This is a genomic window from Sporosarcina jiandibaonis (genome assembly GCF_013184495.1).
GTDB classification, from domain to species: domain Bacteria; phylum Bacillota; class Bacilli; order Bacillales_A; family Planococcaceae; genus Sporosarcina; species Sporosarcina jiandibaonis.
This window is the reverse complement of record NZ_JAAOIY010000001.1, coordinates 1382370-1425971: the sequence shown is the minus strand read 5'-3', so window position 1 is coordinate 1425971 and position 43602 is coordinate 1382370. Positions and strand designations below refer to the sequence as shown.

The following is a 43602-nucleotide window of genomic DNA, read 5'->3' as shown; positions in this document are numbered from 1 at the left end:
TTTACAATTATGAGAGATACCAAGAAAAATTAAACGGCCTTAGCCCTATAGAATATAGAGCTAAAGCCGCTTAGAACCATTTTATTATTTCCACTGTCTACTTGACAGGGAGCAGTTCAATACACATTGTCGATATCCCTTTGAATTTTCATCCATAATCACAATTGCACCGTACATAGGTACCTTAAAAGCGAAAAATATCTATTTATTACAAAAAGTGCTCGTATTTAAATACGAAAAGAGTTATAATTATAACTAGTAATTGTAATTGTAGGAGGGCATACATATGAAAAGAAAAAATGTACTAATTATAGGCGCTGCAGGAAGGGATTTTCACAATTTTAATGTGCATTATCGAAATAATGAAGCGTATAATGTTGTTGCTTTTACGGCAACGCAAATTCCTGATATCGATGGACGTAAATATCCAAGTGAATTAGCTGGTGAACTATATCCAGAAGGGATTCCGATTTATTCGCAAGATCAATTAGCAGAATTGATAAAAGAGTTGAAAGTGGATGAATGTGTTTTTGCATACAGTGATATCAGTTATGAAGATGTGATGGGCGTGAGTGCGATTGTGAATGCAGCGGGTGCTAACTTTACTGTACTTGGTCCGAAAAGCACGATGTTAAAAAGTAATAAGCCCGTCATATCTGTTTGCGCAGTACGAACCGGAACGGGTAAAAGTCAAACGGCACGAAAAGTTATCGAAACGTTACTTGAGCATGATTTGAAAGTCATCGCGGTTAGACATCCGATGCCATATGGCGATTTAAATGCGCAGCGTGTTCAGCGTTTTGCGACAGTGGAAGACTTGAAGAAACATAATTGTACGATTGAAGAAATGGAAGAGTATGAACCGCATGTTGCACGCGGAAATATCGTGTATGCAGGTGTTGATTATGCAGATATTTTAAAGGCAGCTGAAAATGATCCAGATGGTTGTGATGTTATTTTATGGGACGGGGGGAATAATGATTTTTCTTTCTTCGAACCTGATTTGGCAGTGACTGTGTTGGACCCGCATCGCCCTGGACATGAACTAAAATACTATCCTGGAGAAGTCTGTTTAAGAACAACCGATGTTGCGATCATAAACAAAGTCGATAGTGCAACAGCAGAGGCCGTCCAAATCGTTGAAAATAATATAAAACAAGTAAGTCCGAACAGCACCATTATTAAAGCCGAATCAATGATTACAGTCGATAATCCTGAAAGTATTGTTGGAAAACGTGTATTAGTCGTTGAAGATGGCCCGACGCTGACGCATGGCGAGATGAATATTGGTGCGGGTATTCTTGCGGCTGAGCGTTTAGGTGCGAAAGAAATCATTGACGCACGTCCATTTGCAGTTGGTACGTTAATCGAAACGTTTGAAAAATACCAGCATATTGGAAACGTTCTTCCAGCGATGGGGTACGGAGAACAACAATTGAAGGATCTCGAAGAAACCATCAATCAGGCTGACTGTGATGCAGTAATCATTGGAACACCGATGGATTTATCTCGAATCATTTCGATTAATAAACCTTATACGCGTGTTCACTATGAATTAGACGAAGTGAGTACACCGAATTTAGGTGGTATTTTAAAAGATTTTATTCAAGAAAATAAACTTGAGCGATAACTTTTTGTCACATACCTATTCAGAAAAATACACTATAATTGCATAAAATATAAAAGGGGATATCGACTATATAAAACTTTGTCGATATCCCTTTGACTTTTTATTCATAATTACAACACGCAATGGTACCTTATTTACGCATTTTCTCGATTTCATCCGCGACAAACTGGACGCTTGTGCCGACGATCACTTGAATGCTTTGCGGACCGACAACATTGATGCCTGGGACACCTGTGCTTTTAATCTTCTTTTGGTCTACAGCGTCCATATCTTTTACTTCAACGCGTAACCGTGTTGCACAGAAGTCGATCGATGTGATGTTATCATTACCGCCCAACCCGTCATGAATTTTAGCCGCCATGTTCGTGAATTTATTTTCAGTCTGTACGTCATTTTCGAGCTCCTGCTCATCATAATCCTCATCATCACCACGACCAGGTGTTTTCAAGTCGAATGTAGTGATTAGAAATCTGAATAGGAAATAGTAGATGACTGCAAATACGAGCCCTTGAACAATCAGCATTAAAGGATTATTCGCGAGGGGTAGTCTCGAACTTAAGAAAAAGTCGATAAACCCTGCACTAAATCCAAATCCTGCAGTCCACTTAAATGTTGCAGCGATGAATAAAGACAAACCTGTTAACGCGGCATGCACAAGGTATAGAGCCGGCGCAAGGAACATAAATGCAAATTCAATTGGCTCCGTAACACCTGTGAAAAATGCCGCAAATCCTGCCGCTAACATGAGTGATGCCGTCTGTTTTCTTCTAGTTGTTTTAGCAGTATGATACATAGCAAGTGCTGCGGCCGGCAAACCGAACATCATAATAGGGAAGAAGCCCGCCTGATACATGCCGGTGACGCCTTTGGTTCCCGAACCATCCCAGAACTTTCCGATGTCATTGATCCCTATAGTGTCAAACCAAAATACCGCATTCAAAGCGTGATGCAATCCCGTTGGAATTAACAAACGGTTAAAGAAACCATAAAGGCCTGCACCTACACTACCCAATCCACTGATTCCTGTACCAAAAGAAACTAAGGCACCATAGACAAGAGGCCAAACAAAGAACAATACAGCTGAAACAAATAACATCGCAACCGCAGACATGATTGGAGCAAGCCGTTTTCCACTAAAGAAAGCTAAGAAATCCGGCAATTTAACGTGACTAAAACGATTGTACATGACTGAAGCAATAAGCCCAGAAATAATTCCTATAAAAGCATTATCTATCTTTTTAAAAGCCGGGTTCACGTTTTCCACATCAATGCTTTGAAGCAACGCAACACTATCTGTCTTTAACAAAGTAGTTATAACCAAGAACGCAACCAATCCGCTAAGTGCAGACGCCCCGTCTTTGCCTTTAGACATCCCATAAGCGACCCCGACTGCAAATAATATCGGGATGGAGTCAATAATAGAAGCACCAGCCTTAATTAAAAACGCGGCAACGACGTTTCCTTCACCCCATCCATCATGGTCGATCCAATACCCGATCCCCATCAAAATCGCAGCTGCCGGCAATACAGCCACAGGCAACATCAAAGAACGTCCAAGCTTTTGAACATACTTCATCACAATAAACCAACCTCCATTCATGATTTTTTCTAAATACTTTTGTGGAACGTCCGCGTAAAAGGAATATAAAAGACCTGTCTACTATTAATATTAGTGAACATCCTCGCGCAGAACATAAAAGGCATGGGGGGGGAATATATTAAATACCTTTTATATTGACACTTTTCGACAATAAAAGGAAAACTCCTTCTTTTTCTATTGTAAGGTGCCTAAGCAAGACATTACGGCAGCACACTACAATTGCATAAAATGAAAAAGGGATTTCGACTGTATAACACTTTGTCGATATCCCTTAGGCTTATTATCCATTACGGTGAATTGTAATAAATGCACCACGCACAGGCACTTTTCATTAATAATGTTCTTTTGAATATTACTATTACAACAGGTTTCGTGGTTGTGGCGGCATTATTTCTACCGGGCCACCCGTTCTGGCATTTGCTTCTACAGCATCATGAATTAATTCGTTCCTTTCAGAGCCGACTATTGCATTACTAATTGCAAATGAGGAAAATAAACATAATACCAGAAATAATACTTTAAACTTTTGTTTCATGGTTTTCATCCCTTTCTTCATTAAAATAGTTATTATAAAAGTACGCTTTCTCGTAATTACCTTTTTCTCTATGATATTTTGCAAGGCGAAACGCCATTCTTCGTCCTTCTCTTATATCGTCGAACCTACTAAGGAATGGGAACATGATTTCCTCGCAATAGTCATATGGCTCTTGATGAGTGAGTTTCATATTTTCAAAGTACTTCAATTGGATCTTCAAATACTGTTCATCAGACCTATTTGCTCTTTCCTGTAATTCTTCAAGAGTTTGTGGCGATTCACGATTCGTCCCAATGGATGTGTGCAGCATATTTAATAATACGGAATCATAAAATTCGCATTCCGTTGAAATAATACTTTTTAATTTGACAAGTAAATCATATGCATTTGCATGATTTCCCATGCGTTTCTGTAAGATAGAGAAATTATAGAGTGTCTGATGATACAACTCTTCCTGTCTCATCATCCGTGTGTTGCGCATCAATATAGAAAATAGCTCTTCCGCCCATAAATAGTGATCCAGATTCGTAAAATTGATTGCTTGGAGCATCTGAGCATGCATAAGCCGGATGTAATTACAATCTTTCTGAAAGTGGCTAATGGCAAAACCCGCATAATAGGATGACTTGTCGTATTTAGCCTTTTTTTGTAGCAACCAAGCCCTTTGATAAAAATATTCTCCTCCTAATATATTTGAAATACTCTTTATATCTGCATATTCATCAATCTTGGAAAAGAGCTTCTCCGCTTGATTGTCATCTCCTGTGGATATATAAAACATGATGGAAAACACTACTGAAATAATTTGTTCAGAGGCATTAAATGTCGGAGTCAATTTGTCAATCATCAGCAACTGTCGTTTTGCTTGACTCATTTCTTTCTTAAACAAATAGTAACGTAGTTTATACAACTCATATTTATTCAATAAATCAGTTGACTGCAGATATTCTTCGTCTTTCTGCAACTCCATGTATAACCTTTCCATTGATTCAAAATCGTAATAGATTGCATATTCAATAAATTCCTTCAACTTTCTTTCAAAGTTTTTATAAACATGAATTTCGTTTTCCAAAGCGATATTCATTCGTTTGAATAAGTCTTCAAGCGTTTCTTTGTGCGGACTGTATTTATTTGATTCAATTTTACTTAAATGTGAAACGGAGCAAATACCTTCCGATAGCTCTGCTTGCGTCATACCATTTCGTAAACGATAATATTTTATTATGGAGCCGAAATTCATTAAACCAACCCCCCTCCTCATTATTTTGATTAATCAAATTATAACATAATTGAAAATATATTATATGAGAAAACAGCCCCATAGAAGGGACTGCTTTTTCATAGGTTATTTGGTGTGTGTGAAAGTGAAATTAATCCTCAATATATTAGGGGGCTATATAGTGAGGAATTCAGTTCAGTTTTAATCATTCGACTTTAGTGCAGACTCCCACTTTATTTTGCTGTTCTGTCGGGTAGTTGATTCACCCTTTTTCTGTAAGTTCCAGAATAGAAGTGTGGGTCTAAATGTAAATAAATACATATAAAATATTGCTATACTACCTTACTCGCGCAAAACCAAATCCGGATGCGATATCATCACCCGTACCTGCATAGTGACCGCCCCTGATGTCGTACGCTCTGGCGCGATTTTGAAGGTTTGCACGCAATTGTACATTTGTGTAACTTGGATTTTCCGCCCAGATTTTCGCTGCTAAACCCGCGACATGCGGGGAAGCCATAGATGTCCCGCTTATTGTTGCATAACCTCCATTGCTCCATGTTGAGAAAATTGCTGTTCCAGGCGCTGAGATTTCAACATCACCTTTTTGAATGACATAATCACCTGCAGTAGCGGTGTAACCCCGTGAAGACGTGTTCGCAACGCGATAAGTGCTATTTTGAATTACGTTTTCCAAGTTTGCTACTGCTATTGCTGTTGGTAACGCCGCCGGATAGTTTATTGAACCTGGTGCATAACCGCTATTTCCAGCAGCAGCTACTATCAAAACACCTTTGCTGTATGCGTAGTTCACCGCGTTTGTAATTAGGGAGCTTTCACCGCTAGACCCTAGCGACATATTAATGACTGTTTTTACATTGAGTGCGGACGCTTGATCGGCCACATGACGGATTGCATTGGCGATATCATCAGCATATCCGCTTCCGTTATCCCCCAATACTTTGTAAGCCCAGATTTTCGCATTAGGCGCGACGCCATAAACGCCCTTGCGATCATCTCCACCTTCAGCAAGTGCGGTTCCTGTAACATGTGTCCCATGACCTTGTCTATCAGTACATGTCCCGTCTACTAGTGTTGCTCTAGCTTGCGTGAAGTCTTTACATTGTTCCGCATTATAGTACAAATCAGCATGTTTTATGTTGACGCCTGTGTCGAGTATCGCAATTCGGACATTATTTCCACCTGAAGTTTGTGTTAAGTAGTTATCGTTGTAGATTGCTTTTATTCCCCAAGGGATGGATTGACTTGCAGCAGTTGTCCCTACATCATTGCTCAGTTTCAAAGAATCCTGATCTACTTGTATGGACAGAATCTCTACTTTCTCCACTTTAACGCCTGGAATACTTTTTAATGCCTGGAATTCCTTTTCCGTTACATCAGAAGTGAATGAGTTTCCACCAAATTGATTGCGTACTTCAATTCCCGCCATGGCAATTGCACTCACGTTCGAATCAGTTGTATCGATGAGCACGCGGAATGTCTCACCTCTGAAAGATTTCTGTTTTCCCTTAAGTTCCCCTAAGTCATATGAATTCTGGCTGGCGCTTGCTCCAGTTGTCGGAATAAGCAAGGACATTGCAAGTAAAACACTAGCGATGATTTTCCAAGAGTTTTTCATTAATAAGGTCCCCTTTCTACTGCGAATTTTGGTACTAGCCTAACTCTATCAAGTTGATAGTTATTAGGCAATTGGGAAAATTCTGTACCATCTTTAAAATCTTATATATCAAGTGATTTATTTTTCTCTTTCATTAGTCACCATTTTTATAGTTTATTTCCATTAAAGTTAATAAAACAATGACGTTAGAACTAGTCATTGTTGGGAAAATACCTTATTTTAACAATAGAAACTTCCAAGAGTGTCAGGTCCCTGCGCAAGAAGCTATTCAGTCAATACACTACAATTGTATAAAATAAAAAGTGGGTTCAGACTATATAAATCTTTTTCAAAATCCCTTTAGATTCTTATCCAAAGTCGTGAATGGCCATAAATTCACTATTTCCAGGTACCTCCCAGAAAGTATCTCTCACAATATCGGTTTCTAGAATTGTGGTAAAATAGAGTTAATGAAAATATTAAAACAATTTAACTATAATTAGGGTGAAAGAAATGGAACTGCAAAATGAAATAGTTGATGAGAAGAATGATGAAAAGCTAAGCGCTGGACATTGGATGACGCCGTACCCTCATATAATCGAGGCAGGGAAAACATATAGGGAAGCCGCAATAAAGATTGAAAAGTATCAGCTTAGCTGTTTGCCCGTGGTAGATGAGCTAGGGCATCCGGTAGGTTTAATCACTTTAAAGAAGTTAATGAATTTATTTCTTCACGGGAATCCAGATGAAAAAATTAAAAGTGATATTCGGATTCACGATCTAGTTCTCGTTAAACAGGATGCAAATTTATTGGAACTATTTAAAATTCCTCATAAGCAGTTTTTAGTAGTGGACGATAGTGGGCAGCTTGTCGGGATTTTGACTAATCAAGACATTCTGGATGGATTTTCGAAATATATTTATAAATTAGAGCAAACCGAGAATAAAGCCGATGCACTAAATGTTATTTTGGAAAAAGCATATGAAGGAATTGCCGTTGTAGATGAAAATGGGGTTTTATTGGAGTTTAATGAAGCATACAGCCGCTTTACGGGTGTGAAAAGAGAAGAGGCGATTGGTCGTCATGTAACAGAGGTTATTGAAAATACGAATCTTCATATGACAGTGAAGACAGCTATTCCGGACCGGGGGGTGCTCCAAGTCATTCAAGGTCAGCCTATGGTTGTCCATCGAATACCGCTTTGGAAAAACGGAAAAGTTGTTGGGGCTATTGGAATGCTAATTTTTGAAGGTGTCTCAGAAGTTTACGAAATTCTTGATAGGTTACAAAGAGAAAAAATTAAAAACAAGACTGAAACAAAAATGATGACTACTGAAATAGCAGAAGATAGTCGTATTACGATGGACCAAATCATTGGAACGAGTGAGAGTATTTTACAAGCAAAGCGATTAGCGCGAAAAGCTGCAAGAACGGCGGCTACGATTCTTATTTCCGGGGAAAGTGGTACCGGGAAAGAAGTTTTTGCGAAGAGTATCCATCATTTGAGTCCGTATTATAATGGCCCATTCATAAGTGTGAATTGCGGGGCTATACCTGAAAACTTGTTTGAGTCGGAGCTTTTTGGTTATGAAGAAGGCGCTTTTACCGGCGCTAAAAAAGAAGGGAAACCAGGGAAGTTCGAACTTGCGCAAAATGGAACAATTTTTCTGGATGAAATTGGAGAGTTATCCCTTTTATTGCAAACGAAATTATTGCGTGTCTTGCAAGAAAGGGAGGCGGAGCGAGTTGGGAGTATTAAAAAATATAGCGTGGATGTTCGTGTCATTGCAGCAACGAATCGCAATCTTGAACAGATGGTTGAGGACGGAACATTTAGAGAAGACTTGTATTATCGACTAAATATTATCCGTTTGCATTTACCTCCTTTGCGTGATCGAAAAGAAGATATCCCTACATTGTTAGCGCATTTTTCAAAAGAAATATGTGCCAAATACGATATCATGGAAAAACAGTTTACTTCAGCTGCCGTCGCATCTTTAGTTAATAATCCATGGAAGGGAAATATAAGGGAACTGGTGAACACCATCGAACAGTCTGTCATCATGAGTGATAAGGACATGATCGATGTCAGCGATTTACCGAAAGTGATGAGAAAGCAATCAACCGATGACCCGGAGATGAATCTTTCTTTAATCGAACAGGCAAAGTCTGTAGGGGAAGAAGCTGAAAAACAACTAATTTTACAGACGTTGAAAGAAGTCGGTGGCAATAAATCGCAAGCCGCGATAAAACTTGGTATCCATAGAACGACATTGTACCAACGATTAAGGAAATACAATATCCGTTAATGTGTAGTGTAGTGACTACACAGTGTCGGTTACTGTAGTGATGCCCCTACACATTTGATGGGAAAGTGTAGGGGTTATTTTTTTTTAGTTTTCACAGATGGATTAATTCAAAAATGAAAATTAAGGTTTACTTGCCGTCAGAATGGGAAGTAGGCCAGTTTTTATTGTTTCGACATTAAAAATTCGATGTGAAATTCGGTTTTTTATTCAGATTGGCATGCTTCTTGCATTTAACTAGGGTGAGGAGAATGGAGTGATGAAAATGGAAAACTATAAGCTTTTCAGATCGCCACAATTAACGGTTTACGGGCGAGATGCTTTTAATCGGGTAGGTTCAGAAACGGCCCTCCGAGGAAAAAGAACTTTAATAGTAAGTGATGGGATTATGGAAGGTCTTGGTTACATAGAACGATGTGTAAAATCCTTGAAAGAAAACAATATCGAAAGTGTAACGTATATCGGAGTGAAATCAGAACCATGCGACAAGTATGTCGACGAAGCCCTTTCCCTGTTCGAAGAAAATAACTGCGATGTCATTCTTTCACTTGGCGGTGGAAGTTGTATTGATACGGCAAAAGCAGTTGCGGTTGTTGCAACGAACGGCGGGTACATAGGCGACTACATGGGAGGAAAAAAGATGGCTGCAGTTCCATCGGTTCCCCATATCGCGATTCCAACTACAGCCGGAACTGGATCAGAAGCAACGGACGTAACGGTTATTACGAATTTAAGCAACGACGAAAAAATGATGATCAAGCAACCAGCCTTTATGCCAGCTGTCGCGATTGTAGATCCGCTTTTAACGATGTCCTCCCCGGATAAAGTGACGGCGGCAACAGGAGTGGATGCATTATGTCATGCTGTGGAAGCGTATTTATCCAAAAGAGCACAACCGTTGACTGATACACTTGCACTATCCGCAATTACATTAATCGTGAAGAACTTAAAGCGAGCTTATGAAAATCCGGAAGACGTCGAAGCAAGAGAAGGGATGTCCATCGGATCCATGTATGCAGGAATGGCGTTCTCAAATGCTTCTGTTGGTCTTGTTCATGGAATGTCTCGTCCGATTGGCGCACTTTTCAATGTTCCCCACGGCGAATCAAATGCGATGTTGCTTCCGGCGGTACTTGAGTTCAGCCGTGAAGAATGTACGGATAGGCTCGCAGTAATCGGGCGGATTTTTTCCGAAGAAGCAACGCAAATGACTAACGATGAAGCATCAAAATTCGCAGTCGAGCAAATTAGAAATCTTTGTTTAGACCTCAAGATTCCTAATTTGAAAGGTTGGGGAATTGAACAAAACAAGTTTGAAAGCGTTATCAGTAAAATGGCGGTTGACGCTTTAAATAGTGGTAGCCCTGGCAATAATCCTCGAGTTCCAAGCCAGCAAGAAATCGAAGAATTATACCGAACCTGTTACGACTATCAATTTTCAGGAAGCGAAATCTATCAATAGATAGAGGATTGATGGGGTGAAGTGATATGTTAGGTATGATCGGTTTAATAGGATCTCTTGCGTTATTGATGTTCTTAACGATGAGGGGCGTCAATATTATCATCGGGGCTATCATAAGTGCAATAGTTGTCGCCATTACTGGCGGAATTAACCTCGAAGCTGCATTGACTGAGCACTATATGACAGGTTTTACAGGGTATTTTGCGAATTGGTTTCTAATATTTTTACTAGGAGCCATATTTGGTAAGATAATGGAAGGTACCAAAGCAGCCGATAGTATTGCAAAGTGGGTAACTGATAAACTAGGTCATTCTCGTGCAGTATTCGCTGTTGTTGCAGCAGCTGCAATTATGACGTATGGTGGCGTTAGTTTGTTTGTAGTCGGGTTTTCGGTTTATCCAATCGCAGTTTCATTGTTCAGAAGAGCTAATTTGCCGCATCGTTTCATACCAGCGGCTTTAGTATTCGGTTCGATTTCATTCACAATGACTGCACCGGGATCTCCGGAAATTCAAAACCTGATTCCGACTCAATTTTTCGGAACGAAGCCGACAGCTGGCGGGTTGATCGGCGTACTCATGGCCGTGCTAATTATGACAGTTGGCGGTTTATACCTTGGTCGAATGGTCAGAAAAGCTACAGCAAAAGGCGAGGTCTTCTCGTTGCCGAGCCAATCTCAGAAAAGAGAAGATGAAAAGAAAGAAAAGGAACAAGTAGCTATAGAAAATGGAGGGCTAGTTGATAATGGGGCGCTTCCACCAGTAATACTGGCCTTATTGCCGCTGATTTCTGTAATTGCCGTGTTGAATATAATGGCTAACTTTATGTCTTCAACGGCTGCGGCACTTATTTCATTATCAAGCGGTATTTTCCTAGGCAGTGTGTTGATGGCTAAATACTTGAAACATTTCTGGGATGCATTGGCTCAAGGGGCGCAAGATGCATTAGTCGCGGCGGCCAATACATGTGCAGTCGTCGGGTTTGGTAGCGTTGCTGCCCAAGTGAACGCATTTGATAGTGTAGTAGATGCACTCATGAGTATTCCAGGTCCGCCAATGTTAGGGCTTGCGATTGCAGTTACATTAATTTGCGGCATTACAGGATCTGCTTCCGGCGGTCTCGGTATCGCATTGCCAATCTTGGCGCCAATTTATATGGCCCAAGGAATTGATCCGGGCGCTATGCACCGAGTTTCAGCGCTTGCATCAGGCGGTCTGGATTCGCTGCCGCATAACGGATATGTAGTGACGACAATCCGGGCGATTAGCGGAGAAACGCATAAACGGGCGTACGGACCGATATTTATATTAAGTGTCATCATTCCGACGATTGTAATGTTCTTGGCAGTTATTCTGTATTCAATATTTTAAGGAGGAATAAACAATGACAAAAAATATTTTGAAAAACTTTATTAACGGTGAATGGGTAGAAGCGAAAACAGAGAAGTATGATCAAGTACCGAATCCTGCAACGGGTGAAATTTTAGCGGAAGTTCCAATTTCAACTGCGGACGATGTAAACGATGCAGTTCAGGCGGCGTCAGAAGCGTTCCGCACATGGAGTAAAACAGCTGTACCGAGAAGAGCACGGGTTTTATTCAAATATCAACAGCTTCTTGTAGACAATTGGGATGAACTTGCTGAATTGATCACGATTGAAAATGGAAAAAGTTTTAACGAAGCGCGCGGCGAAGTGCAACGTGGAATCGAGTGTGTTGAATTCGCAGCAGGTGCTCCGTCACTGATGATGGGGAAACAATTACCTGATATCGCAACGAATATCGAGTCGGGCATGTATCGTTATCCAGTAGGGGTTGTTGGTGGAATTACACCATTCAACTTCCCGATGATGGTACCTTGCTGGATGTTCCCGCTGGCGATCGCAATGGGTAACTCCTTTATTTTGAAGCCTTCAGAAAGAACGCCGCTTCTTGCTAATCGCTTGGCTGAATTATTGCAAGAAGCAGGTCTTCCGGACGGCGTATTTAACATTGTTCACGGTGCCCATGACGTTGTAAATCGCATTCTTGAGCATAAAGATATTCCGGCAATTTCATTTGTTGGGTCAGAGCCGGTAGCGGAATACGTGTATAAAACAGGCGCAAGTCACGGGAAACGCGTACAAGCATTGGCAGGCGCGAAAAACCACTCGATCGTCATGCCGGATGCAGATTTAGATGCATCTGTTAAAGAAATAATCGGAGCAGCTTACGGTTCAGCGGGCGAAAGATGCATGGCCTGTGCGGTTGTTGTTGCGGTTGGAGATGTTGCCGAGCCACTTATTGAAAAACTGATGCAAGCTGCGGACGATATTAAAATCGGTAACGGAATGGACGATGGCGTATTCCTTGGACCGGTAATCCGTCCGGAACATAAAGAAAAAACGGCTAATTATATTAAAGTGGGTCAAGAAGAAGGCGCGAAACTATTACGTGATGGACGTGAAGACGAGTGCATGACAAATGATGGTTACTTTATCGGGCCAACAATTTTCGACAATGTGACAACAGAGATGAAAATTTGGAAAGAAGAAATTTTCGCTCCGGTACTATCAATTGTTCGTGTTGAAACACTTGAAGAAGCAATTGAGCTCACGAATAAATCCGACTTCGGAAACGGAGCATGCCTATTTACGCAAAGCGGTCATAGCGTTCGTTACTTCCGTGAAAACATCGAAGTCGGAATGCTCGGCGTAAACTTAGGAGTCCCTGCGCCAATGGCATTCTTCCCATTCTCAGGATGGAAAAACTCCTTCTACGGCGACTTGCACGCAAATGGATCAGACGGCGTAGAATTTTACACAAGAAGAAAAATGTTGACAGCTCGCTGGTAGTAAAATAATTTTTAACTAACAAAGGTTGCGGGGATTCTTTTCCTCGCAACCTTTTTAGGTACCTGCGCAAGACACTATTCAGACAATACGCTACAATTGCATAAAAAAAGGGGATATCGAATGTAACGCTTTGTCGATATCCCCTTGAGTTTTTATCCAAAGTCGTGAATAGTCATAATTGCACCTTGCACAGTGCTCAGCCCCCTTATAATGGACAAAGGATAACAAAGGAAATATTATAATTGGGAGTTACTTCTCTTATTTGAAGACGGAATTTCCGCATCTGTTTCCTGTAGATTCAGCTGGACAAGTAATCGATGATTTGGCGAATTTTATTACTTATTTTAACGAAGAACGCAGTCAAAAGAGACTGGGTTATTTGATGCCGACCCCTTATTTAAAGACAGAAGGTATGGTGCGTTAATAATAATTATTCACTGTCCGAAAAGGGGGGGCTAGACTACAGGTACCTCTTTTACATCTATAGTAAAACTGAAAGGGCTGTCTGGAAAGTTAGTGAAAACAACTTTCTAAACAGCCCTATTGATTTAATTTTTTAAAACAGCAGATGCATCATACGTCATTGTACCAGTGTGATAAGTTAGAGTAACAGTATAAGTAAATCCACCAATATTGAAATCTTTTGATGATGAGTTTTGGCTTTGCGAATTCGGATCGGCAATATTACCATCTAAGACTTCGTTTGTAACATTGTTAGTCGAACCATCAGAATAAAGCACGGTATATGTTGCTAAAACCTTAAACTGATTCTTATTATGTCTTTCAGGAGATAATTGTAAATCATTTAACTGAACAGCAACCACGTCAACAACTGGAACTTGAGGCGCTGTGAATTCTTGGGATTTAGTGATCTCCCCAAAATCGTCAGTAACAGAATGAGAAATAGTATTCACTTGGCCGGGCGTTAATCCGCTTTTTGTAACTGAATTAGTCGAAGTTTGGCCTCTGCTATCGGTAATTAAGATGTTAAATGTAACCGAGTAGGTTTCGCCATCGAATACCCAAGTTGGAGCTTCCGTTGAGAATACAAATTCCTGATTTGCAATTGGCACGTCAAGGTCAGTACCTAGAACTGTTACTGTTGAATCCGAACCTCTAACATCCATTGTCTTTGCTGTAACTACAGGATCACCTACTGACCAATTTTGAACCTCGTCATAAGACAATGTGAATTCATTAGTTGAACGATCATAAGCAGTCCAAACAGTGTTTTCGACAACAGTAGTTGTTACAAACGGTACATGAATCTTTTGACTTGCCGTAGGTGCGCTTGTATGAATGCTTCCGGCATGCTTCCCATTCGCGTAAATTGTATGGGCTGCAATCTCAATATCTGCATCACCTTTAGTGGTAGATACATCAATCATTGCTTCATATCTCCATATTTTATCTCCGACTTTTGTAACCGTTGTGTCTTTTGAACCGGGAATGGTTATGACTAATTGGGGTCCGTCGATAACAACGGTTCCAGTTAATGTTATTTCTGTAGCGTATCTGGCTACTGTTATATCATCAAAGCTAATAACTCCAGTTTGGACATTTTGTTCGGTCCGCCCAGTTTCTTTTGCATCCGTTTTTGGAGCAGCATGAATAACGGCAGTACTTAGTCCAAAAACGAGAGAACTAGCCACAATCGTAGAAATAACTTTTTTCGAACACACTTTTAACATGATTACCATTCTCCTCTTAATTATATTAGTTAAATAAGAGGGTCGGTTACACTATTTGCTCCACGTAGCCCAAGTGTCCAAGTAAAGACTATGCTTCATAGCACCCCTACGTTAAAGTTCAGTTACACTATTTGATCCATATAACCGAAGTGCCGCATACAAGCTGTACTTCATCGCTTACCGGACAACATCTTAATTATGATTAATTAACCACTTTAAGTAGAAGTCGATGTTCTGATACAATTGGTGGCCACATCAACATATCGAACAACTCTACGACTTTAGTATAGAATAGAAGATAGGTAAAAGATACCCTTTTTTATCGACAAATTCAGATTGGTTTCGACGAAATGCCCGCTATTTTGTAGTGTTTAAAATTCGATATCGACTTTAGATTCATGAAAAAGAATCCTGAATTATTTTCTGTTTGCAGGGATTTAATAGATGAGTTAATTTCCACTGCAAATTATAGTATCCGTGGGAAGCGAGCTGGTATCCAAACAATTAGTCAGCTCTCACTTTAAGAATTTGAATCCTGGGATGGAGAAAAGTTTAGAAGGCTTAATGCAGTAAATCGAGATTACATTGGTAGAGCAGAAGAAATAAATGATTTTAATGCGGTACTGGCTATTTTACGCAGAATTGTTGTTGGTGGTCGAATGGGTGACGGTGCCCCTTGCAATTTGGACATTTTTCTGAATAGCATAGTTTCATATAAATATCGGGTGCCTGTGCATGACACTATTAAGAATATTCACAACGACTGTATGAGTTAAAACATGAACTCAGTAATAGCAATATTCTCTATCTTTTCGTGTATTATTATAGTAATTCAATGCATTGTCATAATTGGTTCTCACACAGATACTTTTTTTAATCCTGAATTAATATTAACTAATTCCACTTTAGTTTGAATTTACTAAATTATATCTTCGATTCATGTTATTATTGTATAAGTGATAGAAAGGATTTGATGTATATGAATACTATTTTTATAGCAGGGCACGCGCGTCTTCCATCTGGTATGGCAGCGCAGAATATGTATGAAACACTGACGATTACAGCAGAAATCGATAAGCAATATGGCGTGATTGTCACTGCTAGCTGTACATTGGCAACGATGCATGGACAGGAATTTGTTCAACAAATGCTAAGAGGGTATAGTTTACAAGACGGCATTGATAAGCCAGTTGAGATTGTGAGAAATCATTATTTAGGAAAAGCGGGGAATGCGTTAATTTCAGCGTTGAAAGATTTGTATAAACAATATTGCACTTATATTGAAATGAAGGGTGTGTCGAAGCAATCAGTCTAACGGGAGACTATCTGTTCAATTTATATAGAACATTTAAATTAATTAAATAATTATGTTTACAAATTACTATCCATGTACTAGTATAAGAAATAACGAATCATGTTGAAACGTTCAAACGTTCATTGCACATGATCAGCATTAACCGAAAGCCAAAAACTGCCTAGTCTGCTGATAATCCTTTATCGGAACTATCACCACAGATAAAAGCCAGTTCAAATCGACTTACAGAAAAACTGTAGTCTTTTTGAATTGGCTTTTTGTAATTCAATAAAGAGTGGGAGTGAAAATGTGGCTGGAGCACTAAATACGATTAAAGTACTTGATCTGTCAAGGGTTCTAGCGGGTCCCTATTGCACAATGATTTTGGGCGATCTTGGCGCAGAGGTTATTAAAGTAGAAGCGCCTAACGGGAGCGATGAAACCCGCGGATGGGGCCCTCCATTTAAAAATGATGTTAGCGCTTACTATTTGACTGCGAACCGGAACAAGAAATCAATTACGCTTGATTTAAAGACTGAAGAAGGCGTCGAGGTCGTAAAAAAACTCGTGCGTGAAAGTGATGTTGTTATTCACAATTTTAAAACGGGGACGATGGAAAGATTCGGGCTGGGCTACGATACGCTTTATGAACTAAATCCACGTATCGTATATTGTTCGATTACAGGTTTTGGAGAAACTGGTCCAAGCCGCGACATGCCTGGTTATGATTTTATTATCCAAGCAATGAGCGGCCTCATGAGCATCACGGGAACAAAGGAGTCTGGTCCACAAAAATCGGGCGTTGCAATAACAGACATTTTGACCGGCCTGTATGCATGTATTGGGATTCAGGCCGCTTTGCTAGAACGCGTGCGATCGGGGAAAGGACAGAAATTAGATATCGCTTTGTATGATACCGCGGTCAGTGCATTAGTGAATATCGGAAGCAACTATTTGATGTCTGAAGAAATTCCGACCGCGCTTGGCAATGAGCATGCAAATATTGTTCCGTATCAGACATTCAGAACATTTGATGGTGAAATGGTCATTGCGGTGGGAAATGACAACCAGTTTAAAGCACTCTGTCATGTACTTGGCGAATCAGAGATTGCGAAGGATTCCCGATTTAAGACGAATCCGGAACGTGTGAAGTATCGGGAGGAATTAATACCAAAACTTCAAGAGGTTTTTGTGACGAAATCGACAGCGTATTGGCAAGAGAAATGCCGGGAAAATAACATCCCGAGCGGACCGATTCAAAACTTGGAAGAAGTTGTAAATGATGAACAACTTCAATCGCGAAATATGTTCATCACGCACGACCATCCGACAGCGGGGTCCATAAAGATGATAGGCAGTCCTTTGAAGCTTTCTCGGACGCCTGTCGAGATTAAACACCATCCTCCGAATCCGGGGGAGCATCAAGAAGAAATCATGGATTGTATTGGTATGAATAAAACAACACATTAAAAAGGGGAGAACAACTAATGAATTTTTCATTCACAGAAGAACAAACAATGTTGCGCAGCACGGTAAGAGGATTTGTAGATAAGGAAATCATGCCGCATATCGGGCAATGGGATTGCGAGGGAAAATCGGATCCGGCGATTTATAAAAAGCTTGCAGATCTTGGATTAATGGGCGTTTGTATACCAGAAGAATACGGCGGCAGCGGCATGGACTATAATTCACTAGCGATTGTTTGTGAAGAGTTGGAAAGAGGAGATACGGCGTTCCGTACGGCCGTTTCCGTTCATATCGGCTTAAACAGCCTATCAATTTTGCAGTGGGGAAATGAAGAGCAAAAGCAAAAATACTTGGTGCCTCAAGCAAAAGGTGAACAAATTGGAGCTTTTGGATTAACAGAACCCGCAGCCGGGTCTGATGTGGCGGCGCTTCAAACGACTGCCGTGAAAGACGGGGATCATTATATTTTAAATGGCCAAAAGACATGGATTTCGTTATGTGATGTCGCGGATAACTTCCTCGTATTTGCATACACAGGAGACCGTTCCGAAAAGCATAAAGCAATCTCCGCCTTTATCGTAGAACGAACTTGGGAAGGTTTTTCATCCGTTGCGACAAAAGGGAAACTAGGAATCCGTGCCGGAAATACAGGCGAGTTATTTTTTGAAGATGTTAAAGTGCCAAAAGAGAATTTGCTCGGTGAAGAAGGCGAAGGGTTTAAAATTGCAATGGCCTCATTGGATAACGGACGATTCACAGTTGCCGCAGGTGCGGTCGGCCAGATTATGGCGTGCATGGAAGCTAGTGTTGAATATTGTAATGTTCGCAAAACATTCGGAAAAGAAATCGGCAAGCATCAGCTCGTTCAACAAATGCTTGCAAACATGGAAGCAGGTTTCCAAATGAGCAGATTACTCGTTTACCGCGCTGGAACATTGAAAAACGAAGGAAAACGTAATACGAGAGAAACGTCACTCGCAAAGTGGCAAGCATGTGATTTTGCGAATCAAGCAGCAGACGATGCAGTCCAAATCCATGGGGCAAATGGTTATTCAGATGAGTATCCGGTTGAACGTTATTTACGCAACTCGAAGGCGCCGGTTATTTACGAAGGTACACGTGAAATCCATACAATTATGCAGGCGGAGTATGTCATGGGCTATCGTGAGGATAAACAGTTGAACAAGATGTTACCGAGTTGGGGAGAAAAATTGGTTAAATCATAAATTTTTAAAACAGTGTCGTCTGTCGTATTCGTACAGTCGACACTGTGCTTTATAGAATAAACTAGCAATTAAAATTAGGGGGTAATTCATATGGAAAATCTAATTGAATTGGACAAAAAGCATTTTATTCATCCGACTTCATCTATTAAGGAACAACAGGAAAAAGGGGCTAAGTTAATTATTGAAAAGGGAGAGGGCATCTATTTAACGGATAAAAAAGGGAATGTATTCATTGATGCGATGTCGTCCTTATGGAATGTCAATATTGGTCATGGTCGAAAAGAGTTGGGGGAAGCCGCTAAACAGCAAATGGACAAACTGGCGTTTAGTTCCGCCTTTTCAACATTTAGTCATGAACCAATTATTCAATTGGCGAAAAAACTCGCGGACCTTGCTCCGCCAAGTTTAAATGCAACGTTTTTTACATCAGGAGGATCGGAGTCTAATGACTCTGCATTTAAATTAGTTCGCCATTATTGGAAAATCCAAAATCAGCCTAACCGAAATAAAATCGTATCCCTTAAGCGGGGGTACCACGGAGTTGCCGCGGGTTCAACAAGTGCAACTGGAATTCCAGAGTTTTGGGCTATGGCGGGTGACTTGCAAGTAGGGTTTGTCCATGCAGAAACGCCTTATTGGGAAGGAACGAAAGCCTCTATTGAATCAATTCGGGCAGTCATTGAAGCGGAGGGGGCCGAAACGATTGCGGCATTTATCGCTGAACCTATTCAGGGAGCGGGCGGTGTCCTTATTCCTCCGAATGATTACTTTAAAGAAGTCCGGAAATTATGTGATGAATACGGCATTGTATTTATAGCCGATGAAGTCATTACTGGTTTTGGTCGGACAGGATCGATGTTCGGTCTTGATCATTCAGGGATTGAACCGGATATGATGACATTTGCCAAAGGAGTCACGAGCGGTTATATCCCTTTAGGCGGCGTCATCGTATCAGACAAGATTCATAATGTGCTGAAAGAGAAATCAGAAGGGACGTTGTTCCATGGATTTACGTATAGTGGACATCCGACAGCGGCCGCTGTGGCGTTGAAAAATATTGAAATCATTGAGAAAGAAGGACTCGTTGAGAATTCCCGTAAAATGGGCGAGTTGTTACTCAATAAGTTCAAAGAGATGAAAGCGGATTCAACTATTGTAGGAGATGTTCGCGCGGTCGGTCTTCTTGGAGCAGTGGAGCTAGTCGAGGATCCTGAAACAAATAAAAGATTCTCTCCGGACCTAAAGGTAGCGGCGAAAGTGATTGAGGCATTGCATGAACGAGGTGTTATCTGTCGTGCGGTCACTTATGAAGGAACGGATATTATTTGTTTCTCACCTCCGTTAACAATCAACGAAGAACAAATCAAAACACTCGTAGAGAAATTACATGACGCCATTTCATCGGTTGCAAGTGAATTAAGCCTAGTCTTAGAAAGTTAACCATAAGTTCGATTAAACTGGGGGGAACATAATGGAAGATCAGAAACTTTTAAAAGTTTTGGGGAACAGGGATGTTCTTGCATTGGCATTTGGTGCAATGATAGGTTGGGGCTGGGTTGTCACTGCGGGCCTTTGGATAACCGAGGCAGGATCAGTAGGAGCGATTATTGCATTCCTAATCGGTGGTATGATGGTTGTCTTTGTCGGGCTCACTTATGCGGAACTGGCTTCGGCCATTCCGCTTGCTGGGGGCGAGCTATTTTACTCTTTTAAAGCGATGGGAAGGCTTCCTTCCTTTATCACAACCTGGGCGATTGTACTTGGCTATGTATCTGTAGTAGCTTTTGAGGCTGTTGCACTTCCGACTGTTTTTGAATACTTGGCCCCTAATTACAGTCAAGGTTATATGTACACAATTGCAGGCTGGGATGTCAATTTCACTTGGGTAGCGGTAGGTGTAATCGGTTCGATTCTCATCGCTTGGGTTAACTATAGGGGGATTAAGTTAGCAAGTATCCTAACATTTCTTCTTACGTTATTAATTATAATCTCGGGCGTCTTGTTGATTACAGGTAGTTCAATTGCCGGAAACGTCGCGAATATGCAACCGTTGTTTGAAAAAGGCACAGTGGGAATATTAATTGTATTAATCATGACGCCTTTCATGTTTGTTGGATTTGATATCATTCCGCAAGCTGCCGAAGAGATTAATTTACCGCGGAAAAGAATCGGGAAATTACTCATCTTCTCGGTTTTTCTTGCAATTGCTTGGTATATTTCTATCATATTTGGCGTATCGCGAGTTTTGACGCCAACGGAAATAAATAATTCCAATTTAGTTACAGCGGATGCAATGGCGAAAGCTTTCGGTGGTAGTAAAATGATGGGGAATGTACTTGTACTCGGTGGAGTGGGCGGAATATTAACGAGTTGGATTGGTTTCTATGTTGGAGGAAGCCGCGCGATTTATGCGCTTGCAAAAGCTGGAATGCTTCCTAAATCATTAGGAGATTTACATCCGAAATACAATACACCTCATAAAGCAATCCTGTTAATAGCCGTGCTTACTACGATGGCACCATTATTCGGTAGACCGGCGCTCGTTTGGTTGGTTGACGCGGGCGGGCTCGCATTGGTTATTGCTTGGTTTATGGTGGCGGCATCGTTCTTAATACTCCGAAAGAAAGCTCCAGAGATGAAGAGGCCATTCTTGCTTCGTGGAGGCGGCGTAATTGGTTGGGTTGCATTACTCATGTCGATAGGCATCTGTGTATTGTATATGCCAGGTATGCCATCTGCATTAGTTTGGCCGTATGAATGGGTCATCATTATTGTATGGACCATACTGGGTGTAGTGTTGTACAAAGTATCGATGAACAGCACTGGACCTGAAAACTCGGATACGTATATGAATAAGGAGCTAGACCGCATATTTCAAGAAGATGAGGAATGAGTTTCGTAGTTCATTCAAACAAATGAAGTAGGGGTGAATGTCAGATGAAAGATGACTTAATGTATATCAACGGGGAATGGATTGGAAAAGAGCTTGAGAAATTAGAAGTGGTTAATCCGGCGAATGGTCAAGTTGTAGGGACGGTTCCAATCGGTGGGGAAGATGAAGCAAATCAGGCGATTGCTAGCGCGCACGCGGCGTTTCAAACATGGTCTCAAACGACCGCGTACGAGCGGGCGATGTATTTAAAAAGATTGAATGACCTCATTTTGAAAAACCAAGAGGAATTGGCGCAAGTGATGACGCTTGAGATGGGCAAGCCTATTAGAGAGTCAAGAGGAGAGGCGGCTTCATCCGCTACATATATTGAATGGTATGCAGAAGAGGGCAAGAGGATTTACGGGGAAACGGTTCCCTCTCATATTGCCAATAAACGTATGCAAGTATGGAAAAGACCTGTTGGCGTGGTGGCAGCAATCACGCCGTGGAATTTTCCATTAGCTATGTTGACGCGGAAGATGGGCCCTGCATTGGCGGCAGGTTGTACAATTGTTATCAAACCATCGGGGGAGAGTCCCTTAACGGCTGTTAAATTGGTGGAACTATGTGAAGAAGCTGGATTTCCCAAAGGTGTTATTAACTTAGTGACAGGCTCTTCCTCGAAAATAGGAAATGCGATCATGGAGAATGAAAAAGTTCAAAAAGTTACATTTACAGGATCGACGGAAGTCGGCAAACTCTTAATTAGACAAAGTGCTGATCAAGTCAAACGCTTATCAATGGAACTAGGCGGGCATGCACCAATCATTATATTGGATGATGCGAATGTCGACGCCGCAGTAAAAGGTGTACTGGCATCGAAATTTAGAAATGCGGGTCAGACTTGTGTCTGTGGCAATCGAATTTATGTGCAGGCGGGTATCCATGATGTGTTTTTAGAGAAGTTTACAACCGCCGTGGATCAATTAAAAGTAGGAGATGGCACCAATGAGAATGTTGATATTGGTCCATTGATCAATCAAAGCAGTGTGGATAAGGTAGCTGATCAAGTGGCGGATGCGCTATCAAAAGGGGCTACGCTAGTAACTGGTGGAAGAGAGTTAACAGAAGAAGGCGGAACTTTCTATGCGCCAACTGTAATTAGTGGCGTAGATTCATCCATGGTGATCATGCAGGAAGAAACGTTCGGTCCAGTGGCTCCGGTTCAAAAGTTTGAGACAATAGAAGAGGCTATTCGATTAGCGAATGATACGAAGTATGGCTTAGCGGCTTATGTTTTTACTGAAAGTGTTGCTAAAGGTACGTTATTAATTGAACAGCTGAATTTCGGAATTGTCGGTTGGAATGATGGGATGCCATCTGCGGCTCAGGTGCCATTCGGCGGAATGAAGGAAAGTGGCCTAGGAAGAGAAGGCGGTCATGAAGGTTTAGAAGCTTTCTTGGAATCACAATACGTCTCTATTGGAATGGACTAAGGAATAAAAGGTCCAAATCTACGGAGCATTCAGATGCATATGAAAAGGCTGATGTTTTGAAGGAAATACCAGAATGGTTTTAAATAGGTTCAAAAAATGTCAAAGCTATAATTTATTTGGCTTCGATGTAAGCAGGGAGATAGAAGAAAGTGAGGAGAGCCGAAAATGAATAATTTAATTTCAGCAGATTTGATACTTGTAAACTGTAATGTCATTACAATGGACGATAAACTACCAAGTGCTAACTCGATTGCAATTAAAAATGGTGATATTTTGTTGGTAGGAGAAGAGAAAGATGTTTTAACTTTAATAGGAGAACAAACGGAAATTGTTGACCTGGAAGGTAAAACCGTATTACCGGGTTTTATAGAAAGTCATATCCATCCGACAATGTATGGTTTGAATCTATTGAAAATTGATTGCCGGCAGGAGTGCGTTTCATCAATTGATGAAATGATGGAAAAGATTGCAGAAACAGTGAAAAATACTGAGGATGGCGAATGGATTAGGGGGTGGGGGTGGGATGAGAGTAAATTGCTAGAAAAGCGTCAACCTACGCGTTGGGATTTAGATAAAGTTTCCCCGAATCACCCCGTTTATCTTTCTCGAACTTGTAGTCACATGGCTGTTCTAAATACCAAGGCATTGGAATTGAGCGGTATATCAGGTGAAACAGAAAATCCACAAGGTGGCCATATAGAACGTGATCCTGAGTCGGGAGAATGTACGGGATTACTGCAGGAAAAAGCGCAAGGATTGGTAGACCTGCCCGAAGATGATTTTAACGATGTTGTTAAAGGGATGAAATTAGCACAAAATGACTTTGCAAAATGGGGAATAACTACAATTCATGATATGTCGACACAAAGTACCGACATGAGGGTGTATCAGGAACTATTAAAAAGAAATGAATTAAACGTTAGAGTTAGACCTTGGATATGGGCAATTAGTCAAAACGATTGGATCGGACTACTAGATGAAGTTCTATCCTTGGGGATTAAAAGTGGATTCGGAAGCGATATGATAAAAATTCAGGGTATGAAATTTATGCTTGACGGAAGTATAGGCGGTCGGACTGCAGCGGTATCAGTCGCTTATGAGAATGATGATGCGACGGGAATACTTTATAGCGATGTTGAAAGTATCGCTCCTTTTATGGAAAAGGCATTAATGTCCGATCTTAGAGTTGCTATTCATGGGATAGGCGACAGAGCAATAGAAGTTGCTATTTCAGCATTTGAGAAGATAAATGAAAAAAAAGATATCACATCAATGAGAAATCGAATTGAGCATTGTGCGCTTCCAACTGAAGATCATTTAAAAAGAATGAAAAAATTAGAATTAATAGCTGCGTCTTCAATAGGTTTTCTCTACCACATTGGAGATAGCTATATGAAAAATTTAGGTTCCGAAAGAATGAAGAAAGTTTATCCTCATAAGTCGTTCAAAGAACATGGTATTGTCGCTCCAGGAAATTCTGATTTACCCGTTACCGGAGGTAATCCTTGGACAGGTATTTATGCGGCCGTAACTAGGAAAACAATCACTGGTCAAGTTTTGGATAAAACACAAAATATATCTGTAGAGGATGCTTTAAGAGCATATACAGTTGATGCTGCCTATAGTTCCTGTGAAGAGCAAACAATTGGGGTAATAAAGCCGTCGGCAAAAGCCGATTTAATAGTTGTATCACATGATCCTTATAAGTTGGACAAGGAACTGTTAAAGGATATAGAGGTTGAATGTACTTATATGAACGGGAAATTAATTTATTCAAATGAACATAACCTAAGCGTGGTTTGAGGGGACCGGGAAGCTAAAGGGAGCAAAAATCTAGGTTGGAAAATTATTACTCGCTTTATTGTAAAAGATTAATTCGATCTGTTCATACAGTTAACAACAGATATTGTTAACAATTCCAAGTTTCAGAATGAAGGTTTGATAGAAGGGAGGAATATTAAATGTATAATGATCAAGAACGTTTGGTGCTGGGAGTAATAGTTATAGTCTATTTTCTATTTTTATTCGGTGTTTCATTATTTGTTAATAGAAATATAAAGACGTATGACGATTATAATGTTGCTGGAAGATCTGTATCTATTTTCCCTTTAATTTTAACTTTTGTGGGTACTGCAATTGGTGGCGCGACGTTATTGGGCTACATGGGAAATGGCTTCAGCATGGGGATGGGAGAGCAATGGCTCAATATAGGTTTACTGTTTACAGGGGTTCTTCTGGCTTTTTTCTTGGTTAAACGAATTAGGAAACTGGGTGAAGAACATAATATGGTCACTATTGGTGATTTTACAACTTTGCGTTACGGAGAAGGTGCTCGTATACCTACTGTTATTAGCATACTAGTCGCTTATTGTGCGATATCAGGAATGCAATTTGTTGCAATAGCAACAATACTAAATTTAACGATAGGTTTAAGCATGACGATTGGTATTATTGTAAGTTGGATATTACTAACTTTAAAAACTTACTTTGGTGGAATGAAATCAGTAATTTGGCAAGATGCTTTTCATGGAACATTACAAACTCTAGGTATTTTCGCTTTGTTTACCGTAGTTATAATTGCTTCTGGTGGATGGAGTAATATCACTGAAACTGCATTACTCTCTAAATCCGAAGGCCACTTAAGCATCTTTAACATATCAAAGACTGAAGTATTCATTTATCTGTTAACTATAGGGGCTTATCAATTCGTAAGACAGGATCTTTGGCAACGTTTTTGGGCGGCAAAAGATTCAAAAACAGCAGTTAAAGGATATTGGATTTCCATCGTTATTGCTTTTTTAACAGGGGCAGTGGTTATTATAATTGGTGTAGCAGGTAAATACGGTCTGAATTTGGAAAATGTCAATCCAGCTATGATTTATTATGGGATAATAGGTAACGTTTTTCCATTTTCATTAATTATTCTTATGGTTGTAGTACTTTTGGCAACTGTAATTTCAACAGCAGATTCATTTCTAATGGCAGGGGCATCATCTGTAGTCAACGATGTGATTAAGCCGCGTCTTAAAGGGGCTGACAATCAGAGGCTACTTTCATATAGCAGGACTTCAGTCTTAATTGTCTCTGTATTAGCCTTATTCCTTGCGCTTTATATACCTGAATTAGTGAAACTTTGGGTGACGGGAACAGCTATGTTGGTATCTGGGTTACTAGCTCCTGTCTTATTTGGTCTATTTTGGAAAGGGACGTCCCGCAAAGCGGGGGTAATATCCATGTGGATAGGGCTATTGGCTGCGGTGATTTGGCAGATATCAGGGCATCCTTTTGGCTTGCATCCTGTCTTTATTGGTTTACCATTGTCAATCTTAACATTGTTTGCCGTGTCTCTTCTATCAACCCAATCTGAAAAAGATTTATTAGAGTTGGAATTATCGGATAATTGAATTATTAATGACTGAAATGAGAACAGCCGATATACATGTTAATTTAATAGTCTTCTTGGAGCAGTGGGGCTGGTCGCGGATCGCGGATCCTGAAACAAATAAAAGATTTTCTCCGGACCTAAAGGTGGCGGCAAAAGTTATTGAGGCATTGCATGAACGAGGTGTTATCTGTCGTGCGGTCACTTATGAAGGAACGGATATTAGTTGTTTCTCGCCCCCGTTAACGATAAACGAAGAACAAGTCAAAACACTCGTAGAGAAATTACATGATGCCATCACATCGGTTGCAAACAAATTAGAGGTTAAAATTTAATATAGAAATTTAGGATTATTCTATAGTAGTAATTATAACCAAATCCATATATATGCTTTATAACTACGTATTACAAAAAATGGAATCATGGGGGAGTTATTATGAAAAGGAAAATAGCGCCATTTATATTAATTGCATTGTCACTAATTATTGCGGTCGGACTTTCCGCATGTTCTGAAAGTGGAAGAAACGTTGAAGAAATTCGTATCGGGGTTACAGGACCATTGACAGGTGCAACAGCTAATTCAGGGGTTGCTTCGAAACAAGGAATGGAATTGGCGGTAGATGAGTGGAATGAAAAAGGCGGAATAGAAGTAGAAGGTAATAAGTTGCCCATTAAGATGTATTTTGAAGATAATCAAGGAAAACCAGATCAGGGAGTAAGTACTGCGGAAAAACTATTTAATAATGAAGAAGTGGATTTTCTAATTGGTGATGCTTTCGCCAGTTCTGTAACTATGGCAATTATGGATTTAGCAGGTCAATATGAAAAACCAATATTAAGTGGCGAACCTGTAAGTAGTGCAATATCAGATAAGATTACTGAAAACCCAGATAAGTATAAGTACTTTTGGAAAGGAAACGTCGGTAGCGATGCTTATGGGGATAGTGTTTATCAAACAGTTAAAATGTTGGAAGAAAGCGGAGATTTTCAACCTACGGATAAAACAGTTTCTTTTGTTGTAGAAGACACGGACTATGGACGCTCCAATGCCGATGAAGTTGCAAGGTTATTAGAAAATGATGGTTGGAAAGTTGTTGCCTATGAAACAGTGGAGGTTGGTCATACTGAGTTTTATCCTCAATTAACTAAACTTGGTTCCTTGAAACCTGATTTACTGGTCAGTGTTTTTACAGCAGATTCATCAGGAGTAGCTTTAGTGAAACAGATTAATGAAACCAAATTAAAAACACTTCACACCGCGGTTTATTACCCTACTAGACCTGAATTTATTGAAAATGCAAAGGATTCTTCTGAAGGATTGGTTTGGATACCTTTGATGTTCGAACCTTTACTAAGAGAAAGCCAGGTAGATTTTGCCACAGCCATTAAAGAAAAATGGAATGTTGTAGCCACGCCAAATCATGCATTAGGCTATGACACAATGAATAATGCACTTACTTCCATAGCGGAAGCACAGAGCCTTGATTCTGAAAAAATTGTAGAGCAGTTAGCTAAACTTGATCGAGATGGCATTTTGGGTAGATTTGTATTTGACGATAGTAATCACACAATTAAAGCGGGGCCTGAATATATTCCTGTTCCAGCAGTACAAATTCAAGATGGGAAAAACGCTATAATTTGGCCCGAAAATATATCCACATCGAAATATCAGAAATAACCACTTCGAAATAGAATATGCAAATTTAACGTTTTATAAGGAAGGATTAATGTAGTGGTGTTATAGAAGGAGTGTGCGGTTTTTATGACAAATAAAACGATAATCCAAGTTGAAAATCTGAATAAAAGCTTCGGCGGATTGCAAGCGCTTAAGAACGTGAACCTGGATTTGAAGTCGAATGAGATATTGGGGCTAATCGGACCAAATGGAGCGGGTAAAACAACACTATTTAATATTATTTCGGGAAGTATCAGTCCTAATTCGGGCTTAATAATGTTTAAAGGCTCTGATATTAAAAATAAACGCTCGGATCAACGCTGCAAGTTAGGAATCGCTCGTACATTCCAAATAACGAAGCCATTTCAAAACATGACAATTGTCGAAAACGTTACAGTAGGTGCTTATTTTGGAAAGAATAATATAAGCATCTCACAGGCGAGAAAAAAAGCAGAAGAAACTTTGGAACTCCTTGGAATGAAAGAGCTACAATCATTCGAAGCGAATACATTATCTATTGGAAATAGAAAAAAATTAGAATTAGCCAGAGCCCTTGCTACGGATCCACAAATTTTGTTGTTAGACGAGGTTATCGGTGGTTTAACTCCGACGGAAGTTAATGCAATGATTGAAACTATTAAGGAAATTAAAAAGATGGGGATTTCTGTTATTATGATTGAGCACGTAATGAAGGCTGTTACTAGCGTATCGGATCGAATGATAGTTTTAAACTACGGAGAAATTATCGCAAGAGGCACTCCTCAAGAGGTTACTGAGAACCCAATAGTAATAGAGGCTTATCTAGGAGGGGCAAAAAATGCTTAGTGTATTCGAAATTGATGTGTTTTATGGAGAGGTACAAGTAATTCATGGCTTATCAATTGAAATTAAAAAAGGTACAACTACGGCCCTATTAGGTTCAAACGGAGCAGGTAAGTCCACTGTATTAAGGACTTTATCGGGCATTCTTAGACCCGAAAAAGGACAAGTTCTTTTGGGAAATAACAGATTAGATAAAATTGAGCCATCTACCATAGTAACAAAAGGAATTGCTCATGTACCAGAAGGTAGAAGGCTTTTTTCTCAAATGTCAGTAGAAGAGAATTTAATAATGGGTGCATTCGAAAAGAAACTTTGGGCGAATAGAAAAGACAATTTGCAGTATATATATGATTTATTTCCAAGGTTAAAAGAAAGGAGAATGCAGGAGGCGGGTACATTGTCGGGTGGCGAACAACAAATGGTAGCCATAGGACGTGCATTAATGAGCAAGCCTAAAATGTTAATGTTGGATGAACCATCCTTAGGCTTAGCTCCCAAAATAGTCGAATCTATTTTTGAGTTGATTCAGGATTTGAATAAGGAAGGAATTACTATATTGTTAGTCGAACAAAATGCTCAAATCGCCTTGGAAATATCTGATTATTCGTATGTTTTGGAGAACGGACGAATAGCACTTGAAGGCAAGGCTGAAAATTTAATGGATAATATTTATGTGAAACAAGCCTATTTAGGATTATAAGAAAGAAGGTGATACTAATGGACGTAACGATTGTTTTGCAACAAATAATTAACGGAGTTATTGTCGGTTCAATATATGCATTAATGGCTAGTGGTCTATCATTAATATGGGGTACAATGAAAACTTTAAACTTTGCACACGGTGAGTTTTATATGTTGGGCGGTTTTTTCATGTTTATATTAAATGTGCAAGCTGGTCTAAACCCGATATTAGCAGGAGCAATAAGTATACTTTTCATTTTTGTAGTAGGGGTTATTATGCAAAGGCTTGTTATTCATTATCTTATGGATAAACCTGGTTGGGATGTAAGTCCACTAATTGCAACATTTGGAGTGTCAATATTTCTTCAAAACCTTTCACTTAAATTATGGGGAGAGAGGTTTAAAAATATACCATATTATTTAGGGGGAGAGGCTTCATTCTTTGGAATAAATTTGTCTTATCATAGGATATTAATATTGATCATTGCTGTTGTAGTTATTTTCACTTTATGGGCATTCTTAAAGTACAGTAGATTTGGAATGGCCCTTAGAGCAACTTCTCAAGATAGGGATGCTGCAACTATAAATGGAATTAACACTAAAAAAATGTTTATGATCACTTTTGGAATCAGTGCAATTTTAGCAACGGCAGCTGCTATTATGCTATCCCCGATTTATTCTGTTAACCCCTGGATGGGGGAGTCTTTACTACTGAAGGCACTGGCAGTAATTGTAATCGGCGGCCTAGGTAGTTTAGTTGGTGCAATTATTGCAGGCGTAGGCTTAGGTGTACTAGAAGGAGTCGGCATATTGTTCTTCCCTTCCGAATGGCAAAACGTTATAGCCTTTAGCATATTAATTATTGTGCTATGGATTAGGCCGTCGGGACTATTCGGAACGAAGGAGTGGTAGACAAATGGAAACAGTAGCGAAAACAAATAAAGGGAAACGAAGTTTTGTGGCTAGAAAAGAATATTGGTATCAATCAACAAAAGTATTATATAGCGCATCTGCTATAATACTTATTATTTTACCAATGTTTGTAGGAAACTATACTTTACACATTTTAACTTTAACACTTATATTTGCAGTGTTGGCTTTAAGTTGGAACTTGGTCGCGGGTTACTCAGGAATTTTTTCCTTCGGGCATCATGCATTCTTTGGAATAGGTGCATATGTGTCGGCACTTTTGTCAATCAAATACGGACTCTCACCATGGTTTGGCTTAATTATTGGCGGTGGAATAGCAGCAATTTCGGGGATTGTTATTAGTTTACCGGTATTAGGATTAAGGGCCGCACCATATATAGCTATATTGACCTTAGGATTTGCCGAAATTGTTAAATTAATTGTGAGTAATTTGGTTGGTTTGACTAGAGGTGAACTTGGATTAAGTGGAATAGAACCATTTACCAGTATTGGCTCTATTTCGTTTAATTTAGCTCATCGTCTAAATAGTTATTACTTAATATTGGCAGTTATGTGTCTTGTGGTATTTGTTATTTTAAAAGTTATTAGTGGTCCGAGAGGCCTTGCATTGAAATCAATAAGGGAATCACAAGATGCAGCTGAAAGCTTAGGAGTTAATTTAAGAAAAAGTAAACTCTATGTTTTTATGCTTAGTGCTTTCATCGCAGGTGTTGCTGGATCATTTTATGCTCATTACGTACAGGTATTAACCCCTTCATCAGTGTTAGGCGTTGATATAATGATGCAAATCCTTGTAATTACTGTTATTGGGGGATTAGGAACAATATATGGACCGATTATTGGGTCGTTTATTGTAGTAATGGGTTTAGAATACCTTCGATTTTTGGGCGACGATCGTTTAATGATTTATGGGGTAGTTCTTGTACTTGTAATAATATTTATGCCAGAAGGTATCATTAAGAAGGTTTTTCGAAAGGCTAAATAATAAAGGGGGAATGAGACATCGATATTTTAACAGATGTATTTAAACAAATTGATAATGATTGGGAAGAAGAGGTTAAATTCTTACAAAAGCTTGGTTCTTTTCAAAGTGTACTTGGAAAAGAGGCTCCAATACAGGATTTTTTGGCGACAACTTTTTCTGATATGAAATTAGAAACTGACTCTTTCATTCCAGATATAAAAATACTATCAGTCCATCCAGCTTTTTCTTCTGTTGAATGGTCGTATGACGACAGGCCAATTGTGGTCGGAAAATGGAATAGCAGTGGTCCAAAAATTGGGAAGAGCCTAATTCTGCAGGGGCATATTGATGTCGTTAGTCCCGAGCCTACACGATTATGGGATTATGACCCTTGGGGTTCAACTATTGTAGGTAATAAAATGTATGGTAGAGGTATTTGTGATATGAAATCGGGAGTAGCCGCGATGATTTATGCAGTTAAGGCAATAAAAAAGCTAGGAATCGAACTTGGTGCCGATTTGACTTTACAGTCTGTTCACGAGGAGGAGTGTACCGGAAATGGGGCATTAGCTACTCTTTTAAGAGGGTACAAAGCTGACGGTGGGTTGATTCCAGAACCATTTGGTCCTCGGGCTTTACTGTCACAAGTGGGTGTTATTTGGATGAGGGTTACGGTTTCGGGCTCAGGGGCTCATGTGATGAGTGCAAATAAAGCAGTGAATGCCATCGAAAAAGCTTATACACTTATTGAAGCATTACAAATTTATAGGGATAAAATAAATTATGAACAACCGAAGCATGCAGATTTCGAAGATGTTGATCATCCTCTAAATGTAAATATAGGGAAAATTAAAGCAGGCGATTGGACATCGACTGTACCCTCGGAATGTACATTTGAAGTTAGAATTGGTCTTTATCCCGGTCAAAATCCCCAGGATATTAAAGACGAGGCTGAAAAATACTTATTAAAAGCAGCAAAATCAGATCCCTGGTTATCAGATTTCCCCCCTGAAATAACGTTTTATGGATTTCATGCACATGGGGTTTCGCTCAATAAGGAGCAAGAAATATTTAGTTATCTTGAGGAAGCACATAATAAAATTTATAAAGATAAAATGGAATATCTATCAACTACAGCTACAACTGATATTCGTCACTATAACTTACTATATGATATACCAACAACTTGTTATGGACCAACTGGTGGTAATATGCATGCACCTAATGAGTGGATTGACTTATCTAGTGTTAAAGAATGCACGAAGGTATACGCAGCGTTTATCCTTTCCTGGTGCGGGATTAGAAATAGAGTAGATGCATTTTAAAATAAGTAATATGTTTTATTTAACGTTTTTTTACCGACTAGATTCATTCAGTTGACAGTCTACTAAATAGGTTTATAAATTAACAGAGGTATTTTCTTAATTAATGGTGTCTGATTATTGGGTATATAAAATGAAATAAGGAAGATTATTTACAACAATAATAGATTGTGTGTTACTAAGAGGAAGGGTGATTTTATGCGAATCGCAGCTGTTCAACTTAATTCTATAGATAATAAAAAAGAAAATTTGACCAAAGCAATTAAGTATATTCATGAAGCGGCTAAAAATGGAGCAGAGTTGGTTCTCTTGCCTGAATATATGAATTATATGGGGGAAGATCATAATAAACTTTCTAATGCAGAAACTACTTTTGGGGAAACTAGCTCTATTCTAAGCAAAACGGCAAAAGAACTGGGCATATTTATTAATTTAGGTAGTATTCTGGAAAAAACAGAAGAAAATCGTGCGTACAATACCAGCATTTTATTTAATGCCAGTGGAGAAAGAATCGCAACCTACCGGAAAATTCACTTATACGATGCTGAATTTGAAAATAGGTTCACTGAAAAGGAATCAGAAATTATACAACCCGGTAGCAAAGTGGTTACTGCGGATACACCCTTTGGAAAAGTAGGTTTAACAATTTGTTATGATATACGTTTTCCTGAACTTTATCGCTCTCTTGCTTTACATGGCGCAAAAATTATTTTTGTTCCCGCTGCATTCCCATTATATACTGGTGCTCACCATTGGGAAATACTTTTACGGGCAAGAGCGATTGAAAATCAATGCTATATTGTTGCCGCGGGTCAAATAGGTACATCGAAACCGAATAGAACTAATTATGGTAACAGCATGATAGTTGATCCGTGGGGTACAGTCATTGCGCGGGCAACAGAGGAGGAAGGTTATATTATTTCAGATATAAGTATGACTCATCTTGAAAAAATTCGTAGAAACATACCCTGTTTTACTCACCGAAGACCGGAAACCTATCTTTCGGAACTAGTAGTACAACAATAATATTGATATTTCCAAATGATTATTAAAATTATAAAGACCGGAATCAACTAATAAATAGGACTATAAATTGTAGAATCCATCGAGAGAATTGTTATTAAAAATTCGGCAGATAACTTTATGGAATTAGCAACCATAACACAGTGGTAAGAGGTCTTCCCGATTAAATCAGCTACGTTCGGAATTAACGGGAAAAACATATCTAGGGCTTCTTAATGAGTTGAGGTAAGATGGATGCCTATTTTATGCACTGTATTCAGAAGACGATACTTCATCTTTAGCGGACTTGAGTATGTGACTTTAGCTTAGGGAATCCAAAGATTAGGGGGGCATCGATTCTCTATCGCGTTTTTCATAAAAATAATTATGAATTTAGGGGTGGCTAAAATAAAAAAGCAGAATGTACGAATTAATTTTGAGAGATTAAAAAGGACTATTATTAAGAGTTCTCAAATTGGGACTATTCCAGGTGATGGTTTATGTCGCTTAGCTTTAACAGAAGAAGATAAAATTATGCGGGATATTTTTATGGAATGGATGGATGAAGCTGGTTTAAAAGTTAAAATTGATGATTACGGCAACATGTATGGAAGAAGGGAAGGCTTGAGTGACTTACCGCCAGTACTAGTAGGATCACATTTGGATACTCAACCAAACGGGGGAAGATTCGATGGGATTATTGGAGTGTTGGCGGCACTCGAGATTATACGAACACTTAATGACAATAATATAGAGACCTTACGACCAATTGAAATTGTAAATTTTACAAATGAAGAAGGTGCCCGTTTTGAACCTCCGCTTTTAGGTTCAGGAGGAGCAACGGAAACTTTCGATAAAGATTTTATTTATAATCGAAAAGATAGAGAAGGAAAAACTTTTGAAGAAGAGTTAAGTAAAATAGGATATAAAGGGGAAATGAGTAATAGAGTCAAAGATGTCCATGCATTTTTTGAATTACACATTGAACAGGGCCCAGTTCTGGAAAATGAGCAAATATCTATAGGTGCGGTTGAAGGGATTCAAGGAATGACCTGGTTAGAATTAAAGGTTACGGGAGAGTCGGGTCACGCAGGTCCTACACCAATGTCCTTAAGGTGTGATGCACTGATGGCTGTTTCCAAATTAATTGTTCATATTGAAAAGAAGGCAAAATGTTCTGATGCTGATACCAGTGTAACAGTTGGCAGAATGTCTATTAGTCCAAACGTTGTGAATAGCATACCGAAAGAAGTTATATTTTCTTTGGATATACGGAATAAAGATGACGCCGTTAGAGAATTATTAATTGAAGATTTAAGGAAAGAATTACAAGAAATATCTAAAGTAGAAAAAGTTAAACTTGAGATAAAGGATTTATGGGAGGTAAAAGCTTCCTATTTTCATCCTGGTTTAGTTAAACAAGTTGTGAGTTCTGCTAAGGAATGTGGTTATTCAGTTAAAAGAATGGTTAGTGGAGCAGGGCACGACTCGAAATATATTAATCAAATTGCCCCAACTTGTATGATTTTTGTTCCAAGTGTAGGTGGAAGAAGTCACGTTGAAACCGAATTAACTCTAGATGCAGATATAGAAAAGGGTGCAAATGTCTTGCTGCTTAGCGTCTTAGAAATATCAAATAATAAAAAAATAGACGAGTTAAATAAAGAATCTTTGCCCTCTTATTAAGCCATATAGACGAATAGAATTTAATAGAAGAAAAACAAATATGGCTTTTGACTCCTATGAAATCAAGAAATTCATATTTATTTTCATCGGTGCAACGGTAAAGGCTGCGCAATTTACGCGCTTGCAAAAGCTGGAATGCTTCCTAAATCGTTGGGAGAATTGCATCAAGGAAAGTGGCCTAGGAAGAGAAGGCGGTCATGAAGGTTTAGAAGCTATCTTGGAATCACAATATGTCTCTATTGGAATGGATTAAGGAACTTTGGTTATATAAATAAGGCATCAAGATAGTAATCAGCAAACATTGCCCTCTCGAAAGCGAGAGGGCAATGTTTTAAATTAATAATTGTAAGCTTTCGTTAACTAGTGATTTTAAAGTGAGATTCAATGCCTCATATAGTTACAATTATGCGCCAATAAAAGCATTAATGGCATCTATTAAACTGTAGATTCCCAGACCCGTACAAATTAGCGCTACAATGGTACCGATGATGTTAACTCTGAGAGAGTTCGTGTATTCACCGAGACGTTTTTTATTATTCATGATGAACATTAGTGTAATCGCAATGACCGGCAATAAAATACCATTCAAAGCTTGTGCGAAAAGCAGTACATCTAGAGGATTAAAATTTAGACCAGACGAGATGATCCCGATCACTATGATAATGACGAAAACAGCCTTAAATCGCTTATCTTTCATGCCGTTCCCCCATCTTAAGACGCTGCTCACAGTAATAGCTGCACCAAGCGGCGAAGCAAGAGCAGAAGAAAATCCGGCCGCGAATAGTCCAAGACTCATGAAAACCTTTGCCCATTCTCCCATTATCGGTTCGAGCTGAAGTGAAAGATCTGCGGCGCTCGTTACTTCTAGTCCTTTAATTGTCGCACCTGCTGTAATCAGAATTGCGGCTGTAATAAGGCCGCCAATACAGATTGAGAAGATTGTATCTCGCCGTGAATCCTTTAAATCAGTCGGCTTGGACCAGCGCTCCTGCACCATTGAAGAATGCAGGAACAGATTATAAGGTACGACTGTCGTGCCTATTAACGCAATAATCAAAATTATTGAGCCGGAAGGGATGCTTGGAATAAATGCCCCTTGAAACAATTCTCCAATGTTTGGTTTTGCAATAATCATTGTCGTAATAAATGTAAAACTCATAATCACTATCAGTGTAATCATGACCCGTTCAATTATTTTGTAACTACCGCTAAGACCAAGAATTAAAATCAGGATTCCAACAATCGGACCGAGTACATTTGATGGAATTCCAGTTAACGTTGAAATCCCGAGCGAGGTGCCGAGTAGATCACCGGCGATGTATGCCGCACAACCGACACTTATGGCAATCATGACGAGCCACATCGAACCGTACTTTAATATTGGATTTGAAAATTGTTCCCGAACCGCTTCACCAAGTCCTTTTTGAGTAATAATCCCTAGGCGGGCTGTCATTTCTTGTAAAACAATTGTTGCGATGACCGAGAAAACAATTGCCCATAATATCGCAAAACCGAATGAAGCACCCGCGCGTGTTGCGGTCGTTACTGTACCAGGTCCGATAAATGAGGCGGTAATAATTGCACCGGGACCAATAACCTTAAGCCTGTCTTTCACGGTTCTTTTTTCATATACAGGTTCGTTTACCCTTTCAATTATGGCCATTATTTTCCACCTTCCACTTTAGTATGGTTGCTTATGCTGCTGATGGAATCGAATATTCCGACAGCTACTTTATAAAAGAAACCTGTAAAGAAAATTACAGGAGGTGTCTATTCTAGGTAATTGTAAATTGTCTGCTTTGATACACCGAGCACATTGGCAATCCGTTCCGTTGAACCTTGAATTAGGAAGGTTCCTTTTTCCTCCAATTTATGGACGAAGTAAATTTTATCTTCTCTCGACATATCTAAAATTGGAACCCCGACTTCTACCAACGCGCTGTTAATCAAATGCTCAAATACTTCATCAATATTTTTTGCGTAGAATTCATTTAAAGTATGGCTATTCTGATGGGCGTCGGGCGTAGTAGAAAACTGATTGAGAATTTTGTTGACCATTGAAAAAGCCGTAATATCAAAGTTTATTCCTAAAAATCCTATTACCTTGCCGCTATCATTTCGGATGAACGTAATAGATGTTTTGATGAACTTTCCTTCTTTTGTTCGAGTTGTGTATCCTGGCATATCCTTTACCGAATCACCATGCAAACGTAATTCTTTTAAGATGACTTCGGTTGTCGGTGCCCCGATTTCTCTTCCGGTTACAGTCCCTTTAATATAGACGAGCGACGCTTGTAAATTTTGCAAATCATGGATAACAACCTCACAGTTACTGCCAAATGTTGAGAAAATCATATCGGCAACAGGTCTGTAGCGCTTTAAAATCTTTGTATTTTCCTTTTGAATTGCATCCATTGTTATCACCAGCTATTCAGATATTTTAACGTAATATTTCAGACGATCCTCTTAAGAAAGTGTCCAGCTTTTATCATTTAATGTTCTTGTTGGTTTATGATGAAGCGCGACTATAAATCGCGCTCGTATGAATGCCCAATGAACATTGATTTTCTGTTTTATTTTCTGCTTGCAATAACACCCGCGAGAGCATATAAAACAACTGTTGAAACGAAGTGAGCAGAATTTTGGTTCGGATCTTGTTGTGGATAAATCTCTACGAAGTCCATACCGACTACACCTTGTTTACAAATTTCATGAACGAGTGTAAGAAGTTCGTAAGAAGTAAGGCCATTTCCATCGACAGGACCGCCTGGATTAAAGGCAAAATCCAAAACATCGCTACAAATAGTCAAGTAAACGCAATCCACATCTTTACTCGCCATCTCATGGAGTTCCACCGCCAACTGCTTTAAATCTTTATGGTTACGGATATCGTTGATCGTAACAGTTACTGCACCAGCTTCTTGGGCATTGTGTCCAGCTTCTGGCATATTTCTCGGTCCATGAATACCTGTGTGAATAATGCTTTCATTACGGACGCCTTCCTGTTCATATAAACGCGCGAATGGACTACAACGGGCATATTGATCGCCATTATGGGAAGGAAGATTATCATAATGTGCATCGAGATGGATGATACCTACTTTTTTGCCTTGTTCAGCAAGCGCTTTCACGATTGGGAATGTTATTCCATGGTCGCCTCCAAGGCCTATTAAAAACTTGCCGCTTTTCCATAATTCGCTTGTGAAGTTTGTGATTCGCTTCATCGTTTCATCTACATCGGATGGTACGACATCGACATCACCGATATCACCAAGCTTCATATGTTCGAATACATCGATATGATTAAGTTCCGGCAAATAGCCACTATATCTTCCAGATGTTAATCTCATCACTTTTGGTCCAAGCTCGCAGCCAGTATAATCGCCCCAAGTTACAGCACCTTCCCATGGAACTCCGTATACAACAGCGTCTATATCCTCCAATGATTTGTCAGTAGATATATTTTTTGCTCCAAGGAAACAAGGTGTATTTCCGTAAATATTGTTAGTCATAGTTCTTCAAACCCTTTCTTGAAAAGTATGTTTGTTTGAATATTACACGGTTTTTAAAATAAGTCAAATTAAATTTTAATTTAATTAAAAACGAATTTCCCATAAAACATATTTTCAGGAGGGATCATTTCAAGTATTGATTTTGTTATAACTGCACCTAACACAGATACCTTTCAAGAAATAAAAACTGGATAATCATGCTGTAAAATGATATCATATGGGGCGGACTAATCAGGTCTTCGTTGTTAAAAAATCATACATAAATCCCGGAAAAAAAGATTGGTTAACTCAATCTTCCTTTTATATCGGACCTTTAGATACTCGGCAATTACCGGGTTTTTTTATGTGGAAAATAATTATAGAAGGGACTAATTATTATAAAAAAAACATTTGCTTATGAAAGAGAATTGCCATCATTACCGATTCCCCCGTTAACTAGCACTAATTCGAAACTCCTCGAATGGGTTGAACCTCTCCTAAGTGAAACGCAATTTCAAAACACAACAGTAGTTGTGAACCGATTTTTTCAAAAAGATGGGGAAGCTGAAATGCTTCAGGAAAAACTCCATGAATGGGATGCAAAACTGTCAGGAAGTTGGCTTAAACCACTTTGGGATGACCGATATTTAAAGTATCGCGGTTCCTTGCCAACAGGGATGAATTTCAATATTTTATTGGATAATAAAAAGCATGAAAACCGCTACACGAGAGCTGAATTGGTTGGAAAAGTGGCTCATTTAATCGCGGAATTTTACCATACGATTATTGACGGGGAAGTAGAGCCTGTCACGCTTAGCGGAATTCCGCTTGATATGGGCCAATATAAAAAGTTTTTCCGCTCCGTGCGCATCCCAAGATTCGAACGAGATGAATTTAGACTTGCGGATTTCGATAAGAGAAATAATCATGTCGTTATCTTATATAAGAACAATTTTTATAAAGTAAATGTAACGAATGATGAAGGTGCGATTTATCAAAGTAAAGAAATCGCGGGAGCTATTGAAAAAGTATTTCAAACGGAGAAAAATGAAGGCGCAAACGTCGGCATTTTTACGACAGCCACCAGAGATGAAGCGGCAAAAGCATATGACGAACTTTCCGCATCAAAAATTAATGCGGAAAATCTACGAGCGATTGCTGATTCGCTAATTGTCATCTCAATTGATGAAGACAGCAATAATTCCCAAGAGGCGATAGAAAATCTCATGTTGAATGGGTCAAATAAATACTTCGATAAGACCATTCAAGTCGTTATTACGAAAAAAGGTGAGCTTGGTTATAGCATTGAACATACCGCCGTGGACGGTACAACGATATTTGCGGTCATCAGCCATGTCAACGATGGACTTTCATCTGAGGATCCTGAATTGATTCAGACGACTGAAAAAGCAATAGTAGAAAAAATGGAGTGGGAAATTTCGACAGAAGTGCAGAAATCGCTTATGAAGTTTGAAAAGGATTTTACGAAAACCAAAAGTGATTTTCATGTTAAATCAAGAACTTTCTCTGAATTTGGTTCAGACGAAATAAAAAATATGAATATTAGCCCTGATGCATTTTTCCATATGGCGCTGCAAATTGCTCAATACAGAACGTTCGGTGTACTGAGAAGTGTTTATGAACCTGTGTCGGTCCGGGTCTTCCATGAAGGAAGGACGGAATGCGCAAGAGCAACCAGCATGGAAAAATGGAATTTAGTGAATGCGTTAGAAAACGGTGAAAAAAACAACGAGATTTTGCATTCATTAATGAAGAAAGCAGGAGCTGCGCATTCGGATCGGATAATCGAATGCCGTAAAGGTTTCGGTGTCGAAAGGCATATGTTCGGCCTGGAACAGATGTATTATTTACACGGAGAAGCGTTAGGCTTAAAGGAACTTCCTGAAATCTTCAAAGACGAAGGGTATCTGACCATGCGACATGATTTTATCTCAACAAGCGGAATGGCTTATGACAATGTAAAATACCGGATTTTCGGACCAGTCGTCGAAGGCGGGTTTGGATTAGCTTATATATTATTGGATCTGTCAATTTCGATTAATATCTCTTGTCGTGTTTCGGAAAAAGATTATGCACGTCAATTATCCAATCACCTAATAGACGCGTTAAGGGAATTACGTCAAATTGGAAATAGTTTTTAGAACCTATGCAGAAGCTACAATTGCATAAAATGAGAAGGGGATATCGACTATAAAACACTTGTCGATATCCCTTTGGGTTTTATCCTAAGTCATAATTGCATCGCGGCCCAGACCCTTTTATATTCAATTATTATACTATTCTATGCTGACAGAATATTGCTATTGGTATATACTGTATAAAAGGACGAGGTGATAATAATGAATGTACCATTGATCTTGCCGCAATTTCTCGATCGAGCGGTCGCTTTGTACGGAGAGAAAGAAGCAGTTCATTGTGAAGGGCGCGTTTTTACTTATAAACAATTGAATGAGAGAGTCAATCAGTTATCAAGTGGATTACTAGATTTAGGGATTAACAAAGGGGATCATATCGCTTATCTAGCAGGAAATTCACTTGAAATGCTGGAAGGGTTTTACGGCGTTTTTCAACTGGGGGCCGTCATGGTACCGCTCAATATTCGTTTGAAGCCCGATGATTATGTATTTATATTAAATCACAGCGAATCAAAGGTCCTTTTTGTCGATCAGGATTTATATGAATTAATCGAACCTGTTAAAAATAAGCTTGAAACGATTGAACATATTATTGTTCAATATAAAGATTCGGAAACGAAGGAAATAGATTATGACACATGGCTTGCATCATTTCCTCCTGGTCCCTTCGAGCGCGAGGATTTGGATGAAAATGATGTTTGCAGCTTGCTTTATACAAGCGGTACGACAGGCAATCCGAAAGGCGTCATGTTGACCCACCGAAATAACTATTTGCATGCGCTTACCACGATGCATCATCTGCGTGTATCGGATTCTGATGTTTACTTGCATGTTCTTCCGATGTTCCATGTTAACGGCTGGGGGGCTCCTTTTTATTACACGGCGAATGGAGCGACGCATATTTGCTCGCGGAAATCGGCACCTGAATCTATTTTTAATTTAATTCAAAAGCATGATGTATCCGTTTTACATATGGCACCGACCGTATTAAATGCATTATTGCAGTATTATGACGAACATCATCCGCGCGTCGAGCAAGATGTTCGTGTAGTTATCGCGGGTTCTGCACCGCCGCCTGCTTTCATTACGCGGGTGGAGGAAGAGCTTGGCTGGGAGTTCATCCAAGTCTACGGGATGACAGAAAGTTCCCCGCTTAGTCTCGTTTCAACAATTCGTTCGCATCTAACGGATTTACCGAAAGCAGCGCAAACCGTATTGAAAGCTAAAGCTGGGTTTTCAATGATCGGAAGCGACGTACGACTTCTTAATGAGTCCGGGGACGAAGTTGCTCATGACGGGAAACAAGTCGGAGAAGTAGCCGTACGCAGCCATGGCGTTATGAAAGGATACTGGAAAAACGAGGAAGCAACGAAAGAAGTGCTGCAAAATGGCCGACTACTGACAGGGGACATGGGCACAATCGATGAATATGGCTATATTAATATTGTCGACCGCAAGAAAGATGTCATTATTAGCGGTGGAGAAAATATATCATCGATTGAGGTGGAAGGCGTTCTTTATGAACATCCGGCTATTTTAGAAGCAGCCGTCATCGCCGTTCCGCACGAGAAGTGGGGAGAAACACCACATGCTTATGTCGTGTTGAGGGCAAACATGACAACCACCGAACAAGAAATCATCGACTTTTCCAGAGAAAGAATGGCGCATTTTAAAGCGGTTACAGGAATTACTTTTGTTGAAGAACTTCCTAAAACGGCATCAGGAAAAATCCAAAAAGTTCAACTTCGGGATGCTTTTTGGGAAGCAAAAGGTAAAAAAGGTCGTTTGGTAAATTAATAAAGGTTTAACTGTATGCATGGCGCGTCGAATTGCCTTAGCATGCATTCTAACAATCTTAAAAACCAATCTTGAGTGAATCAAATCACTCAGATTGGTTTTTTATTTAGTAAAAAATAGTATTGCAATAAAGTATGATTCTATCTTTTTCCTGTCGTCCACATATGAAAAATCATTGCAAATAATAAAATTAGCGCATATAATTTAAAAAAACAGTGAAAGGAGTATATTTTTAATAAGAAAACGCTTACTATTCTTTTTGTGAAATTATCATTGAATAGTATAATGCTTCATTTAGTGTTTTTCGCAAACAGAGGAGGGAAATGTGTTTTTCATTTTCATGAAAATACACTTAAAAGAAAGTATTACTGAAGAAATATAGTTGGACTAAATGTCGATAGGAAAACACGGCTTATGCCAAATAATGAAATGGGGGATTGGATGA

The 43602-nt window shown here is 39.4% G+C and carries 35 protein-coding genes and 1 riboswitch (1 of these 36 cut by a window edge); of the genes, 27 read left to right on the top strand and 8 right to left on the bottom strand.

Annotation, left to right across the window (positions count from 1 at the left end; translation table 11 throughout):
- The first annotated feature begins 286 nt into the window (after positions 1-286).
- A complete protein-coding gene (locus G8782_RS07075) occupies positions 287-1630 on the top strand; it encodes a cyclic 2,3-diphosphoglycerate synthase (RefSeq protein WP_172370155.1) in 1344 nt (447 codons plus the stop codon).
- A gap of 130 nt (positions 1631-1760) precedes the next feature.
- Here the strand turns inward: G8782_RS07075 and nagE are convergent, their stop codons facing one another.
- The 4 genes from nagE to G8782_RS07055 form a co-directional block, all read right to left on the bottom strand.
- Positions 1761-3209, bottom strand: a complete 1449-nt coding sequence (gene nagE / locus G8782_RS07070; protein WP_172370154.1) for an N-acetylglucosamine-specific PTS transporter subunit IIBC — start codon at positions 3207-3209, stop codon at positions 1761-1763.
- A 379-nt stretch (positions 3210-3588) separates the two neighbouring features.
- On the bottom strand, positions 3589-3765 hold the full coding sequence (locus G8782_RS07065) for a hypothetical protein (protein WP_172370153.1): 177 nt from the start codon (positions 3763-3765) through the stop codon (positions 3589-3591).
- Positions 3749-5005: a helix-turn-helix domain-containing protein gene (locus tag G8782_RS07060; RefSeq protein ID WP_172370152.1), complete on the bottom strand. Its 1257-nt coding sequence runs from the start codon at positions 5003-5005 to the stop codon at positions 3749-3751. The genes G8782_RS07065 and G8782_RS07060 overlap by 17 nt, the downstream gene beginning before the upstream one ends.
- A gap of 316 nt (positions 5006-5321) precedes the next feature.
- A complete protein-coding gene (locus tag G8782_RS07055) occupies positions 5322-6623 on the bottom strand; it encodes a S8 family peptidase (protein ID WP_172370151.1) in 1302 nt (433 codons plus the stop codon).
- A 492-nt stretch (positions 6624-7115) separates the two neighbouring features.
- Here G8782_RS07055 and G8782_RS07050 point away from each other — a divergent pair, with 492 nt between their 5' ends.
- From G8782_RS07050 to G8782_RS07030, 5 genes are all read left to right on the top strand, one after another.
- Complete coding sequence (locus G8782_RS07050; protein WP_172370150.1) at positions 7116-8912, top strand: sigma-54-dependent Fis family transcriptional regulator; 1797 nt, start codon at positions 7116-7118, stop codon at positions 8910-8912.
- Between the two features lie 262 nt (positions 8913-9174).
- Positions 9175-10371 carry an iron-containing alcohol dehydrogenase gene (locus G8782_RS07045; RefSeq protein WP_172370149.1) on the top strand — a complete coding sequence of 399 codons (1197 nt, stop codon included), beginning with the start codon at positions 9175-9177 and terminating at the stop codon, positions 10369-10371.
- Positions 10372-10397: 26 nt separating this feature from the next.
- On the top strand, positions 10398-11741 hold the full coding sequence (locus tag G8782_RS07040) for a GntP family permease (RefSeq protein ID WP_172370148.1): 1344 nt from the start codon (positions 10398-10400) through the stop codon (positions 11739-11741).
- Between the two features lie 13 nt (positions 11742-11754).
- Positions 11755-13203, top strand: a complete 1449-nt coding sequence (locus G8782_RS07035; RefSeq protein ID WP_172370147.1) for a CoA-acylating methylmalonate-semialdehyde dehydrogenase — start codon at positions 11755-11757, stop codon at positions 13201-13203.
- 235 nt (positions 13204-13438) lie between these two features.
- Positions 13439-13627 carry an IS3 family transposase gene (locus tag G8782_RS07030; RefSeq protein ID WP_343034999.1) on the top strand — a complete coding sequence of 63 codons (189 nt, stop codon included), beginning with the start codon at positions 13439-13441 and terminating at the stop codon, positions 13625-13627.
- Between the two features lie 124 nt (positions 13628-13751).
- Here G8782_RS07030 and G8782_RS07025 read toward each other — a convergent pair whose 3' ends face one another.
- Positions 13752-14894, bottom strand: coding sequence for a hypothetical protein (locus G8782_RS07025; RefSeq protein WP_172370145.1), 1143 nt, complete (start codon positions 14892-14894; stop codon positions 13752-13754).
- A gap of 31 nt (positions 14895-14925) precedes the next feature.
- A riboswitch (cyclic di-GMP riboswitch) is annotated at positions 14926-15009 on the bottom strand.
- 864 nt (positions 15010-15873) lie between these two features.
- On the opposite strand from G8782_RS07025, the gene G8782_RS07020 reads away from it, so the two are divergent.
- The 18 genes from G8782_RS07020 to G8782_RS06935 all read left to right on the top strand — a co-directional run bounded on the left by G8782_RS07020 (position 15874) and on the right by G8782_RS06935 (position 35966).
- On the top strand, positions 15874-16209 hold the full coding sequence (locus G8782_RS07020; protein WP_172370144.1) for a DUF3870 domain-containing protein: 336 nt from the start codon (positions 15874-15876) through the stop codon (positions 16207-16209).
- Positions 16210-16497: 288 nt separating this feature from the next.
- On the top strand, positions 16498-17658 hold the full coding sequence (locus G8782_RS07015; protein ID WP_172370143.1) for a CoA transferase: 1161 nt from the start codon (positions 16498-16500) through the stop codon (positions 17656-17658).
- Between the two features lie 17 nt (positions 17659-17675).
- The gene (locus G8782_RS07010) at positions 17676-18881 is read left to right on the top strand and encodes an acyl-CoA dehydrogenase family protein (RefSeq protein ID WP_172370142.1); all 1206 of its coding nucleotides are present in this window, start codon (positions 17676-17678) and stop codon (positions 18879-18881) included.
- 90 nt (positions 18882-18971) lie between these two features.
- Positions 18972-20321 (top strand): aminotransferase family protein, encoded by a 1350-nt coding sequence (locus G8782_RS07005; RefSeq protein ID WP_172370141.1) that lies wholly within the window; start codon positions 18972-18974, stop codon positions 20319-20321.
- Positions 20322-20352: 31 nt separating this feature from the next.
- Positions 20353-21774, top strand: coding sequence for an APC family permease (locus tag G8782_RS07000; RefSeq protein ID WP_172370140.1), 1422 nt, complete (start codon positions 20353-20355; stop codon positions 21772-21774).
- Between the two features lie 44 nt (positions 21775-21818).
- Positions 21819-23249, top strand: coding sequence for an NAD-dependent succinate-semialdehyde dehydrogenase (locus G8782_RS06995; protein WP_172370139.1), 1431 nt, complete (start codon positions 21819-21821; stop codon positions 23247-23249).
- 165 nt (positions 23250-23414) lie between these two features.
- A complete protein-coding gene (locus G8782_RS06990) occupies positions 23415-25052 on the top strand; it encodes an amidohydrolase (protein WP_172370138.1) in 1638 nt (545 codons plus the stop codon).
- Between the two features lie 158 nt (positions 25053-25210).
- Positions 25211-26653, top strand: a complete 1443-nt coding sequence (locus tag G8782_RS06985) for a sodium:solute symporter family protein (RefSeq protein WP_172370137.1) — start codon at positions 25211-25213, stop codon at positions 26651-26653.
- A 7-nt stretch (positions 26654-26660) separates the two neighbouring features.
- A complete protein-coding gene (locus G8782_RS06980; protein WP_172370136.1) occupies positions 26661-26966 on the top strand; it encodes a hypothetical protein in 306 nt (101 codons plus the stop codon).
- Positions 26967-27067: 101 nt separating this feature from the next.
- The gene (locus tag G8782_RS06975) at positions 27068-28309 is read left to right on the top strand and encodes an ABC transporter substrate-binding protein (protein ID WP_172370135.1); all 1242 of its coding nucleotides are present in this window, start codon (positions 27068-27070) and stop codon (positions 28307-28309) included.
- Between the two features lie 84 nt (positions 28310-28393).
- Positions 28394-29131, top strand: coding sequence for an ABC transporter ATP-binding protein (locus tag G8782_RS06970; protein ID WP_172370134.1), 738 nt, complete (start codon positions 28394-28396; stop codon positions 29129-29131).
- Positions 29124-29828, top strand: coding sequence for an ABC transporter ATP-binding protein (locus tag G8782_RS06965; RefSeq protein WP_172370133.1), 705 nt, complete (start codon positions 29124-29126; stop codon positions 29826-29828). Before G8782_RS06970 ends, G8782_RS06965 begins: the two co-directional genes overlap by 8 nt.
- A 17-nt stretch (positions 29829-29845) precedes the next feature.
- Entirely contained in the window at positions 29846-30721 is an 876-nt protein-coding gene (locus G8782_RS06960) for a branched-chain amino acid ABC transporter permease (protein ID WP_172370132.1), read from the top strand.
- Between the two features lie 4 nt (positions 30722-30725).
- A complete protein-coding gene (locus tag G8782_RS06955; RefSeq protein WP_172370131.1) occupies positions 30726-31724 on the top strand; it encodes a branched-chain amino acid ABC transporter permease in 999 nt (332 codons plus the stop codon).
- Positions 31725-31741: 17 nt separating this feature from the next.
- Complete coding sequence (locus G8782_RS06950; RefSeq protein ID WP_172370257.1) at positions 31742-33028, top strand: ArgE/DapE family deacylase; 1287 nt, start codon at positions 31742-31744, stop codon at positions 33026-33028.
- Between the two features lie 195 nt (positions 33029-33223).
- Positions 33224-34051, top strand: a complete 828-nt coding sequence (locus G8782_RS06945; protein WP_172370130.1) for a carbon-nitrogen hydrolase family protein — start codon at positions 33224-33226, stop codon at positions 34049-34051.
- A 375-nt stretch (positions 34052-34426) separates the two neighbouring features.
- Positions 34427-35713, top strand: coding sequence for a M20 family metallo-hydrolase (locus G8782_RS06940; protein ID WP_343034990.1), 1287 nt, complete (start codon positions 34427-34429; stop codon positions 35711-35713).
- Between the two features lie 40 nt (positions 35714-35753).
- Complete coding sequence (locus G8782_RS06935) at positions 35754-35966, top strand: hypothetical protein (protein ID WP_172368871.1); 213 nt, start codon at positions 35754-35756, stop codon at positions 35964-35966.
- 150 nt (positions 35967-36116) lie between these two features.
- On the opposite strand, the gene G8782_RS06930 is transcribed toward G8782_RS06935, so the two are convergent.
- From G8782_RS06930 to G8782_RS06920, 3 genes are all read right to left on the bottom strand, one after another.
- On the bottom strand, positions 36117-37376 hold the full coding sequence (locus G8782_RS06930; RefSeq protein WP_172370129.1) for an Nramp family divalent metal transporter: 1260 nt from the start codon (positions 37374-37376) through the stop codon (positions 36117-36119).
- A gap of 107 nt (positions 37377-37483) precedes the next feature.
- The gene (locus G8782_RS06925; RefSeq protein WP_172370128.1) at positions 37484-38128 is read right to left on the bottom strand and encodes a helix-turn-helix transcriptional regulator; all 645 of its coding nucleotides are present in this window, start codon (positions 38126-38128) and stop codon (positions 37484-37486) included.
- A 158-nt stretch (positions 38129-38286) separates the two neighbouring features.
- A complete protein-coding gene (locus tag G8782_RS06920) occupies positions 38287-39225 on the bottom strand; it encodes an agmatinase family protein (protein WP_172370127.1) in 939 nt (312 codons plus the stop codon).
- 407 nt (positions 39226-39632) lie between these two features.
- Between G8782_RS06920 and G8782_RS06915 the strand changes: the two genes are divergently transcribed.
- From G8782_RS06915 to G8782_RS06905, 3 genes are all read left to right on the top strand, one after another.
- On the top strand, positions 39633-41366 hold the full coding sequence (locus tag G8782_RS06915; RefSeq protein ID WP_172370126.1) for a choline/carnitine O-acyltransferase: 1734 nt from the start codon (positions 39633-39635) through the stop codon (positions 41364-41366).
- 198 nt (positions 41367-41564) lie between these two features.
- Positions 41565-43157, top strand: coding sequence for a long-chain-fatty-acid--CoA ligase (locus tag G8782_RS06910; protein WP_172370125.1), 1593 nt, complete (start codon positions 41565-41567; stop codon positions 43155-43157).
- A 441-nt stretch (positions 43158-43598) separates the two neighbouring features.
- Positions 43599-43602, top strand: partial view of a BCCT family transporter gene (locus G8782_RS06905; RefSeq protein WP_172370124.1) — the beginning only. It continues 1520 nt past the right edge of the window; the window shows 4 of its 1524 coding nt (coding positions 1-4); it begins with the start codon at positions 43599-43601; its stop codon lies off the right edge, out of view.

What these genes read in the sequence shown, in the direction of transcription:
- G8782_RS06975 (WP_172370135.1), top strand. Translation starts at nt 27,068, where the DNA reads ATGAAAAGGAAAATAGCGCCATTTATATTAATTGCATTGTCACTAATT.
- G8782_RS07050 (WP_172370150.1), top strand. Translation starts at nt 7,116, where the DNA reads ATGGAACTGCAAAATGAAATAGTTGATGAGAAGAATGATGAAAAGCTA.
- G8782_RS07055 (WP_172370151.1), bottom strand. Translation starts at nt 6,623, where the DNA reads ATGAAAAACTCTTGGAAAATCATCGCTAGTGTTTTACTTGCAATGTCC.
- G8782_RS07020 (WP_172370144.1), top strand. Translation starts at nt 15,874, where the DNA reads ATGAATACTATTTTTATAGCAGGGCACGCGCGTCTTCCATCTGGTATG.
- G8782_RS06985 (WP_172370137.1), top strand. Translation starts at nt 25,211, where the DNA reads ATGTATAATGATCAAGAACGTTTGGTGCTGGGAGTAATAGTTATAGTC.
- G8782_RS07075 (WP_172370155.1), top strand. Translation starts at nt 287, where the DNA reads ATGAAAAGAAAAAATGTACTAATTATAGGCGCTGCAGGAAGGGATTTT.
- G8782_RS07035 (WP_172370147.1), top strand. Translation starts at nt 11,755, where the DNA reads ATGACAAAAAATATTTTGAAAAACTTTATTAACGGTGAATGGGTAGAA.
- G8782_RS06970 (WP_172370134.1), top strand. Translation starts at nt 28,394, where the DNA reads ATGACAAATAAAACGATAATCCAAGTTGAAAATCTGAATAAAAGCTTC.
- G8782_RS07045 (WP_172370149.1), top strand. Translation starts at nt 9,175, where the DNA reads ATGGAAAACTATAAGCTTTTCAGATCGCCACAATTAACGGTTTACGGG.
- G8782_RS07000 (WP_172370140.1), top strand. Translation starts at nt 20,353, where the DNA reads ATGGAAGATCAGAAACTTTTAAAAGTTTTGGGGAACAGGGATGTTCTT.
- G8782_RS06990 (WP_172370138.1), top strand. Translation starts at nt 23,415, where the DNA reads ATGAATAATTTAATTTCAGCAGATTTGATACTTGTAAACTGTAATGTC.
- G8782_RS06960 (WP_172370132.1), top strand. Translation starts at nt 29,846, where the DNA reads ATGGACGTAACGATTGTTTTGCAACAAATAATTAACGGAGTTATTGTC.
- G8782_RS07040 (WP_172370148.1), top strand. Translation starts at nt 10,398, where the DNA reads ATGTTAGGTATGATCGGTTTAATAGGATCTCTTGCGTTATTGATGTTC.
- G8782_RS06995 (WP_172370139.1), top strand. Translation starts at nt 21,819, where the DNA reads ATGAAAGATGACTTAATGTATATCAACGGGGAATGGATTGGAAAAGAG.
- G8782_RS07065 (WP_172370153.1), bottom strand. Translation starts at nt 3,765, where the DNA reads ATGAAACAAAAGTTTAAAGTATTATTTCTGGTATTATGTTTATTTTCC.
- G8782_RS06925 (WP_172370128.1), bottom strand. Translation starts at nt 38,128, where the DNA reads ATGGATGCAATTCAAAAGGAAAATACAAAGATTTTAAAGCGCTACAGA.
- G8782_RS06920 (WP_172370127.1), bottom strand. Translation starts at nt 39,225, where the DNA reads ATGACTAACAATATTTACGGAAATACACCTTGTTTCCTTGGAGCAAAA.
- G8782_RS06965 (WP_172370133.1), top strand. Translation starts at nt 29,124, where the DNA reads ATGCTTAGTGTATTCGAAATTGATGTGTTTTATGGAGAGGTACAAGTA.
- G8782_RS06980 (WP_172370136.1), top strand. Translation starts at nt 26,661, where the DNA reads ATGACTGAAATGAGAACAGCCGATATACATGTTAATTTAATAGTCTTC.
- G8782_RS06910 (WP_172370125.1), top strand. Translation starts at nt 41,565, where the DNA reads ATGAATGTACCATTGATCTTGCCGCAATTTCTCGATCGAGCGGTCGCT.
- G8782_RS06930 (WP_172370129.1), bottom strand. Translation starts at nt 37,376, where the DNA reads ATGGCCATAATTGAAAGGGTAAACGAACCTGTATATGAAAAAAGAACC.
- G8782_RS07005 (WP_172370141.1), top strand. Translation starts at nt 18,972, where the DNA reads ATGGAAAATCTAATTGAATTGGACAAAAAGCATTTTATTCATCCGACT.
- G8782_RS06955 (WP_172370131.1), top strand. Translation starts at nt 30,726, where the DNA reads ATGGAAACAGTAGCGAAAACAAATAAAGGGAAACGAAGTTTTGTGGCT.
- G8782_RS07010 (WP_172370142.1), top strand. Translation starts at nt 17,676, where the DNA reads ATGAATTTTTCATTCACAGAAGAACAAACAATGTTGCGCAGCACGGTA.
- G8782_RS07025 (WP_172370145.1), bottom strand. Translation starts at nt 14,894, where the DNA reads ATGTTAAAAGTGTGTTCGAAAAAAGTTATTTCTACGATTGTGGCTAGT.
- G8782_RS07060 (WP_172370152.1), bottom strand. Translation starts at nt 5,005, where the DNA reads ATGAATTTCGGCTCCATAATAAAATATTATCGTTTACGAAATGGTATG.
- G8782_RS06935 (WP_172368871.1), top strand. Translation starts at nt 35,754, where the DNA reads ATGGCTTTTGACTCCTATGAAATCAAGAAATTCATATTTATTTTCATC.
- G8782_RS06945 (WP_172370130.1), top strand. Translation starts at nt 33,224, where the DNA reads ATGCGAATCGCAGCTGTTCAACTTAATTCTATAGATAATAAAAAAGAA.